The organism is Sphingobium abikonense NBRC 16140, assembly GCF_001598335.1.
Lineage (GTDB): Bacteria > Pseudomonadota > Alphaproteobacteria > Sphingomonadales > Sphingomonadaceae > Sphingobium > Sphingobium abikonense.
In genome coordinates this window covers 228,327-285,194 of sequence record NZ_BCYT01000001.1, presented here as the reverse complement: position 1 = coordinate 285,194, position 56,868 = coordinate 228,327, and the positions used below count along the sequence as shown (strand labels likewise).

The 56,868-nt window shown below is 61.7% G+C and carries 51 protein-coding genes and 2 tRNA genes (2 of these 53 running past the window's edge); 20 read left to right on the top strand and 33 right to left on the bottom strand.

Going from position 1 to position 56,868, the window contains the following annotated elements; all coding sequences use genetic code 11:
- The 3 genes from SAB01S_RS01285 to SAB01S_RS17990 all read left to right on the top strand — a co-directional run.
- Positions 1-450, top strand: partial view of a TonB-dependent receptor gene (locus SAB01S_RS01285; protein WP_062731360.1) — the final stretch only. It extends 2,013 nt beyond the left edge of the window; 450 of the gene's 2,463 nt are visible here — the last part of the coding sequence; its start codon lies off the left edge, out of view; the stop codon is at positions 448-450.
- A gap of 128 nt (positions 451-578) precedes the next feature.
- Positions 579-1,421, top strand: a complete 843-nt coding sequence (locus SAB01S_RS01280) for an NAD(P)-dependent oxidoreductase (RefSeq protein ID WP_062731359.1) — start codon at positions 579-581, stop codon at positions 1,419-1,421.
- 125 nt (positions 1,422-1,546) lie between these two features.
- A complete protein-coding gene (locus tag SAB01S_RS17990; protein ID WP_083951070.1) occupies positions 1,547-2,185 on the top strand; it encodes a TetR/AcrR family transcriptional regulator in 639 nt (212 codons plus the stop codon).
- A gap of 302 nt (positions 2,186-2,487) precedes the next feature.
- On the opposite strand, the gene SAB01S_RS01275 is transcribed toward SAB01S_RS17990, so the two are convergent.
- Positions 2,488-3,360 (bottom strand): helix-turn-helix domain-containing protein, encoded by an 873-nt coding sequence (locus SAB01S_RS01275; protein WP_062731358.1) that lies wholly within the window; start codon positions 3,358-3,360, stop codon positions 2,488-2,490.
- A gap of 264 nt (positions 3,361-3,624) precedes the next feature.
- Here SAB01S_RS01275 and pobA point away from each other — a divergent pair, with 264 nt between their 5' ends.
- Positions 3,625-4,794, top strand: coding sequence for a 4-hydroxybenzoate 3-monooxygenase (gene pobA / locus SAB01S_RS01270; protein WP_062731357.1), 1,170 nt, complete (start codon positions 3,625-3,627; stop codon positions 4,792-4,794).
- A gap of 95 nt (positions 4,795-4,889) precedes the next feature.
- Here pobA and SAB01S_RS01265 read toward each other — a convergent pair.
- The 3 genes from SAB01S_RS01265 to SAB01S_RS01255 form a co-directional block, all read right to left on the bottom strand.
- Positions 4,890-4,966, bottom strand: a tRNA-Pro gene (locus SAB01S_RS01265).
- Positions 4,967-5,166: 200 nt separating this feature from the next.
- Positions 5,167-5,379, bottom strand: a complete 213-nt coding sequence (locus SAB01S_RS01260) for a hypothetical protein (RefSeq protein WP_009821667.1) — start codon at positions 5,377-5,379, stop codon at positions 5,167-5,169.
- A 156-nt stretch (positions 5,380-5,535) separates the two neighbouring features.
- A complete protein-coding gene (locus SAB01S_RS01255; protein ID WP_062731356.1) occupies positions 5,536-6,909 on the bottom strand; it encodes a M28 family peptidase in 1,374 nt (457 codons plus the stop codon).
- A gap of 117 nt (positions 6,910-7,026) precedes the next feature.
- Between SAB01S_RS01255 and ettA the strand changes: the two genes are divergently transcribed.
- Together ettA and SAB01S_RS01245 are read left to right on the top strand one after the other, a co-directional pair.
- Positions 7,027-8,712 (top strand): energy-dependent translational throttle protein EttA, encoded by a 1,686-nt coding sequence (gene ettA, locus SAB01S_RS01250; protein ID WP_062731355.1) that lies wholly within the window; start codon positions 7,027-7,029, stop codon positions 8,710-8,712.
- 286 nt (positions 8,713-8,998) lie between these two features.
- On the top strand, positions 8,999-9,280 hold the full coding sequence (locus SAB01S_RS01245; protein WP_157078241.1) for a hypothetical protein: 282 nt from the start codon (positions 8,999-9,001) through the stop codon (positions 9,278-9,280).
- Positions 9,281-9,292: 12 nt separating this feature from the next.
- Here the strand turns inward: SAB01S_RS01245 and SAB01S_RS01240 are convergent, their stop codons facing one another.
- The 3 genes from SAB01S_RS01240 to SAB01S_RS01230 are packed head-to-tail and all read right to left on the bottom strand — an operon-like array spanning position 9,293 to position 11,004.
- Positions 9,293-9,574 (bottom strand): acylphosphatase, encoded by a 282-nt coding sequence (locus SAB01S_RS01240; protein ID WP_062731353.1) that lies wholly within the window; start codon positions 9,572-9,574, stop codon positions 9,293-9,295.
- Positions 9,574-10,347 (bottom strand): NYN domain-containing protein, encoded by a 774-nt coding sequence (locus SAB01S_RS01235; RefSeq protein WP_062731503.1) that lies wholly within the window; start codon positions 10,345-10,347, stop codon positions 9,574-9,576. Before SAB01S_RS01235 ends, SAB01S_RS01240 begins: the two co-directional genes overlap by 1 nt.
- 15 nt (positions 10,348-10,362) lie before the next feature.
- Positions 10,363-11,004, bottom strand: coding sequence for a carbonic anhydrase (locus SAB01S_RS01230; protein WP_062731352.1), 642 nt, complete (start codon positions 11,002-11,004; stop codon positions 10,363-10,365).
- A 7-nt stretch (positions 11,005-11,011) separates the two neighbouring features.
- On the opposite strand from SAB01S_RS01230, the gene lipA reads away from it, so the two are divergent.
- Positions 11,012-12,010, top strand: a complete 999-nt coding sequence (gene lipA / locus SAB01S_RS01225) for a lipoyl synthase (protein WP_062731502.1) — start codon at positions 11,012-11,014, stop codon at positions 12,008-12,010.
- A 7-nt stretch (positions 12,011-12,017) separates the two neighbouring features.
- Positions 12,018-12,488 carry a type II toxin-antitoxin system RatA family toxin gene (locus tag SAB01S_RS01220; protein WP_062731351.1) on the top strand — a complete coding sequence of 157 codons (471 nt, stop codon included), beginning with the start codon at positions 12,018-12,020 and terminating at the stop codon, positions 12,486-12,488.
- Here SAB01S_RS01220 and SAB01S_RS01215 read toward each other — a convergent pair.
- Both SAB01S_RS01215 and SAB01S_RS01210 read right to left on the bottom strand, forming a co-directional pair.
- The gene (locus tag SAB01S_RS01215) at positions 12,440-12,952 is read right to left on the bottom strand and encodes a CinA family protein (RefSeq protein WP_062731350.1); all 513 of its coding nucleotides are present in this window, start codon (positions 12,950-12,952) and stop codon (positions 12,440-12,442) included. The genes SAB01S_RS01220 and SAB01S_RS01215 overlap by 49 nt on opposite strands.
- Before the next feature lie 4 nt (positions 12,953-12,956).
- Positions 12,957-14,123: a bifunctional 2-C-methyl-D-erythritol 4-phosphate cytidylyltransferase/2-C-methyl-D-erythritol 2,4-cyclodiphosphate synthase gene (locus SAB01S_RS01210; RefSeq protein ID WP_062731349.1), complete on the bottom strand. Its 1,167-nt coding sequence runs from the start codon at positions 14,121-14,123 to the stop codon at positions 12,957-12,959.
- Positions 14,124-14,242: 119 nt separating this feature from the next.
- On the opposite strand from SAB01S_RS01210, the gene dusB reads away from it, so the two are divergent.
- From dusB to hflX, 7 genes are all read left to right on the top strand, one after another.
- Positions 14,243-15,265 (top strand): tRNA dihydrouridine synthase DusB, encoded by a 1,023-nt coding sequence (gene dusB, locus SAB01S_RS01205; RefSeq protein WP_062731348.1) that lies wholly within the window; start codon positions 14,243-14,245, stop codon positions 15,263-15,265.
- Positions 15,262-16,371 carry a two-component system sensor histidine kinase NtrB gene (locus tag SAB01S_RS01200; protein WP_062731347.1) on the top strand — a complete coding sequence of 370 codons (1,110 nt, stop codon included), beginning with the start codon at positions 15,262-15,264 and terminating at the stop codon, positions 16,369-16,371. The genes dusB and SAB01S_RS01200 overlap by 4 nt, the downstream gene beginning before the upstream one ends.
- Positions 16,371-17,816: a nitrogen regulation protein NR(I) gene (gene ntrC / locus SAB01S_RS01195; RefSeq protein ID WP_062731346.1), complete on the top strand. Its 1,446-nt coding sequence runs from the start codon at positions 16,371-16,373 to the stop codon at positions 17,814-17,816. The genes SAB01S_RS01200 and ntrC overlap by 1 nt, the downstream gene beginning before the upstream one ends.
- A gap of 111 nt (positions 17,817-17,927) precedes the next feature.
- Positions 17,928-20,183: a sensor histidine kinase gene (locus SAB01S_RS01190; RefSeq protein WP_062731345.1), complete on the top strand. Its 2,256-nt coding sequence runs from the start codon at positions 17,928-17,930 to the stop codon at positions 20,181-20,183.
- Positions 20,173-21,543, top strand: a complete 1,371-nt coding sequence (gene ntrX / locus SAB01S_RS01185; RefSeq protein ID WP_062731344.1) for a nitrogen assimilation response regulator NtrX — start codon at positions 20,173-20,175, stop codon at positions 21,541-21,543. Before SAB01S_RS01190 ends, ntrX begins: the two co-directional genes overlap by 11 nt.
- Positions 21,544-21,685: 142 nt before the next feature.
- Positions 21,686-22,168 carry an RNA chaperone Hfq gene (hfq, locus tag SAB01S_RS01180; RefSeq protein WP_021225805.1) on the top strand — a complete coding sequence of 161 codons (483 nt, stop codon included), beginning with the start codon at positions 21,686-21,688 and terminating at the stop codon, positions 22,166-22,168.
- Positions 22,169-22,283: 115 nt separating this feature from the next.
- Complete coding sequence (gene hflX, locus SAB01S_RS01175; RefSeq protein ID WP_062731343.1) at positions 22,284-23,615, top strand: GTPase HflX; 1,332 nt, start codon at positions 22,284-22,286, stop codon at positions 23,613-23,615.
- Between the two features lie 32 nt (positions 23,616-23,647).
- Here the strand turns inward: hflX and SAB01S_RS17985 are convergent, their stop codons facing one another.
- The 12 genes from SAB01S_RS17985 to SAB01S_RS01115 form a co-directional block, all read right to left on the bottom strand.
- On the bottom strand, positions 23,648-24,208 hold the full coding sequence (locus SAB01S_RS17985) for a tetratricopeptide repeat protein (RefSeq protein WP_083951068.1): 561 nt from the start codon (positions 24,206-24,208) through the stop codon (positions 23,648-23,650).
- 41 nt (positions 24,209-24,249) lie between these two features.
- Entirely contained in the window at positions 24,250-25,077 is an 828-nt protein-coding gene (mazG, locus tag SAB01S_RS01165) for a nucleoside triphosphate pyrophosphohydrolase (protein WP_062731341.1), read from the bottom strand.
- 158 nt (positions 25,078-25,235) lie between these two features.
- A complete protein-coding gene (locus SAB01S_RS01160) occupies positions 25,236-26,531 on the bottom strand; it encodes an MFS transporter (RefSeq protein ID WP_062731340.1) in 1,296 nt (431 codons plus the stop codon).
- On the bottom strand, positions 26,528-27,157 hold the full coding sequence (locus SAB01S_RS01155; protein ID WP_062731339.1) for a retropepsin-like aspartic protease family protein: 630 nt from the start codon (positions 27,155-27,157) through the stop codon (positions 26,528-26,530). The genes SAB01S_RS01160 and SAB01S_RS01155 overlap by 4 nt, the downstream gene beginning before the upstream one ends.
- Before the next feature lie 8 nt (positions 27,158-27,165).
- Entirely contained in the window at positions 27,166-27,948 is a 783-nt protein-coding gene (locus SAB01S_RS01150; RefSeq protein ID WP_062731338.1) for an MBL fold metallo-hydrolase, read from the bottom strand.
- On the bottom strand, positions 27,945-28,718 hold the full coding sequence (locus SAB01S_RS01145) for a TatD family hydrolase (protein ID WP_062731337.1): 774 nt from the start codon (positions 28,716-28,718) through the stop codon (positions 27,945-27,947). The genes SAB01S_RS01150 and SAB01S_RS01145 overlap by 4 nt, the downstream gene beginning before the upstream one ends.
- A gap of 3 nt (positions 28,719-28,721) precedes the next feature.
- On the bottom strand, positions 28,722-30,284 hold the full coding sequence (gene metG / locus SAB01S_RS01140; RefSeq protein WP_062731336.1) for a methionine--tRNA ligase: 1,563 nt from the start codon (positions 30,282-30,284) through the stop codon (positions 28,722-28,724).
- 43 nt (positions 30,285-30,327) lie between these two features.
- Entirely contained in the window at positions 30,328-31,296 is a 969-nt protein-coding gene (locus SAB01S_RS01135; RefSeq protein WP_281179021.1) for a DNA polymerase III delta subunit-related protein, read from the bottom strand.
- A complete protein-coding gene (tmk, locus tag SAB01S_RS01130; RefSeq protein ID WP_062731335.1) occupies positions 31,293-31,919 on the bottom strand; it encodes a dTMP kinase in 627 nt (208 codons plus the stop codon). The genes SAB01S_RS01135 and tmk overlap by 4 nt, the downstream gene beginning before the upstream one ends.
- Positions 31,916-33,079, bottom strand: coding sequence for a D-alanyl-D-alanine carboxypeptidase family protein (locus tag SAB01S_RS01125; RefSeq protein WP_062731334.1), 1,164 nt, complete (start codon positions 33,077-33,079; stop codon positions 31,916-31,918). Before SAB01S_RS01125 ends, tmk begins: the two co-directional genes overlap by 4 nt.
- Positions 33,080-33,127: 48 nt before the next feature.
- Entirely contained in the window at positions 33,128-34,042 is a 915-nt protein-coding gene (locus SAB01S_RS01120; RefSeq protein ID WP_062731333.1) for an SPOR domain-containing protein, read from the bottom strand.
- On the bottom strand, positions 34,026-35,042 hold the full coding sequence (locus tag SAB01S_RS01115) for a lytic murein transglycosylase (protein WP_157078240.1): 1,017 nt from the start codon (positions 35,040-35,042) through the stop codon (positions 34,026-34,028). The genes SAB01S_RS01120 and SAB01S_RS01115 overlap by 17 nt, the downstream gene beginning before the upstream one ends.
- Positions 35,043-35,205: 163 nt before the next feature.
- Between SAB01S_RS01115 and SAB01S_RS01110 the strand changes: the two genes are divergently transcribed.
- Positions 35,206-35,292, top strand: a tRNA-Ser gene (locus tag SAB01S_RS01110).
- 25 nt (positions 35,293-35,317) lie between these two features.
- Here the strand turns inward: SAB01S_RS01110 and SAB01S_RS01105 are convergent.
- The 3 genes from SAB01S_RS01105 to SAB01S_RS01095 form a co-directional block, all read right to left on the bottom strand.
- Positions 35,318-35,677: a PilZ domain-containing protein gene (locus SAB01S_RS01105; protein ID WP_062731331.1), complete on the bottom strand. Its 360-nt coding sequence runs from the start codon at positions 35,675-35,677 to the stop codon at positions 35,318-35,320.
- Between the two features lie 111 nt (positions 35,678-35,788).
- Positions 35,789-38,524, bottom strand: a complete 2,736-nt coding sequence (secA, locus tag SAB01S_RS01100; protein ID WP_062731330.1) for a preprotein translocase subunit SecA — start codon at positions 38,522-38,524, stop codon at positions 35,789-35,791.
- Between the two features lie 125 nt (positions 38,525-38,649).
- The gene (locus tag SAB01S_RS01095) at positions 38,650-39,711 is read right to left on the bottom strand and encodes a glycosyltransferase (RefSeq protein WP_062731329.1); all 1,062 of its coding nucleotides are present in this window, start codon (positions 39,709-39,711) and stop codon (positions 38,650-38,652) included.
- A 131-nt stretch (positions 39,712-39,842) separates the two neighbouring features.
- Here SAB01S_RS01095 and argJ point away from each other — a divergent pair, with 131 nt between their 5' ends.
- Both argJ and SAB01S_RS01085 read left to right on the top strand, forming a co-directional pair.
- Positions 39,843-41,066, top strand: a complete 1,224-nt coding sequence (gene argJ / locus SAB01S_RS01090) for a bifunctional glutamate N-acetyltransferase/amino-acid acetyltransferase ArgJ (RefSeq protein ID WP_062731328.1) — start codon at positions 39,843-39,845, stop codon at positions 41,064-41,066.
- Positions 41,066-41,863 carry an inositol monophosphatase family protein gene (locus tag SAB01S_RS01085; RefSeq protein WP_062731327.1) on the top strand — a complete coding sequence of 266 codons (798 nt, stop codon included), beginning with the start codon at positions 41,066-41,068 and terminating at the stop codon, positions 41,861-41,863. The genes argJ and SAB01S_RS01085 overlap by 1 nt, the downstream gene beginning before the upstream one ends.
- Before the next feature lie 154 nt (positions 41,864-42,017).
- Here SAB01S_RS01085 and trxA read toward each other — a convergent pair whose 3' ends face one another.
- The 9 genes from trxA to SAB01S_RS01040 all read right to left on the bottom strand — a co-directional run bounded on the left by trxA (position 42,018) and on the right by SAB01S_RS01040 (position 55,530).
- Positions 42,018-42,338, bottom strand: coding sequence for a thioredoxin TrxA (trxA, locus tag SAB01S_RS01080; protein ID WP_009821630.1), 321 nt, complete (start codon positions 42,336-42,338; stop codon positions 42,018-42,020).
- 29 nt (positions 42,339-42,367) lie between these two features.
- Positions 42,368-45,802 carry a double-strand break repair helicase AddA gene (addA, locus tag SAB01S_RS01075; RefSeq protein ID WP_062731326.1) on the bottom strand — a complete coding sequence of 1,145 codons (3,435 nt, stop codon included), beginning with the start codon at positions 45,800-45,802 and terminating at the stop codon, positions 42,368-42,370.
- Positions 45,783-48,752, bottom strand: coding sequence for a double-strand break repair protein AddB (addB, locus tag SAB01S_RS01070; RefSeq protein WP_062731325.1), 2,970 nt, complete (start codon positions 48,750-48,752; stop codon positions 45,783-45,785). The genes addA and addB overlap by 20 nt, the downstream gene beginning before the upstream one ends.
- Positions 48,745-49,455, bottom strand: coding sequence for a nucleotidyltransferase family protein (locus tag SAB01S_RS01065; RefSeq protein ID WP_062731500.1), 711 nt, complete (start codon positions 49,453-49,455; stop codon positions 48,745-48,747). Before SAB01S_RS01065 ends, addB begins: the two co-directional genes overlap by 8 nt.
- 10 nt (positions 49,456-49,465) lie before the next feature.
- Positions 49,466-50,452: an aminoglycoside phosphotransferase family protein gene (locus tag SAB01S_RS01060; protein WP_174525597.1), complete on the bottom strand. Its 987-nt coding sequence runs from the start codon at positions 50,450-50,452 to the stop codon at positions 49,466-49,468.
- The gene (gene tsaE, locus SAB01S_RS01055) at positions 50,449-50,907 is read right to left on the bottom strand and encodes a tRNA (adenosine(37)-N6)-threonylcarbamoyltransferase complex ATPase subunit type 1 TsaE (RefSeq protein WP_062731323.1); all 459 of its coding nucleotides are present in this window, start codon (positions 50,905-50,907) and stop codon (positions 50,449-50,451) included. The genes SAB01S_RS01060 and tsaE overlap by 4 nt, the downstream gene beginning before the upstream one ends.
- On the bottom strand, positions 50,900-53,248 hold the full coding sequence (locus SAB01S_RS01050; RefSeq protein ID WP_062731322.1) for a sensor histidine kinase: 2,349 nt from the start codon (positions 53,246-53,248) through the stop codon (positions 50,900-50,902). The genes tsaE and SAB01S_RS01050 overlap by 8 nt, the downstream gene beginning before the upstream one ends.
- Before the next feature lie 173 nt (positions 53,249-53,421).
- The gene (ahcY, locus tag SAB01S_RS01045; protein ID WP_439646637.1) at positions 53,422-54,846 is read right to left on the bottom strand and encodes an adenosylhomocysteinase; all 1,425 of its coding nucleotides are present in this window, start codon (positions 54,844-54,846) and stop codon (positions 53,422-53,424) included.
- Between the two features lie 123 nt (positions 54,847-54,969).
- Positions 54,970-55,530 (bottom strand): YqgE/AlgH family protein, encoded by a 561-nt coding sequence (locus SAB01S_RS01040; RefSeq protein WP_062731321.1) that lies wholly within the window; start codon positions 55,528-55,530, stop codon positions 54,970-54,972.
- A 144-nt stretch (positions 55,531-55,674) separates the two neighbouring features.
- Here SAB01S_RS01040 and SAB01S_RS01035 point away from each other — a divergent pair, with 144 nt between their 5' ends.
- Both SAB01S_RS01035 and SAB01S_RS01030 read left to right on the top strand, forming a co-directional pair.
- A complete protein-coding gene (locus SAB01S_RS01035) occupies positions 55,675-56,157 on the top strand; it encodes a peroxiredoxin (protein ID WP_062731320.1) in 483 nt (160 codons plus the stop codon).
- Positions 56,158-56,236: 79 nt separating this feature from the next.
- Positions 56,237-56,868, top strand: the 5' end (the start) of a protein-coding gene (locus tag SAB01S_RS01030; RefSeq protein ID WP_062731319.1) for an AMP nucleosidase. The gene runs 823 nt beyond the window's last position; only the first 632 of its 1,455 coding nucleotides appear in the window; its start codon is at positions 56,237-56,239; its stop codon lies beyond the right edge, outside the window.

The window sequence follows — 56,868 nt, the reverse complement described above, 5'->3', positions numbered from 1 at the left end:
GCTGCGGGTTCAGTCCGCTGTTCGGTCGTCCGCAGCGGCGAGGCTCTGCCGCAGATGCCCAAAAAGCAGTTCGGCATCTCGGTGACCCAGAAACTCGCCACTTCGGTCGGGGAACTCTCGATCCACGTGAACTACGCCTATATCGGTCGACAGAATTTCGGTCTGTTCACCGCCGATCCGCGTCGTCCGCAGGCTTATCGTGATGCGGTCGCCATCGCCAACCGGATCAACACCATTTCGGGATACGGGCTCTTTAATGGGCGTATCGCGCTGCAGATCGAAGATCCCAATCTTGAGTTGTCGGTATTCGGCCGCAACATCGGCGGCAAGAAATATGTGACCCGCGCATTCGCCGATCAGTTGCCGACACTGGGCACGGCGATCGACTATATCGGCGATCCCTTCACATGGGGCATCGGCGCCACCTTTCGTTTCGGGCCGAAAAGCTAGGCGTGACCTGTCGGCCTTGGCGCTCCCGCAATGGTTTGGCGGTCAGGCGGACCCCGTCGGGGATTTACGAAAGACGTTCGGAGTGATTAGCTCATTCGCGAACTTGGACGAAGCCTGAGGGATATTTCATGACAGATAGTATCAGGAAAATTGGGTTCATCGGCCTCGGCAGCATGGGCGGCGATCAGGCGCGGGAGTTGGCCAAATTGCCGCTCGACCTGACTGTTTACGATGTATTTCCCGATGCGCTGGCGAAATTCGAGGGCCGCGCGAAGCTCGCCGCCTCCATAGCGGAGGTAGGCAAGGACGCCGACGCCGTCGGCATTTGTGTCCGGGACGACACGCAGGTGCTGGAATGTGTTGATGCGCTGCTGCCTGTAATGAAGCGGGGGGCGAGCCTGCTCATCCACAGCACGATCAAGCCCAAAACTGCACAGCAGATAGCCGAACGATCTGCCACCGTGGGTGTCGATGTCATCGATGCGCCAGTTACGCGCACTGAAATGACCAAGAACGGCCCGTTCGTCTTTTGCATGACGGGTGGCGATGAATCCGTCGCCGCGCGCGTCCAGATTGTACTGGACGCCTTTTCGACGAACACGATGCATATCGGCCCGCTCGGATCGGCGATGGCCCTCAAGATCTGCAACAATCTCGTATCTTGGTGTGGTATCATGCTAGGTGTCGAAGTCGCCAATGTGGCGGAGGCGTCCGGCGTGCCGATGGACAAGCTGCTGACCGTGATGAAGCGCAACGGCAATCTCACCCCGCCCATGGCGGGTTTCATCGATTTTCGCAATAATCCGGGAGACGCCGCCCGTCGCGCCTTTTTCGCCAGCCAGGCCGGCATCGGCGAAAAGGACCTTGCGCTGGCCGAAGAGCTGGCGGCTGTTGCCGATGCCCCGTCGCCAATCACCAGCCATACCAAGACGCTGATCAAGAAAACGCTGCTCGCAATCTGTGAGAGCTAGATTGTCAAAAATTCGCAGAAAATAAGGTTTCGAGGACAAAGCTTTACGAGCGCGATTTTGTATTGATTATCCTACTACCCGCGACCTATCCTTTCTGATCCCAGGGCGAACTTGTAGTTGTGGTTATGCCGTCCAAGATTAAGGGAGTGCCTTCTCGAAGGGAAGAGCGTCAGTCCGATCGACGGCAGTTCATCATTGCCGTGGCTCGCCGATCCTTTCTGCAGGATGGCTATGCCCAGACTACCATGTCAGGAATAGCTGCAACGCTCGGTGGCTCAAAGAGCACCTTGTGGCGTTATTTTCCTTCGAAAGAAGAGCTGTTTACCGCCGTCCTTGACCAAGCAACCTCCGAGTATCACAAACGGCTTTGCTTGATACTTGATCCCTCTGAGGATGTCGCCACGGCGGTCGAACGCTTTTGCTTTAATTTCCTGAAAACGGTAACGTCGGCAGATGCCTTATCCTTATACCGATTGGTCGTAGGCGAGGGAGCCCGATTTCCGGAGATTGGTCAAATTTATCATGCCCGAGTACAGTCAGTTACCAACAAGATACTCGCCAATTATTTCGCCAAAGCCATGAGCTGTGGTTCATTACGCGAAGGCAACCCGCTAAGATTAGCCCAGGCATTGAGAGGTCTTTGCATATCAAAAGTCGAGGATTTCTTGCTGTCTGGGTCAACCGAAATCTATCGCGATGAAGTTATTGATTCTGATGTGAATGAGGTACGGGATATTTTCCTCCGTGCCTTTGCTCGTAACTAATCGGCCTTCATCACCCTCATGCTCAATTGCTTCACCCTGTATAACGTCCATTTGTTGGCCATGCTGTACTTACTGAATGGAGAAGAGTGAAGCATAATGAAAAAAAGCATTAAAGCCAGTCACGTGGTGATAGGGGTATCCATTGGGGTACCGTCGGCAAGGGGATGAATAATATGTAATATTTTTAAATGGTTATTTGTTATTTTAAGGAGATGCCGGGCCCACCAACATCTCCTCCAGATAACCTCCGCGATGGCGTGTACACGCGATAGGTGAACTAACTCTTGTACATGTGACCGCCGCTATCGCAAGCGAGCCAACCGCCATGCGCGCGGAGGCTGGCCCACATGGCGAGCGAAGAAGCGCGAAAAATAGGCCGGATCGTCAAAACCGATCGCGTATGCGACTTCGGCCACAGACAATTCGGAATAGAGCAATAGACGGCGGGCTTCCAGCAGCGCTCTATCGTCCTGCATTTTCGCCGGCGACATATTGACCACTGTGGCGCATGCCTGACGCAGCGCATTTACGCTGGTCCCAAGCGCCTTGGCATGCAGTTTCACTTGTTCACGAAGGCGAAACCGCTCCTCAATTCGTTCCCGCAAGCGTGCTACGAGCTCTGCCTGGCGGTTCGTTCTTGGCAACTGCGCCACACGCAGATGACCCTGGCGAAGCGCGATGACCATCAGGGCAAGCAGCGCAGATTCAACCGCTGCCCTCTGACCAGAGCCGGACCAGCTTGTCTCCTTCGCCATCACCTCCATGATGTGTTCGGCTGCAGTCGCCTCCTCAGACGGGAGAATCACGGCATGCGGCTGGGCAAAAAGCGGTGCCAGGTCACGATCACGCGAAACAAGATGGCGCAAATAGGGCTCGGCAATCGTGGACACATGCCCTCGTGATTCCCGATGCCAGCTGAAACCATGGATAATGCCAGCTGGAATTATCAACAGGCAGGGTGCTTCAAACCGCAACTCCGCCGCTTCAGCGTGCATGACGCCACCGCCTTGCGCGATGAGGATGAAGTGGTTGAGATCACGATGGATATGCGGCCGGATCGTCCATTCGCTCGGCCTTGAACGATCATCCAGGCTTTCCACATGCACAAAACCTTCGGCCACATCCCGCTGCGGTTCGCCGTAAAGATAGAAGCTGGGGACAGACGCGGTCGACATGAGCGATAGTCCATCTATGGACCTGCCGTCTGTTCCCCGCAAGAGCCCTTGATTGGCAAAAAATGACCCAACAAATTTGCTAATCCCTATGAAATAGTCTAGTTTTTCATCGCGATATCCGCAACTGTTGCCTGTTTGGGTGGTCGTTTGCTGACACGACACGGCCTGACTAATCGTCCATATATTTTGCTGATCTGACCATGTCGTCGAAACCAGCTGCACGGCAATCTTCCGACCATCAAAATTTGGCGGGAGAGAAGCATCATGAAAACGCAAGTAGCGATTATCGGCGCTGGGCCTGCGGGATTGATGCTGGGCCATCTGTTACGTGCGCAGGGCATTGAAGTCGTCATTGTTGAACGGGCCACAGCTGACTATGTGCTCGGCCGTATTCGCGCGGGCGTCTTGGAACGCACGACCACCGACCTTATGGACCAATTGGGTTTGAGTGCCCGGATGCATGCCGAAGGACTGCTGCATGACGGGTTCAATCTGGCCGATGGCGAAAGGCTGATCCGCATAGATATTGGCGCGCTGACCGGTCGGCCAGTCATGGTATATGGCCAGACGGAAATCACTCGGGACCTGATGGACGCCGCGCCTGATCGCGGGCTGGAGATCATTTACGAAGCCTCCGACGTGGCGCTGCATGATGTGGAAACTGACGCGCCTTATCTCACCTATAACAGGGACGGCGTGGCCCATCGGATCGATGCCCAGTTTTTATGCGGATGTGACGGCTATCACGGTGCCTCCCGCCGCGCGATCCCCGCATCGGCGGCAAAGGCTTATGAAAAAATCTACCCTTTTGGTTGGCTCGGAATTCTCGCAGACGTACCGCCATGCAACCATGAGTTAATCTACGCCAATCATGAACGCGGCTTTGCTTTGGCCTCGATGCGGTCTGAAAAGCGCAGCCGCTATTATATCCAGGTGCCGTCGGATGAGGCTGTGGAACGATGGTCAGACGATCGCTTGTGGGATGAATTGGCCATTCGCTTGGGGCCGGAGGCAGCCGCCCATATGACACGCGGGCCAGCACTCGAAAAGTCGATTGCCCCGCTTCGTTCCTTCGTGTTCGAGCGTATGCGCCACGGGCGATTGATGCTTGCCGGCGACAGTGCGCATATCGTGCCGCCCACTGGCGCAAAGGGGCTGAACCTCGCCATGTCGGACGTGCATTATCTTTCCCAGTCGCTCATCGCTTGGTTCACTCGGCGTGATGCTGATGCTGTAGCGAACTATTCCAACAAGGCGCTGGCTAGGGTCTGGAAAGCCGAGCGGTTCTCATGGCAATTGACTAAGCTGATGCATCGCTTCCCCGACGATGACTCCTTTGATCGGCGGATGCAGATCGCTGAGCTCGACTATATTGCGAACTCTATTGCTGCTCAGACCGCCATTGCGGAAAATTATGTTGGGTTGCCTCTCTAAGGCGCGCAGCGTTTCCGTTCAGGGGACCGGCTACTAGAATATAGGCAATCTGAAAAAGAGCAGACGCGCTGAAGATTGGCCGTTGGCGTCTAAAATGGTCGGGGAGACAGGATTCGAACCTGCGACATCCTGCTCCCAAAGCAGGCGCGCTACCGGACTGCGCCACTCCCCGACTGCGTGGCCCCTAGCTGGGAAACAGGCGAGCCGTCAATCAGTCTTCACTGAAAGATCGTGGATTGAGGAAAATTCGACGGGGGGCCTGGGGCCGCGTCCGTAAACACCCAAAGCCCTTCCGACATCTGCCGTCCCGCACCACGAAAAAGGGCGGGCCCCGAAGGACCCGCCCTTTCTGAAATCTCGCTAATGCGAAGATTACATCGCGTTCGAAGCGTTCATCGCGTTCATCGCGGCGTTGTCGGCGACATTCGCGGCGTCCATAGCGTTGTCCGAAGCGTTCATGGCGTTCTCGACAACGTTTTCGACGACAGCGTTCGAAGCGTTCGCGGTCTCGTTGGCCGGCTTCTCACCGCAAGCGGCGAGGGCCATCAGGCTGGCCGAAGCGAAAACAACAGCGATCTTCTTCATTGTGTACGGCTCCCATAGCATTATGCCGCGTCTGGCACGTTACAGAGTGACCCTACGCGAGCGACCCGCATTAACGTGTGCGCTGCACAAATCAATGCTTTTCTAAGTCGGTGAAGTGGCAGAATCACGCGACGGGGTGTTGTCTACTATAAAAGTTCAGTTAGCGCTCATGCTTTCTGATGCATTGGCGACCAGGTTCAGCGTTACTGCCCAAGCGGCGACATTCTGCCTCAACTGTTCCGGGTCGACCTTGTCCAGCGTATCGTCCGGGGTGTGGTGCAGATCGAAATAGCGGGTGCCGTCCTGCTGCAAATCGATCACGGGCACGCCCGCCTTCACCAGCGGCGCTATGTCTGCGCCGCCGCCCGCTTCCTGCCGGCCGGCGCCAATCCCAAGAGGCGCGAGCGCCACCGCAATCCGCTTGGCCAGATCGTCATGTCCCTGCGGCAGTTTGAAATCGACGCGCCAGACACGGTCAGCGCCAAAGTCCGATTCCATGGCGAGGGCGTGAGGCTCGGCGCCATGTGCCTTGAAATAGGCGCGGGCGCCGTCGCCACCGACCTCCTCCGCGCCCGCCATCAGAATGCGGATCGTGCGGCGTGGCTGGCCCACTTTTGCGACCTGAAGCGCGGAGGCGGCGGCGATGCCGCAGCCGGTCGCATCGTCGATCGCACCGGTGCCCTGATCCCAACTGTCGAGATGGCACGCGGCCACCACCACGCCGGCGGCCGGATCGCTGCCCGGAATCTCGGCGATGACGTTGCCCGATGGCTGATCCCTCAACATTCTGGACGTCAGTGTCAGATGCACCTTCACCGGCTGGCTCCGCTTGACGATCCGCACCAGCTGTTCCGCGTCCGGCACGGAGAGGGCTGCGGCCGGGATCGGCGTAGCTCCATCCGCCCACATTTGCACGCCGGTATGCGGGACGCGATGATGATCCGTGCCGATCGACCGGATCAGGATGGCGATCGCGCCCTTTTTCGACGCAATGCTCGGACCCTGGCGCCGCGCGGCGCCATAATAGCCATAGGAAGAGCCATCCTGCGTCGCGCCCATGCCATGGTCGACAAAGGCAATCTTGCCCTTCAGGCTGGCGGCGGGGGCAGCTTCCAGAGCGTCGATGCTGGGGAAATAGACGATGTCGCCCTCGATGCCCTTGTCCGAGGTCGATCCGCTATTGCCCAGAGCAGCCAGCACCAGATTTTGCGGGAAGGGCGACAGAATGCGTGCTTCGTCCCGCCCGCGCAGCCAGACCGGCATGGTGTATGGTTCGGCGCGGACATTGGAAAAACCCAACGCTTTGAGCTTTGCCACTGCCCAGTCGCGCGCACGCGCTTCCTGCGGCGTGCCTGCGGGGCGGGGGCCGACTTCCGTCGTCAGCCCCTCGGTAAAGTTCCACGCCACATCGTCCTTCAACGCCGCATCCCGAATCGCGTCGCTGTCCGCAGGCGCAGCGAGAGACAGGGAAGGGGTGAAGATGCTGCCAAGGAGCAGGGCGGCCAGCGTGCCCGATCGGATTTTCTGCATAAGTGAGGGCGTAACCGGCCTTCCCCTATTTGCCAATATGTTCCGCGTCCGCTAACCCGGCGCAAATTTTCCGATCCGCTTTTTCTCTACCTTAGACTTTCGGAGCAGCGCGCACCCATGTCCGCCTCATCGCAATATGCCTATGTCATGAAGAGCATGACCAAAAGCTTCCCCGGCGCGGCGAAGCCCGTTCTCAACCAGATCAACCTGCAATTTTATCGCGGCGCCAAGATCGGCATCGTCGGTCCCAACGGCGCGGGCAAATCGACCCTGATGAAGATCATGGCCGGCATCGACACCGATTTTTCGGGTGAAGCCTGGCCGGGTGAGAATATCACCGTCGGCTATCTGCCGCAGGAGCCGCAGCTCGACCCGAACAAGACGGTCCTGGAGAACGTCAAGGACGGCGCGCGCGAGATGGCGGACAAGCTGGATCGCTTCAACGAGATCAGCATGATCATGGCCGATCCGCCGGAGGACGCGGATTTCGATGCGCTCATGGAAGAAATGGGCACATTGCAGGAGCAGATCGACGCGGCCGATGGCTGGACGCTCGACAATCAGCTCGAAATCGCGATGGAAGCATTGCGGTGCCCCCCGTCGGATTGGGGCGTGGAAAGCCTGTCGGGCGGTGAAAAGCGCCGGATCGCGCTGACCCGCCTGCTGATCCAGAAGCCTGACATCCTGCTGCTTGACGAGCCGACCAACCACCTCGACGCCGAAAGCGTCACCTGGCTGGAAAACCACCTCAAGGAATATGCCGGCGCGGTGCTGATGATCACCCACGACCGTTATTTCCTGGACAATGTCGTCGGTTGGATTCTGGAACTCGATCGCGGAAAATATTTCCCCTACGAAGGCAATTACTCCACCTATCTGGAGAAGAAGGCCAAGCGTCTGGAGCAGGAAGACCGGGAGGCAACCGGCCGGCAGAAGGCGATCAACGACGAGCTGGAATGGATCCGGCAGGGGCCAAAGGGCCGCCAGGCCAAGTCCAAGGCGCGTATCGCCAAGTTCGAGCAACTCGTCGCGTCGCAGGAAAATCGCGCGCCCGGCAAGGCGCAGATCGTTATCCAGGTGCCCGAGCGTCTGGGCGGCAAGGTGATCGAGGCCAAGGGTATTTCCAAGGCCTATGGCGACAAGCTCTTGTTCGAAGACCTGTCCTTCATGCTGCCCCCTGGCGGGATCGTCGGCGTTATCGGTCCGAACGGCGCGGGCAAATCCACGCTGTTCAAGCTCATCACGGGCCAGGAGCAGCCGGATTCAGGGGAAATCGACGTCGGATCGACCGTGCGCCTGGGCTATGTCGACCAGAGTCGCGACCATCTGGATGCCAGCAAGAATGTCTGGGAGGAAGTGTCGGACGGACTCGATTATGTGAAGGTCAACGGCCACGATATGTCGACCCGTGCCTATGTCGGCGCCTTCAACTTCAAGGGGCAGGACCAGCAGAAGAATGTCGGGAAGCTTTCGGGCGGTGAACGCAACCGCGTTCATATCGCCAAGATGCTGAAGAAAGGCGGCAATGTGTTGCTGCTCGACGAACCGACCAATGACCTGGACGTCGAAACGCTGGCCGCGCTGGAAGAAGCGATCGAGAATTTTGCCGGTTGCGCCGTGGTGATCAGCCACGATCGTTTCTTTCTCGATCGCCTCGCCACGCACATTCTTGCATTTGAAGGCGACAGCCATGTCGAATGGTTCGAGGGCAATTTCGAGGCATATGAAGAGGATAAGCGCCGTCGCCTGGGCGACGCGGCCGATCGTCCCACGCGCCTAGCCTACAAGAAACTGACGCGCTGATTTTTCGCCATCGAGGAGCGATTGCATATTTTGCAATCGCTCCTCACTCTTTCGCACTTGCGATGGTGACGCTACCATCGCATATCTCGACTGCCTTTCAGGCATCCTCTCCTAAAAACTTTCGGGCCGGTCACATGACCGGCCCTTTTTTTGTCGTTATGCTGACCGCCGAGTAGACGGGCGCGGCATCGATTGTTCGAGCGCTAAATGCGTGTCATTAATCGGCTAAATTGTTGATTTATGTGCTGTCATATGGCGACCGTATTATGTAGCTACAGCGGTAGCCATGACATATTCGCCCGCCTCGCTCCCCGCTGAAAGACCTGCCTCCTCTTCGGAAGGCTCGCTTTTCGAGACATGGGACACGATGGAACGGTTCGTCGAGGAGCGCGTGGTCGCCAATCAATCAGACGATGAAATTGGGCTCGCCCTGCGTGACGCGCGCATCGCGGAGCTTGAGGCAGCCATCCGTCATGTGATCGATCAAGGGCTAAACGATCGGCAGGACCAAATGCAACGTCACGATATGCGAGCGAGGTTAACGCGCTTGCTGGAGCACGCAGCCTGAGGCGAGACGACCCTAAACAGTCGTGCGTTTGGTGAAGTCCTGATGACCGCCATCGGCAACATCGTCGATCGCAACCCTGTCCACCCGCGCGGCGGGCGATCCGATGTGTGCCAAGCTGATAAACCGCTCAATCACGGTTTCGTCCCCTTCGACCACGGCTTCCACGCTGCCGTCGGAGCGGTTGCGTACCCATCCGGTCAAGCCAAGGTCCCGTGCCGTTTCGACGGCCCATGCACGATACCAGACACCCTGCACCTGTCCCGTGATCGTCAGGCGGCGCGCGACGCGGGCCATCAATGGACTCGCTTGATCCAGGTCTGGCCGCCTTCGCGCACCTCGACCGTAAAATTGGGCACGTCGCGGATGAGATCAGACAGGCGCTTATAGCCATAGTTGCGCGTATCGAAGCTCGAACGGTTGCCGGCGAGCTGCCCCACACTTCCCAACGCCGCAAACCCATGTTCGTCACGCTTGACCGCGTCATAGGCATCGATCAGCAGCTTGACGACCTCTTCGTCAATCGGCTTGGCCTTGGTTTCGGAAGCGGTCGCAGCCTTTGTCTTGGCCGCCACCGGCTTTGTTTCTTTCTTGCGTGGCGATTTGGCCGCCGGGACCTCAGCCGGTTCCAGCGCAGCGACGTCGATGAAACGGGTGCAGGCGCGGCGAAACCCTTCAGGCGTGTTGGCATTGCCAAAACCATAGACGGGAATGCCATCTTGCCGGATGCGCGTCACCAGCGGCGTGAAATCGCTATCGCTGGACATCAGCCCGAAGCCATCCACCCGCCCGCTGGCCAGCAGGTCCATCGCGTCGATGGTCATTTTCATGTCGGTGGCATTCTTGCCTTTGGTCAAGTCGAACTGCTGCTGTGGTTCGATCGCCTGCGTGATCGACAGCGCGGCCCATGCCTTCAGCGTGGTCTTGCTCCAATTGCCGTAGGCACGGCGAATATTCACGGTCCCCAGTTCGGCGAGAACGGTCATCACCGAATCGAAATGGGCCGCCGACGCATTATCGGAATCGATCAGCAGCGCGATGTTGCCGCGCCCTTCCTGCCGCGTTGCCATGGCCATATCCTTGTGTCAGGCAGCCGGGGTGAAGGCGCCGCTTGCCTCGTCCAATATGTGAAGCTGCCCGTCTGCAATTGCAAAGAAACTGCCAATGAGCTTTAGCTCTCCCGCCTTTTCCTTTTCTCGCACGCAGGGGAAGCTGCGCAGATTGGCGAGGCTCACCTTTACGCCTTGCTGCTCCATCGCCCGTTCAACCTCCCGGTCGCGGCGCTCGCCATAATGGTCCAAGACCGTCTCGCGAGCGTCATCCAGCAGTTCGATCCAGTTGTGGATGAAGCCGCCCTCGCCCGGGGGGGCGCCTTTCAGATCACCGCTCAGCGCGGCCTTGCAACCACCGCATTTGCCATGGCCCATGACCACGATCTCGCCAACTTTGAGCACCTGTACCGCAAATTCCAGCGCGGCCGATACGCCATGGCGTCCGGGCGTCGTTTCGAAGGGCGGGACGAGCGCGGCGACATTGCGCACGACAAAGATTTCGCCGGGACTTGTGTCGAAAATCTGTGCGGGGTCGACCCGGCTGTCGGAGCAGGCGATCACCATCACCCGGGGGCTCTGCCCTTCATTGAGTTCATCCCAGCGTTCGCGCTGCTGCGCCCAGCCGGTTTCGCGGAAACGGCGGTAGCCCGCCAGCATTTCGGCAAAGTCGATCATGGCGACGATGTGCCTGACAAACTCTGCACTGGCAAGAGCGGGCCCGCATCGCTATCTGGTGCCCATGAACGAGCTTTCCCCCATGACGGCGCCGGCCCAGCCCGAGCGCGCCCGCAAGCCCGACTGGATTCGCGTCAAGGCCCCGACCAGCAAGGGCTACAATGAGACGCGCCAGTTGATGCGGGACAAGAAGTTGGCAACCGTGTGCGAGGAAGCGGCCTGTCCCAATATCGGCGAGTGCTGGACCAAGAAGCATGCGACGGTCATGATATTGGGGGACGTGTGCACCCGCGCCTGCGCCTTCTGCAACGTCAAGACTGGCATGCCGCGCAAGGTCGATCCCAACGAACCGCAAAATCTAGCGGATGCCTGCGCAGAGATGGGACTGGAGCATATTGTCATCACGTCGGTCGATCGCGACGATCTGCCCGATGGTGGTGCGAGCCAGTTCGTGAAGGTGATCGAGGCCCTGCGCCGTACGACGCCGAACACGACCATCGAGATATTGACGCCCGATTTTCGCAACAAGCATGAGCGGGCGGTGGAAATGATCGTCGCTGCCCGGCCGGACGTCTATAACCATAATCTGGAAACCGTGCCGCGCCTCTATCCGACCATCCGGCCGGGCGCGCGCTATTATGCATCGCTGCGCCTGCTGGAGACGGTCAAGAAACTCGATCCGTCTATCTTCACCAAGTCCGGCATCATGCTGGGACTGGGCGAGGAGCGGCTGGAGGTGCATCAGGTGATGGACGACATGCGTTCGGCCGACATCGATTTCCTGACCATGGGCCAATATCTCCAGCCTACCCCAAAACATGCCAAGGTAATGGAGTTTGTGACGCCTGCCGCATTCAACGCCTATGCCGGCATCGCGCGCGCCAAGGGGTTCCTGCAAGTCGCGTCCAGCCCGCTCACCCGGTCCAGCTATCATGCCGGCAAGGATTTCGCCGAGATGAAGGCGGCGCGTGAGGCGCAGCTTGCCAAGGCTGCGGCGAAAGCCTGACTGCGCCATGCCCCGTCACAACGAAACGCGTCATCTTCCTTACACGCCTGCCCAGATGTTCGACCTGGTGTCTAACGTGGCGGCCTATCCCGAATTCCTGCCTTGGGTGAGCGCGATCCGCGTGCGCAAGGACGGGGAGACGGAAATGGTCGCCGACATGATCGTCGGCTTCAAGGGGATCAAGGAAAGCTTCACCTCGCGGGTGCTCAAGGAGCGGCCCGATCATGTGCGAGTGGATTATCTCGACGGTCCGCTCAAGCATCTGCACAATGAATGGCAATTTCGCGATGACGGGCAGGGCGGCGTGCTGGTCGATTTCGAGGTGGAGTTCGAATTCAAGAACCGCATCTTCGAAATGCTGGCCGGGCAGTTTTTCGACAAAGCGCTGCGCAAGATGATCGGCGCGTTCGAAGAGCGCGCTGCCGCGCTTTACGGCTCGCCCGGCAGCAGCAGTTCCAGCGCGCACAGCGCCGCCTGAAGGCGGACGCCGCCCCGGCCGTCATTATCGAAATGCCGCATGTCGGCGACGACCTTTTCCGGGCTGGCGCCGCGTTCGGCGCGCGCGAAGACGACCGTGCCGACCGGCTTCTGCTCGGTGCCGCCTCCTGGTCCCGCGATTCCTGTGATCGCGACGGCGACATCGGCATGGCTTTGTTTCAGCGCGCCCTGCGCCATCGCCCAGGCGGTGGCGATCGACACAGCGCCGAACGTATCCAGCACATCATGCGAGACCTTGAGAAGTTCCGCCTTCATGTCGTTGGAATAGGTGACAAATCCTGCCTCAAACACGTCGGATGAACCCGCGATCTCGGTCAGTGCTGCGGACACAAGGCCGCCCGTGCAGCTTTCGGCTACGGCCACCGTGCGTCCGGCGCGGCGGTTGGCAATGATGACCTTTTCGGCGAGTTCGACCAATTGGGCCGGGAGGACGGTATCGGGCATGGCGTCAGGATAGCGCGGGGAGGGAGAGGGTGGCAACCGCCTGTGCGGCGATGCCTTCGCGCCGGCCCGCAAAACCCAGTTGCTCGGTTGTCGTGGCCTTCACGCTGACCCGGTCGAGCGGCACGGCCAGAATGTCCGCAATCCGCTGACGCATGGCGTCGCGGTGCGGACCGATCTTGGGCGCTTCGCAGATGATGGTCAGGTCGACATGGTCAATCCGGCCGCGACGCGCCGCCACCCGGTCGCGCGCGTGGGCAAGGAAGCGATCGGAGGATACGCCGCGCCATTGCGGATCGGATGGCGGAAAATGGCTGCCAATATCGCCATCCCCCAGCGCGCCCAGCACCGCGTCGACGATCGCATGGAGGGCGACGTCCGCATCGCTGTGGCCGGCCAGACCGCGATCATGGGGAACAAGAACACCACCCAGCCACAGGGGCTCGCCCTCGGCAAGCCGATGCACGTCATATCCCATACCCACGCGCGTGACCCCTGCGGGCGCGAGCATGGCTTCGGCACGGGCAAAATCCGGTTCGTAGGTCAATTTCCCAAGCCTTTCATCGCCTCGCACCAACATGACGTCATGACCATGGGCGCGCAGGATCTGGGCATCGTCGGTCGCTTCGCGCGCTCCGTCCCAAGCGCGATGCGCGTCAAATATGGCCGCAAAGCGAAAGGCTTGCGGCGTCTGGACCCGATATAATTGCGCGCGATCCACCGTATCGGCCATGACATCGCTTGCTCCGCGCACCAGCGTGTCGGAGACAGGCAGGACCGGAATCGCACCGTGCTTTTCCGTCAGCGCATCCAAAAGCCGATCGATCACCGACTGGGGAAGAAAGGGGCGGGCCGCATCATGGATCAGGACGACGTCCGCGCCGCCCGCCACGGCTATTGCCTCCAGCCCGGCATATACCGACCCTTGGCGGCTGTCCGCGCCCGTGACCAATTGAACATCCGCGCCGAGCATCGCCTGCGCAGCATCCTTCCGACCCGTTGCGACGACAACGAAAATCGCGTCGACCGCCTTGTGACTGGCAAGCGCATCATGGGCGTGCACCAGGACGGGCTTGCCCGCAATGGCGCGATATTGCTTCGGCAAAGGTCCGCCGATGCGGCTGCCTTGACCAGCAGCGACGATCAGGGCCGCGACTTTGGGGGATAAGCTCATGCGCGGCGCATAGCCGGTCCGGCGAGCGTTCGGAAGGGGGACAGGCCACGGCGCTTGTCGGACCCTGCCAATTCCGCTACAGGCTGCCTGTTTTTTAGGCACATTATGAAGTAAAGATCATGCGCAGGCTCTCTCCCATCTCCATCGGTCCGGTGACCATCGACATGCCCGTCGTTCTGGCGCCGATGACCGGCGTCACCGACATGCCGTTCCGGACATTGGTGCGCCGCTACGGATCGGGCCTCAACGTCACGGAGATGATCGCATCGGCGGCAATGATCCGTGAAACCCGCCAGTCGCTGCAAAAGGCCGCCTGGCACCCGCTGGAGGAACCGGTGTCCATGCAATTGGCCGGCTGTTCACCCAAGGAAATGGCCGAAGCCGCCAAGCTCAATGCCGATCGCGGCGCGGCCATTATCGACATCAACATGGGGTGCCCGGTCAAGAAGGTCGTCAATGGTGACGCCGGCAGCGCCCTGATGCGCGACCTCCCGCTCGCGGCGTCGCTTATCAAGGCGACGGTTGAGGCGGTGGATGTGCCGGTGACCGTCAAAATGCGCATGGGCTGGGATCATTCCAGCCTCAATGCGCCGGAACTGGCGCATATCGCCGAGGATCTGGGCGCAAAGCTGATCACGGTGCATGGCCGCACCCGCAACCAGATGTACAAGGGGTCGGCCGACTGGGCCTTTGTCCGCAAGGTCAAGGATGCGGTGAAGCTGCCCGTCATCGTCAACGGCGATATCTGTTCAGTCGATGACGCCGACACGGCGCTGGAGCAGAGCGGTGCCGATGGCGTGATGATCGGGCGTGGCGCCTATGGCCGTCCATGGCTGATCGGTCAGGTCATGGCCTGGCTGACGGACGGAACGCGTTTGCCCGATCCGTCGCTCGAGGAACAATATCGCGTAATCGTAGAGCATTATCTCGCAATGCTGGATCATTATGACAGGCATACCGGCGTTAATATGGCGCGTAAGCATATCGGCTGGTATACTAAGGGCCTGACGGGATCGGCGGAATTCCGCAACGCCGTCAACAAAGAGCCCGATGCCGACAACGTGCTCGATATGCTCGCCCGCTTCTATGAACCGCTCATCGCCAGCGGTCTGGGTCCGACGGATCTGCGCAAGGCGGCATGACCAGCGCCCTGACGTCGGTCCCGCCGCTCCGCGTCGCGCAGGACGGACCATCGCTGGCGGAGCAGATGACCGCGTTGCCGGTCGCGACCCTGATCGTCAGACCGGACAACAGCATCGCGGACGCCAATGTCCGCGCCGAGACGCTGCTCAACATGGCGCGCTCCGCGATCATCGGCAGCGACGTGGCGCGCACCATTCGGATCGCCGAAGCCGGCGCGCGTTTCGATATTTGGCATAGCAGCAAGGCAGTCGCGGCCTATGACATCAAGGTTCATGCCGGCCGTACGGCGGAAATGGAAGTCGACCTGCTGATCTCTCCGATCGTGGATCATGACGGCTGGCGCGTGGTGTCGATCCACGCGCAAAGCCAGGCGCGCAAGATCGGCCATCGCGGGTCGGCCGGTGGCGCGCGGTCCGCCATGGGGGCGGCCGCCATCCTGGCGCATGAGATCAAAAATCCCCTGTCAGGTATTCGCGGCGCGGCGCAACTGCTGGAATCCGGGCAGGACGGGCGCGATGCGGCGCTGACGCAGCTCATCTGCAACGAAGTGGATCGGATCGCGGCATTGATCGACCGGATGCAGGATTTCACCACCGATCGTACCCTGGAATGCCGCCCCGGTAACATCTACCCGCTGATTGATCGCGCCGCTGGAATTGCGGCCGCAGGATTTGCCAAAAATATCAATATCATAAAACATTATGATCCATCTTTGCCATTTGCCACGATCAATGACGATGCGCTGGTGCAGGTCATGATCAACCTGCTAAAAAATGCAGCCGAAGCCCTGGATCATGTGGCAAAGCCAGTCATCCGGGTCGAAACGGCTTTCCGCCATGGCGTTTCGGTCGTGACTGGTAGTGGCAGGGGCAGCGCGGTGCTGCCGATCGAAATCCTAGTCATCGACAATGGTCCGGGCGTACCTGAGCATATCCTCGACCATCTCTTCAACCCGTTCATCACCGGGAAGCGGGACGGGCAGGGGCTCGGCCTAGCACTGGTCGACAAGCTGGTGCGCGACATGAACGGCTTCGTCCAATATGCGCGCGATACCGAAGCTGGAGAGTCCAGCTTCAGGATATTGCTCCCGATGGGAATGGCATAATGAGGGCGTCGGGCGCCATCCTGGTCGTCGATGACGATCCCGCGATCTGCGTCGTCGTCGGCGAAGCGCTGCGGCGGCAGGGGCATAAGGTGAAGACCGCCGCGTCCATTCGCGAACGCGCCGCCCTGATGGACAGTTTTTCGCCCGACGTCCTCATCACTGACGTCATGCTGCCTGATGGCGACGGACTGGACTCCGTAGCCGATATTCTAGAACGCAACCCTGACCTCAATGTCATCATTCTTTCAGCACAGAACACGCTCAACACCGCGATCCGCGCGACCGAAAAGGGCGCCTTCGAATATCTGCCCAAGCCGTTCGACTTGAACGAACTCACGCGCGCCGTTTCCGACGCGCTGGGCACGCGCGCTGCCGCAGAAGGAGCGGACGATCAGGGTGACCTGCCCCATGATGGATTGCCGCTCGTAGGCCGTTCGCCCGCGATGCAGGAGGTTTATCGCACTATCGCGCGCGTTTTGTCCAACGACCTGTCGATCCTGGTGCTGGGGGAATCGGGAACCGGAAAGGAACTGGTCGCTGAAGCGATTCACAGCCTGGGGAAGCGCCGGACCAAGCCCTTCATTGCGATCAACATGGCCGCAATCCCGCGCGAGCTGATCGAGGCGGAGCTGTTCGGCTATGAAAAGGGCGCCTTTACCGGGGCGCATGCCAGGACTGCCGGCAAATTTGAACAGGCGCAGGGTGGCACACTGTTTCTCGACGAGATTGGCGACATGCCGATGGAAGCGCAAACGCGCCTGCTGCGCGTATTGCAATCGGGTGAAGTGACGACCGTGGGTGGCTCAAAGCCGGTCAGAGTGAACGTCCGAATCATCGCGGCGACCAACAAGCATCTGCCGCAACTGATTGAAGATGGGCGTTTTCGGCAGGACCTTTACTACCGGCTGAATGTCGTCCCGATCGCGCTCCCGCCTCTGCGTGAACGGCGAGAGGATGTAATGCTTCTGGCGCGCCATTTTCTGGACCGCGCCGCGCAGGATGGCCTTCCCCGCAAGGCGCTGGCCGATGACGCAGCGCAATTGCTGATGGCATGGCATTGGCCCGGCAATGTCCGCGAACTACAGAATATGATGCAGCGACTGTCCGTGCTGAGCCGGGAAAATGTGATCACTGCCGACATGTTACGGCATATGCTGCCGATCGAACATGGGCCCGCCGACACTATCGCGCCGGCCGATCAACTGGTGCATGCGGTCCGGGACTGGGCCAAGCGGCAATTGGGTATCGGCATAACCCGGCCGCAACGGGCGCTACATGATGATCTGCTCGCAGTGGTAGAGCCGGTCCTGCTGGAAGAGGTGCTGTCCAGCGTGGATGGCAACCAGATCCGGGCTGCCGGCTTGCTCGGTATCAATCGCAATACCTTGCGCAAGAAGCTGACCGATTACGGCCTTGATCCCCTGCAGCTTCGCATGGGCGACTGACTCTGATCAGATCCCTTGGCAGGACGAAGTGACGGGTGGCATCGACCAGCGACGGCGCTCCGATGAAATACTGTGTTTGAACGGGCACGGGCTTGTTGTAACAAAGCCACTATGAACGGCGCGAATATCCTCCCCAGGCGGGCCGCAGCGTGGCGGAGGCTGATGCCGGCCTTCCTGCGCGGCGGGCGTCTGGCAGCGTTGGTGGAAGGGGTCACACTCGCGCTATTTCTGGGCATGGCGGGGCTGACCTACCATTTGCTTTCGGGCAACGGTCAATCCTACACCTTGCTGACGCCCCCGATCGTCGCGCTTTTACTCGTCGCGAACCTGGTGCCTGCAATCGCCTTGCTGGTTCTGCTCGGGCGCCGCGTTGCCAAACGCCGGGCCAGCGCGTCGGCGATCGGGAGCGACGGGCAACTGCATGTGCGGCTGGTCGCAATATTCTCGATTGTCGCGAGCGTGCCGATGTTGCTGGTCGTCATCTTCGCGTCGCTGTTGTTCCAATATGGTGTGCAATTCTGGTTTTCCGATAGCGCAAGGGGGATGCTGCAAAATGCGAGCGACCTGGCGCGCGGCTATTATGAACAGAATCTGCGCGAGGTACGCGACGAGACGCTGACCATGGCCGGCGATCTTCGCGATTATCTGAGCCAGACAGACGTCTCCAGCCCGCGGTTTGCGGAAGGCTATATCTACCAGGTCGTCACGCGAAAGCTGAACCGGTCGGCCATTATCGAGGTGGGGAAGGACGGGATCGCCCGCACCGCCGCGACGGTCGATCCGGAAAATCGCCCGGTGTCGGAAATGCTGCCAGCCAGCGTTGTGCGGCGACTGGCGGCCGGGGAGGATATTGTGGTGCAGGCGCGCCCCAATCAGGTCGAGGCCGTGACCCTGCTCTATCCCAACAGCAAGGTCTATCTCTACGCCACGCGCAACGCCGGCACGTCATCCTTCTCCAATGTGGAGCGGGCGCAAAAGGTGATTGCCGACTATGATCTGTTCGCGGCGCAATCGCGCGCGCTTCAGTTGCGCTTTAACGTGGCCTTGTTCGTCGGCTCATTGCTGCTGGTCGGGATCGCCGTCTATATCGCCCTGGCGGTGGCCGACTGGATGGTGCGCCCGGTCAATGAGTTGGTGACGGCTGCGCGGCGCATTACCGCAGGTGATTTGTCGGCCCGCGTCACCAGTCCGCTCAGCCGCGACGAAATCGGCACGCTTGCGTCGGCCTTCAACCGGATGACGCAGCGCCTGGAAGCGCAAACCGGTGCCTTGGTGGCAGCCAATAGTCAGTTGGACGAACGCCGCGCCTTCATTGAGGCCATCCTGTCGGGCGTCAGTGCAGGCGTCCTGTCAGTCGACCTGGAGGGCGTGATCCTGCTCCTCAACAGTTCGGCAGCGGCCATTTTGGTCGGTGAGGAGGATGATCCGGTCGGCCGGAGGCTGGCGGATATTTCTCCCGAACTGGCGGATTTCGTGGAGTCGGGTGAGGACGCCGGCATCGTGCAGGTGCGCGCCCATGGGGATGTTCGAACCCTTGCCGTGAAGCTGGCCGCCGATGCGTCGCGCCACATCCTCACCTTTGATGATATTACTCAGCAACTGTCGGACCAACGCCGTGCCGCCTGGTCCGACGTCGCCCGCCGGATCGCCCACGAAATCAAGAACCCCCTGACCCCCATTCAGCTGGCCGCCGAACGACTCCAGCGGCGCTATGCCGATGAGGTGACCAGCGACAAGGCGACGTTCAGCCGTCTGACCGGCACCATCGTGCGCCAGGTTGGCGATCTTCGGCGGATCGTGGACGAATTTTCCTCTTTCGCGCGGATGCCAAAGCCCGTCTTTCGTCGCGAGGCGATTGGCGACATCGCCCGCCACGCCTTGTTCCTCCACGAAGTGGCCCATCCCGACATTCGATTTGAATATGTGGCGGACGATAGCGACTTGGAACTGGTCTGTGATCGCCGCCAGCTAGGGCAGGCGCTCACGAATATAGTAAAGAATGCCGTTGAAGCCATTGAACCTAAATCCGCATCTGAAACGGGCGGTCCGCGAGGGCATGTCTGCATGGCGCTTTCCCAAGACGGGGAGGACATTGTCATCACGGTTCGCGATGATGGCATTGGCCTGCCGCCCGAACGGGATCGCATCCTGGAGCCCTATATGACGACGCGAACCAAAGGCACGGGTCTGGGCCTCGCCATCGTCAAGAAGATTGTTGAAGAACATCTTGGTGAAATCCGCTTTGACGATGCCGAAGGCGGCGGCGCATGCGTGACCCTGCGATTTGCCGCAGGGGCACTGGAAAAATTGGAAGAGGGGCAGCCGTCAGCGCTGCCAAAAGGAAAAGTGACGGCCCATGGCGCTTGATATTCTGATTGTCGACGATGAAGAGGATATTCGCGACCTCGTCGCGGGTGTGCTTGAAGATGAGGGCTTTACCACGCGCACAGCCGCGAACAGCGACAGCGCGATCGACGCGCTGGATTCCCGCCGTCCTTCGCTGGTGCTGCTCGACGTCTGGCTCCAGGGATCGCGCATGGATGGTCTGGAACTGCTCGATGAGATCAAGCGACGCGACCCGACGGTCCCGGTGTTGATGATTTCGGGCCATGGCAATATCGACACCGCCGTCGCCGCCATCCGCAAGGGCGCGGCGGACTTTATTGAAAAGCCGTTCGAGGCCGATCGCCTGCTCCACCTCGTCGCGCGCGCTACGGAGACGGAACGGCTGCGCCGCGAGAATCAGGTCTTGCGCGCGCGTTTCGGGCAGGATGATGAACTGACCGGGACGTCCGCCGCCATCAATGGCGTGCGCGCCACCATCAAGAAGGTTGCCGGGACGGGTAGCCGCGTGCTGATTTCCGGCCCGGCCGGCGTCGGCAAGGAAGTGGCCGCGCGCATGCTGCACAGCTGGAGCGGACGCGCCGATTCACCCTTCATCATCGTTGCCGCCGCGCGCATGGATCCGGACCGGGTCGAGGAAGAACTGTTCGGCATTGAGGATCCGAGCGGCTTGGTGCGCCCCGGTTTCCTGGAACAGGCGCATGGCGGCACGCTCTATCTCGACGAAATCGCTGATATGCCGCTCACCACGCAGGGCAAGATATTGCGCGTGTTGACGGACCAGAGCTTCACCCGTGTGGGTGGCCAGCGTCAGGTCAAGGTCGACGTGCGCGTCATATCGTCCACGGCGCTCAACCTGGCGAGCGAGATCGAGGAACGGCGGTTTCGCGAGGATCTATTTTATCGCCTCAACGTAGTCCCGCTCGCGATCCCGCCATTGTCAGAGCGTCGCGACGATATTCCGCCGCTGGTCGAACATTATCTCGCGCGCTTCGCGGCAGACCGTCGCGTTCCTCCACCCGAAATCGCCAGTGACGCCATGGCAGCGCTGCAGGCCAATGAATGGCCCGGCAACGTTCGCCAGCTGCGCAATGTCATCGAACGCACGATGATCCTGGCGCCAGGGGACCGGATCGGGCGGATAGAACTTGATATGCTGCCGTCCGAATTGACAAGTGACGGTGGAGGCGAGGGGATCGGCCAATCGGCGATCATGGGCGCACCGCTCCGCGAGGCGCGTGAAAGTTTCGAGCGCGAATATCTGCGCATCCAGATCCGCCGCTTTTCCGGCAACATCTCACGAACCGCGACGTTTATCGGCATGGAAAGATCAGCGCTGCATCGCAAGCTCAAGTTGCTGGGCATTACCGAAGAGAAGGACTAGCGAGCGGGATTGCCGGTGGACGGCTCTTCGCAATTGCGGTAAAACTAATAGGTCTCCGGTCCGCGGAGGCAGGCAAGATGCCCTGCTTAAGGGCGCGACGAGCGGGTAACGTCCCGCCAAGAATATAGGACTGGCGACGACCATGGCCGACAAAGTGAACAATCTGCAGGATATTTTCCTGAACAGCCTGCGCAAGAGCAAGACCCCGGTGACCATGTTCCTGGTCAAGGGCGTAAAGCTGCAAGGCATCATCACCTGGTTCGACAATTTTTCCGTGCTCCTGCGCCGTGATGGGCAGTCGCAATTGGTGTATAAGCATGCCATTTCGACGGTCATGCCTGCCCAGCCGATGGACCTGACCGACCTGCGCAAGTCCAGCGATGGCAACGGCAAGCCGAAGCTGTTGCAGGAAATCTTCCTGTCGGCCGTTCGTAAATCCGGCAGCCCGGTGACGATGTTCCTCGTCAACGGCGTGATGCTGCAGGGTGAGATTGCCGCTTTCGACCTGTTTTGCATGCTGCTGGAGCGCGACGGCATGGTTCAATTGGTCTACAAGCACGCTATTTCGACGGTCCAGCCACTCCATGCGCTCGACCTTACCGGCGAAAATGAGCAGGATGACTGATCGTCACGCTATCTGCCTTTCATTGACAATGCTCCCGTTCGACCGGCGCTCCAGTCCCTCATGCTGGTTGCTGCACGGACGGGAGCATCTCGCATTCTAGAGCGTTAGATCCAGCATGGCAGTCTTTAATCGGGATTCGCAGGACGAGGTATCGCGTGGCGCGCGCGCGATCGTCGTCCATGCAGAAACCCGCGGATTGGATCGCCGGGACAGCGATGCCCGGCTGGAAGAAGCGCGGGGTCTGGCGCTTGCCATCGGCATCGACGTGCGCGCCGCACAGGCATTTCGCGTGCGCGACCTCAAGCCCGCAACCCTGTTCGGCAGCGGCCAGGTGGACCAGATTGCGACGTTGGCGCGGCAGGAGGAGGCCGAACTGATTATCGTCGACAACAGCCTGTCGCCGGTTCAACAAAGCAATCTGGAAAAGGCATGCGAAGCCAAGGTCATAGACCGTACTGGCCTCATTCTTGAAATTTTCGGCGAACGTGCCGCGACCAATGAGGGGCGGTTGCAGGTAGAATTGGCCCATCTTGACTATCAGGCTGGCCGTTTGGTGCGCAGCTGGACGCACCTTGAGCGGCAGCGCGGCGGCTTTGGGTTTCTGGGCGGCCCGGGCGAAACGCAGATTGAGGCCGACCGCCGGATGATCCGCGATCGCATGGCTAAGATCCGGCGCGAACTGGACCAGGTGACACGCACGCGGGGGCTTCATCGTGCGCGTCGGCAGCGCGCGCCTTGGCCGGTCATTGCGCTCGTCGGTTATACCAATGCTGGAAAATCGACGCTTTTCAATCGGCTGACTGGCGCTGACGTCATGGCGGAGGATTTGCTCTTTGCCACGCTTGATCCGACGATGCGGCAGATAGCGTTGCCCGGCTTGGACAAGGCGATCCTGTCCGACACCGTGGGTTTCGTGTCGGACCTGCCCACCCAGTTGATCGCGGCTTTTCGCGCAACGCTGGAAGAAGTCCTGTCGGCAGACCTCATCGTCCATGTGCGCGATATCGCGCACCCTGACAGTGAAGCCCAGCGTGACGACGTGCTCGAAGTTCTTGGCGAATTGGGCGTCGCCGGCGAAGGCGCGCTTGATCGCGGGGAGGGGGACCCGGCACCGCCCCCAATGATCGAGGCATGGAACAAGCTGGATCTCCTGGACGAAGACGCCGCAGAATTGATCCAGGAGCAGGCGGCGCGGCGCGAGAACGTCGTCATCCTTTCCGCGCTGACCGGCGAGGGGGTCGATAGACTACAGCGCATGATCAGCGATCACATGACGCGCGGGGCGAAAGTGTATGACCTCCGCATTCCCGTATCCGACGGCGCAGCGCTGGCTTGGCTGCATGAACATGGCGAAGTGCTACACTCGACCATCAGCGCCGACGTCATGAATGTCGAAGTGCGGCTTTCGGACGCGACATTCGCGCGTTTTGCAAAAGCGAATATTTGACGGGTAGGGCAGATGAACTGCCCACCAGTATCTTATGTCAAATTTTTCTCGACGACGGTGATAGCTGCGTCAAGCCTTGGAGCACGCTCGCAGCGATTGTCACACGCCGCCTGTTGCTTTCGCAATCGGGCAAGAATGTCGTTGGCAGCATCGACATTCCCCAATTTTGTTTCCGCAAGCACCAATCCGCTCAAGGACCCTGGATGATAGTGGAAACCGCGATGCACGCTGCGTTCGAAATATCGGCGTGCGGCATCGGCGTCGCCGAGACCAAGCTTGGTCACGCCACGTAAAAAGCGCACGTCCTTGCTCGGTGTGCGCCCCATCAAGCGGTTCAGAATAGGATCAGCCTCGGCATATTTTCCCTGCGCAACCAATTCGCGGGCATGTTGCAAGGCGCCAACCGGCTTCCGGTCAGGTGGACCACTAAAAGCCCCGTCACCGGAATATGCGGTGCTACTGGAGGAAAGAGTGCCAAAGTCATAACCGGCGTTGAAGTTTATGCCGGTTATCCCAGTAACGGCATGTCCCCCCTGAGCGAACACAGGGCCGGAAATTGCCACAAAGATCGGCAGAAGGAGTCTCAAGCGCATAGCATTCTCCTTTGATCTGAATGGCTAAGCTATGCGCAATCCTAGATGCCGTCAATATCGGTTGCAACGTGCAATGGTTTACTCCCGCGCTCCTGCGCTTTTGCGCGTTGCCAGAGGGCCTCTTTCTCTTCGAGCGGCATGGTCGCGAACGCCGCGCCGCCCTGCGCTTCTGCGGATCGGAAGCGCCGTTCGAACTTTGCGTTGGTTCGGCGCAAGGCTGTTTCAGGATCGACACTTAAGTGGCGTGCCAGATTCACCACGGAGAAAAGAAGGTCACCGACTTCCTCTTCGCTTTCCGAATGGGTTTGGGCAGCGGCCACCTCTTCCAGTTCTTCCTCAATCTTATCATAGACGCCTTGCAGGTCGGGCCAATCGAAACCGGTGCGAGCGGCCCGTCTCTGCAATTTTTCAGCACGCAACAACGCGGGGAGGGTGGTAGCGACGCCGGCTAGGGCACTCGTATCAATATCCTTTTCGGCGCGCTCGGCAGCCTTTATCGTCTCCCACTGAGCATGCCCGTCTTCGCGTCTCACATCGTCGCCAAAGACGTGTGGATGCCGGCGGATCATCTTTTGCGTTATGCCGTTTATCACATCCTGAAGGGAGAAATGTCCGGCTTGCTCGGCCATTCGGCTATGAAAAGCGACTTGGAGCAACAAATCCCCCAACTCATCGCGAAGGCTCGCCATATCGCCACGCTCAATCGCATCTGCGACCTCGTAGGCTTCCTCAATCGTATAAGGCACGATCGACGCGAAGTCTTGGGCAATATCCCAAGGGCATCCGGATGCGGGATCGCGCAACCGCGCCATGACGGTCGCCAATGGCATGATGTCGGCCGGACTAGGCGCTGCGCTTGATGACGTCATGGAAAGTCTCCGGTCAGAGGGGCACGATGATGAGGTGGGGCGATACTACAACTCCACTCGCTGTCAGTACCAGTCTTGATCGATAATACATATTATGTAAAATATGTATGCACTTGTACTCGCTCGGTCATCTGTCGCTTTTGCTGTCGGTTCAAGCCTCAATCCTCCAATATTCGACTATGCTGTGCCGTCTCCCGCATGCGAACATACACGGCGAGCGATATGGCGATCATGATGCTGACATAGATATAGAACGCCTGCTCCATCCCGGCCTGCTTGAACCACAAGGCCACGAATTCTGCCGTTCCCCCGAACAAGGTATTCGCCAGCGCATAAGGCAACGCTACGCCCAATGCGCGGATATGCGCAGGAAAAAGCTCGGCCTTCACCACCGCGTTGATCGAGGTATATCCAGTCACGATCAACAGACCGGCCATCACCAGCAAACCTGCGACCGTCGGATCGGTTGTCCGCGCGAGTGTTGAGAAAATGGGATAGGTGCAGATAACGCCCAAGACCCCAAAGCTTATCATCAAGGGTCTGCGCCCGATCCGATCGGACAACGCGCCTGCGACTGGCTGGAGCAGCATGAACAGGAACAGGGTTATCGCGTTGATCTGCGATGCTGTTTCGCGGCTCAGTCCGCTGGTGTTCACCAGAAACTTCTGCATGTAGATGCTGTAGGCGTAAAAGGCGATGGTCCCGCCAGCCGTCAGCATCATCACAGTCATCGTCTCACGCGGATGGCGCGTGATCAATTCGACAAAGCCCGATTTGGGAGCGCCTTCCGCCTTGGCCTTGGCAAAGCTCTGCGTCTCCGCCAGACCCCGCCTTAGCCAGAAGACGATAATCGCAAGCGCGCCGCCGATGAAAAAGGGAATTCGCCAGCCCCAGCTGTCGAGCTGATCGACGGACAGCGAAGCCTGGAGGATCAGCAACACGCAGATCGCTACCAGCTGCCCGGCAATCAACGTCACATATTGAAAGCTGGAAAAGAAGCCGCGTCGGTTGCGGCCGGCCATTTCCGACAAATAGGTCGCGCTGGCGCCATATTCGCCGCCAATCGAAAGCCCCTGCATCAGCCGGGCCAGTACAAGCAGCATCGGCGCGGCGACGCCAATCGTTTCGTAGCCAGGCGTCACTCCGATCAACAGCGACCCGGCGCACATCAGCGCCACAGACAATGTCAGCCCGCTCTTTCGCCCATGGCGATCGGCATAGACGCCCATCAGCCAGGCGCCGATCGGCCGCATGAGAAAGCCGACGGCGAAAATGCCCGCTGCGCTCAGCAACTGCGCCGTGCGATCTTCGCTGGGGAAGAAATGCGGCGCGAAATAGAGCGTAAACGCCGAATAGGCATACCAGTCATACCATTCGACCAGATTGCCGGTCGATCCGCCAATAATCGCCTTCAGCCGCTGGCGCTGGGTTGGCGCTGATGGGCCTGCGGTCATGGCGTCAGCACCATCTCACCATTCTGAACGCCCCAGCTTTTCAGGCGCGAGAGCATGTTCATGCCGATCACATTGACCTCTCCAAATGCTGGCGACACGACGACCGGCAGATCGCTCGCGCGGATTGGACCGATGGCAAGGGTCGGGATGCTCGATCGCCTGGCCTCCACTCGGCCATTGGCGGTGTTCATGACCACACCTGGCGCGCCGACGTCATAGTTCAATCCGGACGCGCGCGCGGTGGTTTCGGACAATGCCGTGATCGTCGCGCCGCTGTCGATCAGAAAGCGGGCGGGCGCGCCGTTGATCCGGCCTTCCACCCAATAATGCCCGTCGTCAGCCACCGGTATCCGCAGGCTTTGCCCCTCGGTTTGCGTCTGCGGCAAGGCTGGTGGCGCGTCCGCCGATATGGCGACGCCCCCCTCCTCCGCCCAGCGTCCGGTTAGAACGCCTCTATCCTGCGCAAACTTGAACAACCCCAGCAGGGCCGCGAAAATCGCAACCCACAACAATGCCATGCGCCAAAGGCTGCTCCAGGCAAGCCGTCGTCCGACCAAGGCGGAACCGACAAGCACCAGGGCCAGGAGAAACCAGATGCCGGACGCCGCCTGATCCGTTCCGCTCATCAATTCCCCTACGCGCCCATGCCCAAGTCCACGACCAGCCCGTCATAGCCCGGTTCCACACCGTTGGGCAGAGTATCGCATAGCGTAGCATAGTCCATGCTTTGATCCATATGCGTCAGGATAGCCCGTGCCGGTCGCGCCGTCGCGATGCCATCCAGCGTCAGCGCCAAATGCGGGTGGGTGGGGTGCGGCTTTTCCCGCAAGGCATCGACGACCCATATGTCCATCTGGTCATACAGGGCCAGCATGTCGGGCGTTATGACATGGAAGTCCGTTGCATAGCCGATGGACTTGCCGCCATGGCTGAAGCGGAACCCGGTCGAATAAATGGCGCCGTGAGGCTGGTCGACGCAGGCAATCTCAATGTCGCCGATCCGCACGGTGTCTTTGAGTGGATGCTCGGCGATGATTGGATGATAGCCCTGCCGGCCTTCGAACGCATAGCCGAACCGCTGCTTGAGCAAAGAGAGGGTTTGCGCGCGGGCATAGCCGGGCACGGGCGTCCCGCGATGGTGAAAAAGTTGCCGCACATCGTCCAGCCCGTGACAATGATCGGCATGATCATGTGTCCACAGGATCGCGTCGATATGAACGACATCCGCATCAAGCAACTGCGCCCGCATATCGGGCGAGGTGTCGACCAGAATGCGCGTCGTCGCGCTTTCGACCAGAATGGATACACGTGTCCGCCGGTTCTTCGGCTCATTCGGATCGCAGGCGCCCCAGTCATTGCCGATGCGCGGCACTCCCGAAGAGGTGCCGCTACCCAGCATGGTCAGCTTCAGGCTCATGCCACTTTCGAGAAAAGCGTATGGAAATTGGCTGATGTTGCCGCCGCGAGCTGTTCGACGCTTTCCCCCCGCAATGTTGCGAGAAAGCGGGCGGTGTCAGCAACATAGGCGGGTTCGCACGGCTTTCCGCGATGCGGCACCGGAGCGAGGAAGGGCGAGTCGGTTTCGATGAGCAGACGGTCCAACGGCAGCCGGGCCGCCGTTTCCTGCAAATCCTTGGCGCTTTTGAACGTCACGATGCCCGAAATGCTGATGTAGAAGCCCAACGCCATGGCGGCGTCAGCGAAAGCGCCGCTGGCGGTAAAGCAGTGAATGACGCCGCTATAGGCCCCCTGCTCCATTTCCTCCCGCATGATGGCCAGCGTGTCATCTTCGGCATCGCGTGTGTGGACGATCAGCGGCAGGCCCGTCTGGCGGCAGGCGGCGATGTGGGCCCGGAAGCTCCTCTGCTGCCGCTCCCTGTCGCTATGGTCATAATAATAGTCGAGACCCGTTTCCCCGATTCCGACCACGCGTGGATGCGCGGCGCGTTCGACCAATTTGGCCGTATCGACATGCGGGTGCTCGTCCGCTTCATGCGGGTGGATGCCGACCGTTGCCCAGACATCGGGTTCGCGTATTGCCGTATCGAGAACCGCGTCCCATTCGCTTTCGCGCGTCGCGATGTTGAGCATCAGGCCCACCCCAGCGGCGCGTGACCGTTCCAGCACATTGACCTGATCCTCGATCAAGCCCTTATAATTGAGGTGGCAATGGCTGTCGATCAGCATCGCTCACGCCTCCGCTTCGGCAAGGTCAAGGCGCGGAAATAGCGGTTTTGGCGGACTTAATATAAAGCCCGAAGCCCGCAGCGAGGCGTAGAAATCGGACCCGATCAGGTCATAGCCAGGCGCGTCCATATCGATGCCCATCTGGTCCAGCAACGCGGTTGCGCTCGCCGGAATGACCGGCTGGATCATCACAGCCAGGCTCGCAATGGCTTCATACAGCGTCGCCAGCACGGCTTCCATTCGCGCAGGGTCCGTCTTGCGCAAAGCCCATGGGGCCTGCGCATCGATATAGGCATTGCAGGCAAAGACCGCGCGCATCCAGGCTTCGATGGCTACCGAAGGGCTCAGATTTTGCATCGCCTCCTGAAAAGCCCGGCAAGCGTCGGCAATGTTGCGCAGCAACTCGCTATCGACATCCTGCGGCGCGGGTTCAGGCAGGCGCCCGTCGAGATTCTTCGCGATGAAGCTCAAAGTCCGCTGCGCCAGGTTGCCGAAACTGTTGGCCAGATCGCTGTTGGATCGCGCCACGATCGCCTCCGCGCTATAGCTGCCATCATTGCCGAACGTCACTTCGGACAGCAGGAAATGGCGCAACTGATCGACGCCAAACCGGTCTGCCAGTTCCATCGGATCGGCGACATTGCCCAGCGACTTGGACATTTTTTCCCCGCGATTGAGCAGGAAACCATGGCCGAATATCCGCTTCGGCAAGGGCAGCTTCGCACTCATTAGGAACGCCGGCCAGTAAACCGCATGGAAACGCACGATATCCTTGCCGATGACATGGGTGATGTCGCCGCCCTCGGACCAATAACGCGCCATGCGCTGTGCATCGTCTGGATAGCCGCAGCCGGTCAGATAATTGGTCAGCGCATCGACCCAGACATACATCACATGCCCTTCCGCATTTGGTACCCGGACACCCCAGTCGAAGCTGGTGCGCGAAATGCTCAGGTCGGAAAGCCCACCTTCGACGAAGCGCATGATCTCGTTGCGGCGGCTATCAGGCTGGATGAAGTCGGGCTGGCTCTCGTAGAGCGCCAGTAGCTTTTCCTGATAGGCGGACAGGCGGAAGAACCAGCTTTCCTCGATGGTCCATTCGACAGGCGTGCCCTGAGGCGACAGCTTTGCGCCCCCTTCCCCCTCGACGATTTCCTTTTCATCATAGAAGGCCTCGTCCCGGACTGAATACCAGCCTTCGTAGCGCCCGAGATACAGGTCGCCATTAGCCTCCATCGCGCGCCAGATCGCTTGGCTGGCGCGATGATGATCGTCCTCGCTGGTGCGGATGAAACGATCATGACTGATATTCAAGCCTTCATTCATCGCCTTGAAATAGGACGACATTTCATCGGCTAACTGGCGCGGTTCCATGCCGCGGGCGCGCGCCGTTTGCGCCATCTTCAGCCCATGCTCATCCGTGCCGGTCTGGAAGAACACATCGCGTCCCATCATCCGCTGAAACCGCGCGATCGCATCGGTGGCGATCACTTCATAGGCATGGCCGATATGGGGGCGGCCGTTGGGATAGGATATGGCGGTCGTAATGGTGAAGGGCTTCGACATGGCGTCTCCCTAACCGCTGAACGCGCTGGCGCAAAGCCGCTTTTCAGCGCCGAGGCGCGAGCGCCGCGACATGCCCGGCAAGTTCGAACACCACGGCCGCCGGGTCGAGCGACAGGATCACTGCGCCTCCCGCCAGATGGCGCGCCCGTTCCCAATGATCGAGCGCCTCACCAAGAGCAGCTCCCTGCCGCTGGCGTGCCGCCTGCGCAATGAAAGCAGGCGCGCGTTCCAAAAAGGCCTCGTAGCGCGGCTTGGCGGATTTCGCCGCCAGCGCCTTGACTAGCGCCAGCCTTTTGCCATTACCCTCGTCCATTCCCGCCGCCAGCTCACCAAGCGCCTGCTCGATCTCGGCGAGGTTCAGGCCGGCAAAGCGCATCGCCTGGCCCGGCGAACCTTCACCGGCTCGAACCAGCGCCTCCAGTTCCGCGTCTGCCAGACCGGGCTGCGCGCTGGTCAGCACGCGCCGCATCGCCGGCTCGTCCAAGGCGTCGAAGCGCAACGTGCGGCAGCGCGACCGGATCGTGGGCAGCAGCCGTCCCGGCGCATGGCTGACCAGCAGGAACAGCATATCGGCCGGCGGCTCCTCCAGCGTCTTGAGCAGCGCGTTGGCCGCGCCGCGCTCCAGGTCATCGGCGCTGTCGACAATCACGATCCGCCGGGGCGAGAGCGATGGCGCCGACTGGATCAACCGTTGCAAACCACGCACCTGATCGACGCTGATGTTGCGTGCGGCAACGCCATCCTTCTCGATCGGCGACAGTTCGGCATAATCGGGATGGGCCGTCGCCTCGATCAGGCGGCGGATCGGATGATCGTCGGGCACGGCCAGTCCGTGGCCTTCGACAGCCGGTCCTGCCGCCTCTGCCAGCAAGCGCAGCGCCAAGGAACGCGCGAAGCTGGCCTTCCCAATCCCTTTGGGACCGGCGAAAATCCATCCATGATGCATCCGTCCGCTCTGGTCCTGGGCCAGCAGCATGCGCGCCTGCGCATCATGACCGGTGGGCAGGATCACGGCAGCAGGTCGGCCAGGGCGTGGATCAGACGCTCGGTCACGGCGTCGGCTGATCCACTGGCATCGACGGCGCGAATCCGGTCGCTCTCCAGACCCGCGAACCGGGCGAAGGCATCCGCAACAGCCTGATGGAAGCTGCTGTCGCGACCGCCGATCCGGTCGGCATGGTCGCCATCGCGCGCGCGCGCGCGCTCGGCGGCCACCGTATCGGGCAGGGTCAGCAGCAAAGTCCGGTCCGGCAGGAAGTCAGCGCTACCGATGCGGTGTAGCGCCAATATGTCGCTGTCGCTTAATTCGCCCTGCCCCTGATAGGCGCGGCTCGAATCCAAAAAACGATCGGACAGCACCCACGCGCCGCGCGCCAGCGCCGGGCGGATGGTCTTTTCCACATGATCCGCACGTGCCGCCGCGAACAGCAGCGCTTCAGCGCGCGGACTCCAGCGATCCGCGCCGCCGGTTAGCAGCAAGGTTCGGATGGCCTCCGCCCCGTCGCTGCCGCCCGGCTCGCGCGTTTCGACAACGTCCAGTCCGCGCTCTCGCAGGATACGGGCCAGCGCACGGAGCTGTGTCGATTTGCCCGCCCCCTCCCCGCCTTCCAGCGAGATGAACCGGCCGATCGTCACCCGAAGAGCGACTTCAGGCCGTTCCAGAGCCGACCGAAAACGCCTGCCTCCGCGACATCTTCGCCAGCCACCAGCGGCATGACCTGCGGCGCGGTGTCATGGGTCTGGACGATCAATTGCGCGATCTGCTGCCCCTTGGCGATCGGCGCCTTGATCGGGCCGGTATAGACCACCTTGACCTTCACGTCCGCCGACGCCGTGCGCGGCAGCGTGACCGCCAGATTTTGCGGAGCGACCAAGGGCACGCTCGTCGCGCTGCCCAACTGCACTTCGGCGGTTTCGACCGTCTGCCCTTTCTTGAACAGCGGCTGCGCCTTCCACGCCTTGAACCCCCAGTCCATGAAGCGGACGGATTCCTTGATGCGGCCGTTAAAGCTGTTGAGCCCCGCCACCACCATCACCAGTCGGCGGCCATCCTGCTCAGCCGATCCGGTAAAGCCATAGCCAGCTTCCTCCGTATGACCGGTTTTCAGGCCGTCGGCGCCCGCGATCTTGCCCAGGATCGGATTGCGATTGGCCTGCTCGATCGCCGAACCGCCCATCGTCTGCCCCCAGGTGAAGGACTTGGTGGCATAGAAACGCTTGTAGAGCTCGGGCGTCTCCTCGATCGTCGCCTGGGCGAGCTTGGCCAGATCCTCCGCGGTCACATAGGTCACGCCCTCATCCGGCCAGCCATTGCTGGTGCCGAAATGGCTGTTTTTAAGGCCCAGGCGCTTGGCCTCCTCGTTCATCAGCGCGACAAAGGCCTGCTCCGTTCCCGCAATACCCTCCGCCAGCACGACGCAGGCATCATTGCCCGACAGGGTGACGATGCCATGCAGCAGATTTTCGACCGACACCTGCTCGCCGGCGGAAAGGAACATGGTCGAACCCGCTTTTGGGCCATGCCATTGCTGCCAGGTTTCGGGGCGGACGGTGAATTTCGTATCCAGTTTGAGGTCGCCCTTCTGGATCAGGCGAAAGGCGACATGCGCCGTCATCATCTTCGCCATGGACGCGGGCGGAATACGCGTCTCCCCGCCCTTGTCGTACAGAACGGCGCCCGACGACAGGTCCTTCATATAGGCAATCGGCGCTTCGGTCGTGTAGGGCGGCGCGGCCGCGATCACCGGCTGGGCGACCAGGCCAGCGGCCAGAAGCATTGCGAGGGATTTCTTCATGAGAACAATTGCCTTCGACTGGATGGATTCGCTTGGAGCGGCCTAAAACTATTGCCCGTCCTTAGCCATGACGGGCATGTTCGCAAAGCCCTGCGCGGCAGCTGCACGAACGCCGGCCTGCGCTGCCTGCCGGGTTGCATAGGGACCAAAGCGCACACGCCACAAATTGCCTCCTTGCTCCACCTGTGCGCCTATCCGTTTCGCGAGCGCTTCAGCATTGGCACGGGAGGAAAAAGCACCGACCTGGACGAAATAGCGTCCTGACGCTGCCTGCTCCTTGGCCTCAGGTGAGGCTGCCGTCGGCTTGGTTGTGATGGGCCCGGGCTGTGGCCGGTCGAACGTCGCGCCGGCCCGAGCGGGCGCTGCGGTCATAGGGGCCTGTGCTAGCGGTGCGGGCGGAAGTGTTTGCTGCAATTTCTCGCGCAACACCTTGAGCAATGCCGGGGGGCTTTCCAGCCGTTCGGCCGCCCGCTGATGCGAACGAAGGGCGACCTGATCCTGACCGGGAGGATTGACGCGCCGCACGCGAACCGCAGCGGACGGACCGGACAGTCCCAATTGCGCCATCGCGCCCGGAGACAGGCCGATCAGGCGATCATTGCGCATCGGCCCGCGATCATTGACGCGAACCAGGATCGTCCGCCCGCTGTCCAGCGCCGTCACCTCGACATAGCTTGGCAGCGGCAGCGTCTTGTGCGCCCCCGTGATGGCATCCACCACGAAGGCCTCGCCATTGGCCGTTACTTCACCCTTGCTCCCGGCCTCCATCGGCATCGCATAGCCCACCTCATCATAAGCGGCGGGATCGGCGGGGCGGTAGAGCACCCCAGCCAAGCTATAGGGTTCACCCAATAAAACGGGTTGATCCTCGACCATCGCGCTGGGCTGCGCCTCGCCAGCACCAGACATCATGCCGATTGCCGCCGCGCACAGGGCGGCGAACGCCTTATTGCTTGACCGCATCCGCCAGCAATCCCACCGACAGAGCGTAAAAGTTCGAGCAATTATAATCCAGGATCGCCCGATAATTGCTGGTCAGCAAATAGGCGGTCTTGCCGGGACCATCGGGTTCCAGCAGGGTCGCCATCATCGTGTCAGCGGGCCAGCGTCCGCTTTCCGGCACCAGTCCCAGCCGGCGCCATTCGGCCATGGTCATCCAGCGGCTGTGACGATTGAATACGCGGGGACACCGTGGCGGATTGGTGCGGGCGGTGAGCGAGCCGCGATTGAGGCCAGTTGGTACGGATACTGCGACACCCCATGGCTCCCCGCGACGCCAGCCCGATTGCACGAAATAATTGGCGATCGACGCCAGCGCATCGGCCTCGCTGGTCCAGATGTCGGCCTTGCCGTCGCCGTCACCATCTTTGGCCAGGCGCAGATAGACGCTCGGGAGGAATTGCGGATAGCCGGTCGCCCCGGCCCAGCTGCCCACCAGCCGGCTGCGCGGCACGCCATTGTCGAGCATCTTGAGCGTGGCCAGCAGCTCCGGCTCGAACAAGGTCCGCCTGCGCCCCTCCCAGGCCAGGGTGGCCAGCGAGCGGATCAGGTCAAAGTCCCCCGTATAGGAGCCATAATTGGTTTCATGCCCGAAAATGGCGACCATGATCTCCTCAGGCACGCCAGTTTCCGCCTCGATGCGCGCCAGATGGGCGCGATTGGCCTGATAGGCGGTGCGACCGCGACTGATCCGCGCGGCATCCACATGCTTGAGGCGATAGGGCTGGAAATTCGGGATTGGCGCATAAGCGCCGCCGCCCGGCTGGTTCTGGTCAAGTTCGATGACGCGCGGGTTGGGTGTCAGGTCCGCAAAGACGCTATTGAGCGTGGCGTCGCTGATCCCCATCGCCCGAGCCTGCGGACGCAGGCTTTCCAGATAGGAACGAAAGTCGCTGTTCGTCTGGGCAACGGCTGGCACAGGCGCGGCCGCCCCGACCGAAGCCGTCGCAACGGCGACCCACATTACCGAAAGGACTGAACGCAAAGAATCTCGCATGCCGCTGTTGTTGCACAGGCTGGTGCGCGCGCGAAACCCCCTATCGCACTAGCATTCCCGGAAGGCGACGAACCGAGCGACGAGATTTTACACTTGGCAACCGCGCATTCCACGCTAGGAAGCGCGCCAGGGACAGGTGGCCGAGTGGTTTAAGGCAGCGGTCTTGAAAACCGCCGTGGGTTTACGCCCACCGTGGGTTCGAATCCCACCCTGTCCGCCGGATTCCGCCGATTATCGTGTTTTCAAATATAATGCCCGGGCCTCACTTCCTGCAAAGTGAGGACTGTGCTGGCCTCGGGCGCATGGTTGTCGGCCTGACTTATGATCGCACGCGGATCGATCGCATGGCTCAACAACAGACCGCATCGGTCCGGGCCATTCCAGATCACCGTCCCGCACACCTCCAGATGATCGGCAATCAGCGTCACCCGCTCGCCCACTACCGGGAGCCAGGCGCCGCTTACCAGCGCACCATAGACGGAAATATTGCAAATGCGGACAGGCTGGCTCGTGCCTTCCCAATTGAGCGTCGCAGGCACATGCGCGGCGATACGATGTTCACGCCTGCGTTCTGCTCGCGCCCGACAAATACTCTGTTCCATGTTTCACTCCCGGTTCGCCCCCCGGAATGAGAACAGAGTCGCTGTCGCTTCTTGCCAACTGCTTACGCCACATGGTTAACGGCGCGGCATGACCGCGCCGTTATGGCAGGATCAGGCTAACGCCCCGTGGCAATGCTTGTATTTCTGCCCTGACCCACAGGGGCAAGGCGCGTTGCGGCTGATATCCAGATTGGAGAAGTCCTCCCCTTCGACAGTCGGGGCGGGTGCGCGCGGAATGGTCGTGGTGATGCTGCCCAGTTGCCCCGCGTCGATGTCTGCGCTGTTGTCCTCGCCCGAAAACGGATCGATATGCGTCGTGATAAAGTCGGGCAGCACGGGAAGCGCATAATCCTCCATCGCTGGCTGCTCCATCCGGAACTGCACGCGCGCAATCGACCCGGTCACATCTTCGCGGATATTTTCGAGCATCCGCTCGAACAGGGCAAAGGCTTCCTGCTTATATTCATTGATCGGCGTTTTCTGCGCATAGGCGCGCAGATGGACGACCTGGCGCAGCGCGTCGAGCGTCGAGAGATGCTCTTTCCAGTGATGGTCGAGGCTCTGGAGCAGGATCGACTTCTCGATCATGTGCCAATCGGCGGCATCGATCTCCTTGACCTTCTCTGCAACGGCGGCGTCCGCCATTGCGACCAGCCGCTCCTCGATCATCTCGGGGTCAACGGCGTCCTCGGCAAGCCATGCGTCGAAGTCCGGTTCGAGGCCCAATATCTCGGCCGTGCGCGCCTTCAATCCGTCCATATTCCATTGTTCGGGATAGGTGCCCGGCGGGCAAGATGCACCGACCAGGTCATTGACCGTTTCGTGCCGCATGTCTGTCACGACATCGTCCACCGTGTCGGCGTCCATGATGTCGCTGCGTTGCTCGTAGATGACCTTGCGCTGATCGTTCATCACATCGTCATATTCGACGACCTGCTTGCGAATGTCGTAATTGCGCGCCTCGACCTTTTTCTGCGCGGTCTCGATCGCCTTGCTCAGCCATTTTGATGGCGGCAGGGCCTCCCCGTCCTCCAGATTGGAGCGGATCATCTTGGCGAACATGGTGTCCGGACCAAAGATGCGCATCAGGTCATCGTCGAGGCTGAGGTAAAAGCGCGACAGGCCAGGGTCTCCCTGACGGCCCGAACGGCCGCGCAGCTGGTTGTCGATGCGGCGGCTTTCATGCCGCTCGGTCGCCAGCACGAAGAGGCCGCCTGCGGCCAGCACTTCCTGCTTCTCGACCTCAATCTCCGCTTCGATCCGGGCGATGGCTGCATCGCGGTCCGGGCCTTCGGGCATGTCGCGCAGTTCGTCCTCGACACGCATCTCCAGATTGCCGCCCAATTTGATGTCGGTGCCGCGACCGGCCATGTTGGTCGCGATTGTAACCGCGCCCTTGCGACCCGCCTGCGCCACGATATGGGCTTCGCTTTCGTGAAAACGGGCGTTCAGCACCGCATGTTTGACGCCTTCCTGGTTGAGAAATTCCGAGAGCATTTCCGATTTTTCGATCGACACCGTACCGACCAAAACAGGCTGCCCCTTTTCGGCATGGACCTTGATGGTCTTGGCGATCCCACGGAATTTGTCTTCCAGATTCTTGTAGAAAGTATCTTCCTCGTCAACGCGCTGGATCGGCCGGTTGGTCGGGATCGTCACCACGTTCATCTTGTAGATTTCGTAGAATTCCGTCGCTTCGGTCGCGGCGGTGCCGGTCATGCCCGAGAGTTTGGGATACATGCGGAAGTAATTCTGGAAGGTGATGGACGCGAGCGTCTGGTTTTCCGGCTCGATATTGACGCCTTCCTTGGCCTCCACCGCCTGGTGCAGGCCATCGGACCAGCGGCGCCCATCCATCATGCGGCCGGTAAATTCGTCGATGATGACGACCTTGCCGTCCTTGACGATATAGTCGATGTCGCGGCGGAACATGACGTTCGCGCGCAGCGCCTGGTTCACATGATGGACAACCGCGGTATTTTCGAAGTCATAGAGATTGGCGCCCTGCAACAGACCCGCTTGTTCCAGCAGACGTTCAATCTTCTCCGTGCCATCCTCGGTCAGCGTGACGCTGCGCTGCTTTTCATCCTTTTCGTAATCAGCTTCCGTCACCTGCTTCACGATCGCGTCGACCGCTACATAGAGTTCGGACTTGTCGTCCGTCGGCCCGGAGATGATCAGCGGCGTGCGCGCTTCGTCGATCAGGATCGAATCCACCTCGTCGACGATTGCGTAGTTGAACGGGCGCTGGACCATCGACCCGCGATCGAACTTCATATTGTCGCGCAGATAATCGAAGCCGAGTTCATTATTGGTCGCATAGGTGATGTCGGCCTCATAAGCCGCGCGCCGCTGGTCCTCGGACAGGTTGGGCACGATGACGCCCGTAGTCAATCCAAGGAAGCGATAGACCTGCCCCATCCAGTCGCAGTCGCGGCTAGCAAGATAGTCGTTCACCGTGACAACGTGGACGCCCTTGCCTTCCAGCGCGTTGAGATAGGTGGCCAGCGTCGCCACCAAGGTCTTGCCCTCGCCCGTCCGCATTTCGGCGATCTCGCCGCGATGCAGGACGATGCCGCCCACCATCTGCACGTCGAAATGCCGCATGCCCAGAACGCGCTTGGACGCTTCGCGCACCGTCGCGAAGGCTTCCGGCAGCAGATCGTCCAGCGTCTCTCCCGCCGACAGCCGTTCGCGGAATCGAACCGTTTGCGCTACCAGCTCCTCGTCGCTCAACGCCTGGATCGAAGGCTCAAAGGAAGCGATCCGATCGACGATCTTGCCCAGCGACTTGACATAGCGTTCGTTGGACGATCCGAAAATGGATTTGGCGAGTGCGCCGAACATGAGCTCTCCCTGAGCGAAAAGACAAAAAGGGCGCAACAAGCCACGCCGCAAACAATTGAGCGGCAAATAGGCATCGGCCGGGCGCGCGTCAATTCAAGCTGGAGTAGCGGGATGCTAAAAGGCGGTCAGCCCTTCACGTTTCTGCGCGCATCCGCCTCGCGCAGCACTTCGGCCCAGCGTTCGGCGATCCGCGCTCGCCCATAATGCGCGTGGAGATGCTCTCTGCCTGCCGCCAACCGCTCCTGTTCCCCGTCCCAGCCGAACGCGTAACGCCCAAGGCCCGCCTGCCAGTCATCCAGCACGATGAAAGGACGCAATTCCTCATAGGAGTCTATCGAGTCCGCGATAACGCCAAGCCCAGCCATGATGGCTGTGGCAGGGCGATTGATGGACTTGCCGACCGTATACTCATTCTGCGGCACCGGGATGATGGCGACGCGATGCCGGCGCAGCGCGTTCGGAAAACTGGCGAGCGTCCAAGGGGTGTAATGATGCGGGATACCCCAGTCGGCCGATGCCTTGCGGTACAGGCCGGGCTTGTTGCTGATGATGGTCAGCGTAACCGGATGGCGTCTCGCGAAGCGCTCGAGCTCGACAATCCGGTTGCGAAGCTGGCACAGGCCGGCGATGCCGGGCATCGTATTGCCAAACCAGACACAGTGTAGCGCATCCGGATGCCGGGCGAGAAACGTGTCCAATTGAGTCAAGCGCCACCCATCGATCAACGGCAACCGCGTCGCCCGGTCGGACAGGTCGTCCAGCATGTCGGGGACAACCCGCACACGATCGCGGATTTCCGGCGCCGATTGGATTAACAGCCGCCCCATCCGCTCCGTCGGAACCGTCACTATGTCCGCGCGGCAGAGCAGGTCATTGGTGCGTGCGCTGTGGCGCGCAGAGCCTTTGCAGCGGTTGTTGGCAAAGCGGTTGTCACAAATATCAAAGATCAGGCTGGATCGTGCGGCGGCGGCCGCTTTGGCGACACGCATCGCGCCCCGGCCAAAGGCTTTGGAAATGACCACCACATCATAGCCCATCGCTCGACGAATCCGTGGGTAGCGCGCAACGCCCAGCCCTGCCTCGCCCAGCGCCGCCAGAGGTTCCAGCACGCGCAGCCTGATGCTCGCCTTGCGCGGCGAAAAGCGCTTGGCATAAAAGGCGAACCGACCCCCGCCGACATGCGTCATACCCAGTGCGACCCTATCATCTATCAACTCTGACCAGCATGACGCCGCCGTTGACGCAAGTCCGCAGTCCCATCGCCATTTAGCGACGGCGCGGGCTGGCTTTCGGGCAGCACGCATTCTATGGCGACGCTATGGACAGATCGCCCCTCGCCCCCGCCGCCTTCCCGTCCCTTCCCGCCATTGCCGGGGTCACGCTACGCACCGCGCGCGCTGGCTACAAGGCATGGGAACGGGATGATTTGACCTATGTCGAATTGGAGGCGGGAACGGCGGTCGCCGGTGTCACGACCCAGAGCAAATGCCCATCTCCGGAAGTCGAATGGTGCCGCGACGCCATTCCCCTGGGCGCCGCCCGCGCGCTGGTCGTGAACGCCGGCAACGCCAATGCCTTTACCGGCAGCCGCGGCCGCGCAGCCGTGGAGGCGATCGCCGCCAAGGTCGCCAACCATCTGGCGTGTCTGCCGTCGGACATATTCATTTCCTCCACCGGCGTGATCGGCGTGCCGCTGCCGGTCGACAAGGCAGAGGCCGGGCTGGACGCCGCCTTCGCCGCCGCCCCCTGCGATTGGGAGCAGGCCGCGATCACGATCGGCACCACCGACACCTACCCCAAGGGCGCGAAGGCCAGCGCGCTGATCGGCGAAACCCGGGTGGATCTGGTCGGCATCATCAAGGGATCGGGCATGATCGCGCCGGATATGGCGACCATGCTGGGCTATATCTTCACCGATGCCGCTATCGACTCCGGGCTGCTGCAACAGATGCTCGCTGCGGCGAACAAGCGTAGCTTTTCCTGCATCACCGTGGACAGCGATACCTCGACCAGCGACACGGTCCTTGCCTTTGCTACTGGGAAGGCGCACAATGCGCGGCTCCGGTCGATGGATGATCCGGGCGCAGATGCCTTTGCCGCGGCGCTGGCCGACCTCTGCCGCCAGCTGGCGCATCTAGTGGTGCGCGATGGCGAAGGCGCGACCAAATTCATCGAAATCCGGGTGGAAGGCGCGACCAGCGACGACAGCGCCCATCGCATTGGCCTGTCGATCGCCAATTCTCCGCTGGTGAAGACAGCCATCGCCGGCGAAGATGCCAATTGGGGCCGCGTGGTCGCAGCCATCGGCAAGGCAGGCGAGCCAGCCGATCGCGACCGACTGTCCATTCGGTTCGGCGCAACCCAGGTCGCCACCCATGGTCTGGCAGTGGAGGGTTATGACGAAGCTCCGGTCGCCGCTCACCTCAAGGGGCAGGACATCGAAATCGGCGTCGATCTGGGGCTGGGCGAAGGCCGGGCGACTATCTGGACCTGCGACCTGACGCATGGCTATATCTCGATCAACGCGGACTATCGCAGCTGATGTCGTTTGACCTGAACGAACCCGTCGCGGCGCTGATGCGGCAGGTCGCCCGTGACATCGTCATGCCGCGCTTCCGCAATCTGGCGGCCGATGAGATCGCCGAAAAGGCGGCGAATGATTTCGTCACCGTCGCAGACAGGGAAAGCGAATTGCGCCTGTCCGAGGGATTGAGCGCAATCCTGCCGGAGGCCGGCATCATCGGCGAGGAAGCCTGCGCCGCCGATCCCGCCATACTGGAGCGCGCGGGCGATGGTCTGAACTGGATCATCGACCCGATCGACGGCACCGGCAATTTCGCGGCCGGCAATCCGCCCTTCGGGATTATGGTTGCGCTGGCCGATGCGGGAACGACGCTGGCGGGATGGATTCTCGACCCCCTGACCGGCCGACTGTGTCACGCGCTGCGTGGTGGCGGCAGTCATATTGATGGGCAAATTGTTCGCGCCAGGGAAAGCGACGGCGATCTGCCGATCGCGGCACTCGCGGTCTACTTCATGACGGACGAGGAGCGCGCGGACATCCAGCGCCGCGCCGATGGCGCCTTTGCCGTCGTCGACATTCCGCGCTGCGCCGCCGAACAATATCCCCGTCTGGTGCTCGGTCAGAATGACGTCTCGGTCTTCGCCCGCACCCTGCCCTGGGATCACGCCGCCGGCACCCTGTTCGTCAACGAAGCGGGTGGATGTTGCCGGCGGCTGGACGGCACGCCCTATGTCGTGGGCGATATGCGCCGCGGCCTGCTGGGCGCGTCGTCGCCCCGTCTCTGGGATCAAGCGGCGCGGCAGCTCTTCGGCTGAACCCCGACAACGATCGCGACAGCTGCCACGACAGGCCGGTCGAACAGAAAAACCGCGTGCAGCTGTCGCAGTCGCTGTCCTTGGCTATAAAAAAAGCCGCGCCGTCAAAAGCTTGACGGCGCGGCTTCCCATTCACCCGGCGGGCGTCAGCGCATTACAGGACGCTCTCGATCCAGCCCTTGAGCGCGCTCTTGGGCGCAGCGCCGACCTTGGTCGCGCTGACTTCGCCATTCTTGAACAAGATCATCGTCGGGATACCGCGCACGCCATATTTACCCGGCGCGTCGGGGTTTTCGTCGATGTTGATCTTGGCGATCGTGACCTTGTCGCCCAGTTCCTCGGAGATTTCCTCCAGAGCCGGACCGATCATCTTGCACGGACCGCACCATTCCGCCCAGAAATCGACGAGCACCGGCTTGTCGGCGGCGATCACGTCCTGTTGGAAGCTGACATCGGTAACTGCCTTGGTGGCCATGAGTAAATCTCCTTTGCTTGGCGCAATATCTAGGATGACGGAGCCGCCGGCTCAACGGGCGGGAGCGGCAAATTTCCCTGCGCCTCGACAAAGCCGGGCTTGTGCGCCGCCAGTAGCTCTGGTGGCAACGCGATAAGGCGCGGGACGCTGGTATAGAGCAAGCCGGCCTCGATCCGACGGCCGGGAAAGATGACGCCCAGCGCCGACGCATAGGCCGCCATCTGGCGCAGGTGGGAGGTCGGAACGTCGTCCAGCGTCGCCGGTGCGATCCTGCCCGTCTTGAAATCGACGAACTGGACCCGATCCGGCCCGATGCACAGGCGATCCACCGTGCCGGCGATCACCGCTTCGCCCACCACCGCCGCTATCGGCGCTTCGGCGAGAGCGTCCGGTCCAAACAGGTCCTTGAAGTCCGGCGCGCCGATCACGCGCAACGCCTGTTCGACCAGCATCTGTCGCGCGGCTGCGTCGGCAAGCCCCTGTTGCGTCAGCCAGCGGTCGGCAGCCTGGGCGCGCTGATCCGATGCAAGGGCAGGCAACCGTTCGAACAGGGCATGCAACCAGCGTCCGCGCTCTGCCGCCGCTCGCATCGCGGGCGTGGGCGGCGGATAGGGAACATCATCCTCCACCTGAGCCGACGGCGCCAGCGGTCGCGGCGGCCGCGCTTCGGCGGGTGCGGCCTGTCGCAGCCAGGACGGCATGTCGATTGCCGGTTCGGCAGACGCTTCCTCGACCACTGCCTCTTTGGAAGGCAATGGCTCCGTGCCGCACCAGCGCCGCGCTGCGACCCATAGCGGGTCCGCCTCCCATTCCGCGCCGAGCGACGCCATCGCGCCTTCGACGGCGGCAAACCAGCTTTCCGGCTTCACTTCGCCCTTTGCCCGTGGCCCCAATGATCCGGCAACCACCAGCTTTTCCTCGGCCCGGGTCAGCGCCACATAAAGCAGGCGCCAATGCTCCTCCCGCTCGATCGCGGCCGCCTCTTCCGCAACCTCGCCGATCGGCCCCTGCCGCTCCGCCTTGCGCGGGGGAAGAATCGGCAAACCCTGCCATTCCAGCATGTCGGCGCGATTGCCCGCATCCGGGTCCAGGCAGGCGTCGGCCAGGATGACGATCGGCGCCTGCAACCCCTTTGCGCCATGCACCGTCAACAGCCGCAGCATATTCCCCTGCCCTGCCGCATCGCGCACTATTTCCACCTCACCCCGGTCGAACCAGTCGATGAAGCGCTGGAGCGAGGGATGGTCGTCCTGTTCGAAGGCGAGCGCAGCGTTCAGCAGTTCCTCGATCGGATCGGCGGCTTCCGCCCCCAGACGCGAGATCAGCTTGCGGCGGCCGTCCATCGGCCCGGACAATATCGCCTCCAGATAGCGGTAAGGCGTCGAAAAATCCGCGACCGCCAGCAGATCGCGCAAGGGCTGTAGTGTTCCGTCATCCAGCGTCTGGGTCAGATGCCGCCATAGACCCGTCCGACGCCCGACCAGCCGCTGCATCAGTTCTTCCTGCGTCCAACCGATCAGCGGCGAAACGAGCAAGGACGCCAGGTTGAGTTCGTCCTCGGGCTGAACCGCGAACCGCAAGGCGGCAAGCAGATCGCGCACCGCGAGTGGGGCGTTGAGGCGCAACCGGTCGATGCCCGCGACCGCCACCTGTTCCTCATACAGGCGCGCGACGATGAGCCGCGCCAGTTCGCTGCGTCGGCGCACCAGGATCATGATGTCGCCCGCGCGCACTGGCCGCCCGCGGCTTTCCAGCATCACGCCATCGTCGATCCACTGCCTTATCTGCCGCGCGATGCGCTGCGCCAGCACGCGATCCTGATCGTCGGCCCAATCCTCTTCGCCTTCAGCATCCTCCGTCAGCTTGGCAATGACCGGCTTCCACAGGATCACTTCACCCGGATGGCGATTGGCGCTGTCATGTCGCACATCGCCCGCCTCCAGCCCAAGCCGTTCGGCACGCAGCGTGGCAATAGTGCGATCCACCACGTCCAGAACGGCCGGTGTGGATCGGAAACTCCGGTCAAGCGACAGGCTGTGAAAATCATGGCCTGCGCCCATTGCATCGCGCTGGAACAATAATTGCGCGGCAGCAAAATTCTGGGGACTGGTGCCTTGAAAGCCGAAAATCGCCTGCTTGAAATCGCCGACGGTGAAGATGGTGCGAACCTTGTCGCCCTTAGCGCCTGCGCCGCTGAAAAATTCCTCCGCCAGCGTCCGGACAATCCGCCATTGCGCAGCATTGGTGTCCTGCGCCTCATCGACCAGGATATGATCGATTCGCTGGTCCAACTTGTAACGAATCCATTCTGCGATGCCGGGTTGCTCCAGCAGCGCGGCCGCGCGCGCGATCAGATCGTCGAAATCGACCGCGCCGGCCATATGTTTGGCCCTCGCATAATCGCGCGCATAGGCCCGCCCGGCATAGAGGGCCTGCGCGAGCAGCGCGGCATAGTCTGCGCGCAGCTTGAGGGCGATCAGTTCGCCGCAGCGACTGTGCAAACGCGCCGCCATGTCGCCATAGCCGTCGATCGGTGGCACCCAACCCTTGGCATCGATGATGTCGCCATCCGCCTTGGCCCAGGCGCGATGCAAATCGGCCAAATTCGCCGCGCGGCCCGGCGTATCGAGTGCGCGCCAGGCGGCGATACGGTCGCACCGCTCCAGCCCCCGACCCTTGCCCCAAGCGACATTGGCGCGCACGATCCAGTCGAGCGCGCGCATGTCGAACACGTCGTCGTGGCACTGATCTGCCAACCACCGGTCCACGTCACCGTCCGGCAGACCCAGTTCGGCAGCGACCCACGGAGCAATGTCAGGCGGCAAGCTGTCCATCGCCTCACCCCGTGCCGCGCAGCGCAGCAAGAAAGCTTCCGCGCCTCCCTCGCCCAATCGCAGGCTGAGCGCCTGCAGCGCGGTCATCAACGCGTCGTCGCCCTCTTCCTGGGCGCGCACCACCAGGTCCGCCAAAGTCTGCCGCGCCAAGGCGGATTGCTCGCGCTGGTCCAACGGGCGGAACCCCGGTGCCAATTCGGCCTCCAATGGAAAGGCCGCCAGCAATTGCTGGCAAAAACCATGGATGGTCTGAATGCGCAGGCCGCCAATAGACTCCAGCACTTCGGCGAACAAGCGCCGGGCATGATCCTGCATTTCCGGTCCATGATCCTCGCCCAGCGCCATCAGGTCGCCAGCCAGCGCCGGGCCATCCATCTGCACCCAAGCCGCCAGCCGGTCATGGATGCGGTCGGCCATTTCGGCCGCGCCTGCTTTCGTGAAGGTCAGGCACAGGATATTTTCCGGCCGCACCCCTTGGAGCAGAAGGCGAAAAACACGCGCGGTAAGGACATGGGTCTTGCCCGTGCCTGCCGATGCCGAAAGCCACACATGGGCGTCGGGCGCGGCGGCCCGCGCCTGATCGCCGAGCAGTTTCTGAAGCGCGCCCGCCTTAGCCATCTTCACGGCCATACCATTCTTCCAGCCGCATCAGCTGGTCATAATCGCCATAGTTGGCGATCTCGGGATTGAGCTGCGCGACGAAAGGCGCGCTGCCCAGCAGATAGTCGTTCGCCAACGTTTCAAAATGCGCATGAGCGTGGGCTGTGAACTCCTCGGTCACGATCTTGTCGCGCTTGCCCATCGGGTCGACCGGCCGTTCACGGTAGCCGAACTGGTCCCCCTTCTTCGCGAGTGACCAATATTCGAAATCGCCGGCCTTTGGCATAGGCTCCAACCCCTCAAAGCCGCCCATTTCCGCGATCACGCCAAGAAGGCCTAGTTGCAGGGAAAAGCCCGCCTTCACCTGCCGCGCGCTGGGCGGTTTGCCGGTCTTGTAATCGATGATGCCAATCCGCCCGTCCGCCAGTCGGTCGAGCCTGTCGGCTTTCCCCATCAGCGTGACTCCCGCGACCTCCGCCCGGCCTTCCTGTTCGACCGACAGGATCACGCGGCCTTCGGCCTTGTCACGCGCGACTTCTTCGGCGATCCAGCGGATGGATTGGATGAGGCGCGGTTGCCACAGGGCCTTGAGCAGCGGGTGGACTTCGGGCTGGTCGAACATGGCGCGGGCACGTGCTTCCAGGTCGGCAGGGTCGAGCGTGCCTGCTTCCGCCCAGCGTTGCAGCACGTCATGAACCGCCGTCCCGCGCCAGGCCGGGCCGGCGTCGGCATCTACAGTGTCGAGCCGCGAAAGGCGCAGTATGCGGCGGGCGTAAAAGGCGAACGGGTCGGCCTTCAACCGATCAACATCAGTGACGGGAATGACGCGCGGCCGGGCAGTCAGAGGAGGCGACGGCGCAGGACGTCTGGCTGGAGCATAAGCCGATGGCGCATCCATGCCGCGAGCCATTGCTGCATAGCGATCGGCGGTCTTCCATTGTGGTCCAGCCATCGCTTTCAGGCGCAGCCACAGGCGCGATGCCACGGCCGGGCCGCCGCTACTGCGCCGCGCGCGAGTGATGAGCACGCGGGGTGCACCCAACGCGCCGGCAAAATCATGCGCGGCCAGCCCGATGCGCGTCTCCAATCCTGGCAGGCCCAGGTCGCGCCGGATGCGCGGTGCGAGCCAGGGGTCAGGCGCTGGCAGGCCGGGCCAGATCCCCTCATTGAGGCCGCCCAGAATCATCAGATCGGCTTGAGTGAGGCGCGCTTCGATCAAGCCTAGAATGGCCAGCCGAGGATGGCCGCCCTGTGGCGGGCGAACCGACTGGCCGCTCATCATGTCATCCAGCAGCGCGGGCAAGGCGCGGACATCAGCCTGCCGTGGCCCTTCCAGCGCGGCGGCCTCCATCTCCGCGAACAGGTCGGCGGCGGCGTGACCATGATGCCCCGCCCAGATCGCATCCGCTGACAAGGTGCTCGCGCTCTCCCGCAGCGCGGCTAGCTGGCCGGCGAGGCCCGTTGGCGCGACGAACGCGTTTTCAAGCGGCTCCAGCAAGACGCGGGCCGCTGGCCACCAGGCGCGCACCTGTTCGCGTAGCGCGCGCTGCCGATCGTCATCGCGGGGCCGCAGCAGAAGGTCTATGCCCAAAAGCCCGGCCTGCGGACGCGGCCCACGGAGTAACAGGTCGAGCCCGCGCACCCCTTCTAGCCAGGCGATCCGCCCCTCACCGCGCATTACCAGCGGATGCTTGAGCAATGTCAGCAGCGGCACCGGCGCAAACCGTTCGGCCACTGCCTGGGCGATCGCGATCAGCAAGGTTCCGGGAGGGAGGCGCGAGAGCGGCTGCCCGGCGCTATCGTCTGCTTCGATGCCCCAGCGGCGTAAATGCGCCGACACGCGCGTCGCCAGTTGCCGGTCTGGGGTCACGAGCGCTGCGGTGCGACCCGGCGTTTCCAGGGCTTCCCGAAGGGCAATGGCGATCGCCTGCGCCTCCTCACCCGGCGTGGCGACTTCCAATGCCTCGACCCCTGACAGCGATCGATCCGCCGTCTTGAGGTCGCGCCAGCGGCTTGTTAAGCGGGGCGGCAGCATCGCGTTGGAAATATTGCGCCCCCGCACCGCGCGGGCATCATGCTCGCTGCCCCACCGCCATTGCGCGACATCGTCGCGGGTCGCGCTCATGCGGTCGAGCAATTGCTTGAGCGCATATTGCGGGTGGCTTTCGTGGCCGGGCGCGCGCTGCTTGGTGGCGGGGTCGGGATCGAACGGACCGATCGCACCCCAGGCATCGGCATCCATATGCTGGTCCAACCCGGCAAATACCACCATGCCGCCGGGCATCTCGGCGATGCAGCGGAGCAGTCGGGCAACCGCTGGAGCCGTGGTCGAAATGCCGGCGGCAACCACGAAACCGGAGGGTGGATGCAGCGCCCATCGGGTCGCAAGCCGATCGAACAGACAATTGCGCCGGTCGGCAAGGTCGATGCAGCCGATCCGGGCCAGTTCGGCGGGCCAGCGCGTGATCAATATCTCGAACAGCGTCAGCGATGCTTGCCAGTGCCGCGACAGGTCGGCCGAAAGATCCAGATCGCGCAGCGCGCGGGGCTCCACTCGTTCAACCTGCATCTGGTCGAGCACCGCGCCAAGGGCCTGACCAAGTTGGAGAGCCTGACCCGCGTCGACGTCGGGCCGAACATCCTGCACCATGCGCGCCAGCATCATGTGCCGCCGCATCGGCGAGATAGCAGGTGGGATCGGCTCCTCTTCGCCCAGCGGGTCGAGCGCGCCCCCAACTTGTTCACCCAGATCGGGATCGCCAATCGCTATCAGGCGGGGAAGCAGTAGTCCGCCACCCGATTGCCGCACGAAGGCGTCGCGAACCGCACGAATGGCGCGATTGTTTGGCAACAGGACCATGGCCTGCGCCAGCGCCATCACGTCGCCGCGATGCTGTGCCAACAGCCCCGTCACCAGCGCGTCGGCGAAGGCCCGGTGCGCCGGAATGGTGAACAGGGCAGGCCGACCGCGTTCACCCATGAGCGAGCGTGGATTCCACCGCCGGGATCGCCGCCGGCGTCCCGACATCAAACCATAATCCCTGGTGCGATACGCCGAATAGCCGCCCCGCCTCGATCGCCCGATTCCAGAAGATATTAGTGGAAAAAACGTCACCCGGCGGGTCGACCAGCAGCGCTGGCGACAATATCTGAATGCCGATATAGACGAAAGGCGCGACATGCCCTTCCCGGCGCCGGGTCAACCGGCCATCGGCGTCCATCCGAAAGTCGCCCATTCCGCTGTGGCAATAGGCGCGCGCCTGCGGCACGAGCAGCAGCAACGCATCCATGCGCGCGGGATCCCAGACCCGGCGCATCATGGCGAAGGTTTCCGTTGGACCATCCACCCAGAAATTGTCGCTATTGACGCAGAAGAAGGGCTGGTCCCCGAGCAAGGGCTTGGCCTGCATGAGGCCGCCGCCTGTTTCCAGCAGCTTGGCACGCTCGTCGGAAACGATGAATTCTAGCCCGCACTTCCGCGCCTTCAGATGGGCTTCGACCGTGTCGGCGAGATAATGGACGTTCACCACTACCTTGCGCACGCCCCCGGCCTCCAGCCGATCGAGCGCATGGTCCATCAGGGGCTTGCCCGCCACCTTGACCAGGGGTTTTGGGCGCGTGGCGGTAAGCGGACGCATCCGTTTGCCCAGCCCCGCCGCCATCAGCATCGCCGTATCGATCATCATCGCCGCCTTATGCCAGCGCGTGGGCTTCAAGCGCGCGATGCCGCTTTTCCGCCGGGATATTCTGCGCAAACCACGACGCGACCGGCGCCAACGCGGGATGGGCCAGATCGCGCTCCAGCAGGCCCCACATGCGCGGCAGATAGGACAGATAACGCGGCTTGCCATCGCGCTTCCACAGGCGCGTGAAGATGCCGATGATCTTGGCGTTGCGCTGAGCGCCCAACACGGCATAGGCCGCGTCGAAGTCCGCGGGCGGCGACGCGATGGCGCGATAATGATCCAGCATCGCTGCCTCCACCGCCAGAGGAACGTCGCGCCGCGCATCCTGCAACAAGGACACAAGATCATAGGCTGGGTGGCCGACCAAAGCGTCCTGGAAATCGAGCAGCCCCAGGCCATGCGACGTCGGATCGTCGATCAGCATGATATTTTCGGCATGATAGTCGCGCAGCACTGTGACCGGCGCGCTGACCGATTGCTCGACCAGAGGCAGCACCTGATCCCACGCGCCAACATAGGCATCGACATCGACCGAGACGCCAACAGCGGGGCAGAAATATTCCGTCAGCAAGCCGGTTTCCCGCTGGTAGACAGCGCGATCATAGGGGGGCAAATCGGCGGGCGGCAACCGATGCAATTCTGCAAGCAGGTCGACAGCGCGCGTATAGACCGACAATTCGTCGCCTGGATGCACGTCCAGATGTTCCTTGACGCGCAGGTCGCCAAAATCCTCGATCAGCACCAATCCCCGTTCCAGATCGCGCGCCAAGATGCGCGGCGCTGCAAAGCCGTCCTGTCGCAAGCGTTCGGCGATCGCGATGAAGGGACGCGGATCTTCCTGTGGCGGGGGCGCGTCCATCAACACGGCCTGCCCGTGGGACCGGACCACACGAAAATAGCGGCGGAAGGATGCGTCACATGCCAGCGGCAGGATTGCGGCATCACCCCAGCCCGCCTGAGCGAGAAAAGCAGGGGCGGCAACGGGCGGGATCAAATCTGGGACCATCGGTCCGTCCAAGCGCCCGGCACGTCCGCTGTCAAGCGTCGCGCGCCGTCCTCCAATATCTCTATGGTAAGGCGCAGGCTGTGCGGCCAAAGCGAAGCCCCCAGCCGATCGGGCCATTCGATCAACAGCATTGCGTCCATCAGATAGTCGCCCAGCGCCAATTCTTCCGTTTCCGCGACGTCGTCCAGCCGATACAGATCGACATGCGTAACAGGTAGCCGGACTTCCGGCACATCATAGGGCTGGACGATGGCGAAGCTGGGGCTGGGCGCTTCGCCTTGCAGGCCGAGCGCTTCCAGCAAACCGCGCGCCAGCGTGGTTTTCCCCGCGCCAAGCCCGCCCTCCAGCGCGATCACGTCGCCGATTCGCACGTGCTGGGCAAGGCGTCGGCCGAACGCCACCATGGTCGATTCGTCGGGCAGATCGACAACCAGATCAGCCACGGGGTAGTTCGATTAGGATCATTGTCCCCTGCCCTTTCTGGGACACAAGCTCCAGCGTGCCGCCATGCGCCTGCACAAACTGGCGGGCCAGGGGCAGACCCATGCCCGCCTTGGCGCCGCTGCGCGCTTGTTCTGCCCGCACCAGCGGCTCGAAAATGGCCTGCTGCCGCTCGGTTGGAATGCCAGGCCCATTGTCCGAAATGACGATGCGCGCCCGGTCGGCCGTGCCATCGCCATGCAGCAGGATGCGGGCGCCCCGGCTGCAATAGGTCAAGGCGTTTTCCAACAGATGGTCGATACATTGGCTGATCCGCCGCTCGTCCCCGCGCACCACGCCCATAGCAGGCGTGAGGTCAAGCGCCAGGTCCATGCCCTTGGACGCAGCTTCCCCCCGCAATCGCTCGACGCGCGCGCTGGCCAGCGCGCCAAGATCGACGGGAAGTCGCTCAATCGGCAAGGTGCCTGCCTCGCTCTGCGTCAGGTCCAGCACATTGTCGATCAGCATCGACAGACGGCCCGTGCTTTGAAGGATACCGGCGACATAGTCCTGGGCCGGTTCAGGCAGTTCGCCTGCATAGCCGGCACTCATCATTTCGGCGAACCCCGCTATGGTCGTCAGCGGCGTGCGCAATTCATAGCTCATATTGGTGACGAAGGCGGTCTTGATCTTGTCCGCCTGCTCCAGCGCTTCATTGCGATCGCGCAGCACCTGCTCGACCCGGCGGCTGTCCGTCACATCCAGCATAGTGAAAAGCGCATTGCCGTCGGGTAGCGGAATGGCGGCGAATTCGAAAATGCGGCCATCGGCAAAGCCGACATGCCCCATGCGCTGCTTGCGCTCCACCGTGGCGGCGCGCACCAGTTCGCGGACCAGATTGCCTTGCTCGGGCTTGGCGAGGCAGGATTGCACGTCGCGCATGAGGTCGTCGATGCGCGGATGGGTGGCCAGCAGTTCCTCGCTCGCGCCCCAGATCATACGGAACCGGCTGTTCCACATTTGCAGGCGACCATCCGCGGCAAAGACGCCGATCGATTCGAACAGATTATCAAATGTAGCTGTTCGAACGCGCAGCAGCGTGTCCCGCGCGCTCGAAAGTTGCACCTGTTCCGTCCGGTCCTCGAAAATCAGCAGCAACCCGCCATCGGGGAGCGGCTGGGCGTAGACGCGCAAATGGGTGCCGTCCTGCAGCAGCCAATTCTCTTCCAGAGGTTCAGGCGACAGGAACCAGTCGCGCCGCTCGGACCGCCAGGCCGGGAAATCGCGATGCTCGGGCAGGCGACGGGCGTCGCGCATCTGGTCCAGGACACGCTCGAAAACGGGTGCGTCCGCCAGAGCCTCCTGCCGCAGGCCAAATAGGCTCATGAAAGGCTGGTTCCAGAAGCGCAGCGTGCGATCGGAGCCGAAGCGGGCGACGCCTGCGGACAAACGGTCGAGCAGGTCGCGTTGCGCCGCTTCGATGCGCCGCCCCTCTACCCGCGCTTGCTCCAGTTCGTGCTGATCGACCGCGTAACCAGCGATGCCAGCCTCCCCTAATGGCACGTCGACGACGCGCATCATCCGCCGTTCGCCGTCGATCGTGGCAGGCACCATGCGTTCCACCAATTGATCGCGCGCCATCGCATCCGCTGCAGCGGCTTCCGGCGGGACGCCGCCCACCGACTCGACGAGCTCGATGCCCTGAGCGATGACATCGGCAGCGTCCTCAGCATCAACAGCGCGGACATAGGCGCTGTTGACCAGACTGAGCCGAAGGTCGGAGGTGCGATGCCACATCGGGAAGGGCGCCGCTTCCACCAAGCCGGCAAGCGCCTCCAGTGCCTCCCGCAATTGCGCGACCTGACTTCGCAGCGACTGGATTTCGGCCTGGCTGTCAGTAGCGTCAAAAACCCATAGCAGAACCCCGCCGCTATCAGCCAGTTCCGGGCCAGCGGGCGCCCCGCGAACGAGCAGCAGCCGGGTGGAATTGATGCCCCGGACGGCACGCGCGAAGCTTTTGCCGGCGCGCTGGGCCGCCGCAATATCCTGCGCAAGCGCCCCGGCGTCTTCCGGCTCGATCCCGCCATCTTCGGCGGTCAATTCTGAGAGAAAATTGGGCGCGCGGGTGCGGCCAAGCCATTTGGCGAGCCTGTCCGCCGCCTCCAGTCGTCCATCGGGATGAACGATTACCGGCGCCGCCGGCGCGGACGCCAGCAACATGGTCAGACGGTCGATCTTGCCCTGCGACTGCGTGCCGTCCCGACGCATGCGCTGGCCGCTCATCACCGCCCAGATGGCCGCACCCAGCCAGAGGGCGAGTACAATGCCCAAAATCATCGCGGCTACAGGCGACAGCGCCGTCATCGGCGATTGGCCCCCATCTGCGCTACCTGCCCGTTGCTCGTCATATCTGCGACCGACCTAACGCAGAACGCGCGGAGCGGGAAGCGGTGGACTCAAAGATTCATGCGCGAGATGGGGGCACTGGGCGTAAAAAAAAGGGGAGGCATTTCGCCTCCCCTTTTCGGGTGTCGCGCTTAGTAGCGATAATGGTCGGGCTTGAAGGGGCCTTCGACCGGAACGCCGATATAGTCGGCCTGCTTCTGGCTCAGCGTGGACAATTTGACGCCCAGCTTCTCAAGATGAAGCGCGGCGACCTTCTCATCCAGATGCTTGGGAAGAACATAGACCTCGTTCTTATACTCGTCCGCCTTGGTCCACAGTTCGATCTGGGCCAACACCTGGTTAGTGAAGCTGGACGACATCACGAAGCTGGGGTGGCCGGTGGCGCAGCCCAGATTGACCAGGCGCCCCTTTGCCAGCACGATGATCTTCTTGCCATCGGCGAATTCGACCTCGTCGACCTGCGGCTTGATCTCGGTCCACTTCATATTGTTGAGGCCCGCAATCTGGATCTCGCTGTCGAAGTGGCCGATGTTGCAGACGATCGCCATATTCTTCATCGCGCGCATATGGTCGACGGTGATGACGTCGGCGTTTCCGGTCGCGGTGACGAAGATGTCGGCGCGGGGAGCGGCTTCCTCCATCGTCACGACCTCATAGCCTTCCATCGCGGCCTGCAATGCGCAGATCGGATCGACTTCGGTCACGAGAACGCGTGCGCCGCCGTTGCGCAGCGAGGCCGCGCTGCCTTTGCCCACATCCCCAAAGCCCGCGACGACCGCGACCTTGCCAGCCAGCATGACGTCAGTGGCACGACGGATCGCGTCAACGAGGCTTTCCTTGCAGCCATAGAGATTGTCGAACTTTGACTTGGTGACGCTATCGTTCACGTTGATCGCCGGGAACGGCAGCTTGCCCTTCTTGGCCAGTTCATACAGGCGATGGACGCCGGTGGTGGTTTCCTCCGACACACCCTTGATCGCCTGAACGGTCTTGGTGAGGTAGCCGGGCCGTTCAGCCAGAAAACGCTTCAGCGTCGCGACGAAGATTTCCTCTTCCTCATTCGTCGGGGTGAATAGTTCCTCGCCAGCCTCGACCCGTGCGCCCCACAGCGCGAACATGGTGGCGTCGCCGCCATCGTCCAGGATCATGTTGCAGGTCGTATCCTGACCCCAGTCGAAAATCTTGACGACATAATCCCAATATTCCTCCAGCGTTTCGCCCTTGACGGCGAACACGGGAATACCGCGCTGCGCGATGGCCGCGGCGGCGTGGTCCTGGGTCGAAAAGATGTTGCACGAGGCCCAGCGCAGTTCCGCGCCCAAATCCGCCAGCGTCTCGATCAGCACGGCGGTCTGGATCGTCATGTGCAGCGAACCGGTGATCCGCGCGCCCTTCAGCGGCTTGGTCGCGCCGAATTCCTGGCGCAGGGCCATGAGGCCTGGCATTTCGGTTTCTGCAATCTCGATTTCCTTGCGGCCAAAGCCGGCAAGGCCGATGTCGGCAATCACATAATCCTGGGTCTGGGCAGCGGGGGCGGTGGCCACGGGCGTCTCCATTCTTGAAATATCAGATGCGCGCCGGCGGACGATCCGGCGGCGGGATGAGCAGCGCTTTACCAACCGGCGCCAACCAAGGCAACTCAATATAAAGTTTTCTTTATGTAGCGTAATGCCAGCGCATCATGCCAATCCGGCTCCGCCGACCAGATGCGTTGAGTCGACGCCCGATGCAGCAAAGATAGCGGACCATTTGCGTCGTGTCGGTGTATCGAACAGCAGGTCAGCGTTACCTGGGGCCAGGAACCAGCTTTCTCCGGTCATCTCCTCCTCAAGCTGCCCAGCGCCCCAACCAGCATAGCCCAGCGCCACCAGATAGCGGCTGGGGCCACGCAATTCGGCAATCGCCTTCAATATATCCAGCGAACCCGACAGGCCCCATTGGTCATTGACCTGCATCATATCCTGTCCGGCCCAATCGAGCGAATGAAGCACAAAGCCCCGTCGCGGCTCCACCGGACCGCCGCGCAGCACCGGCGTATCGGGCACTTTGCTGGCGTCGATATCGAAACTCTCCAGCAATTCTCGCAGGCCCAGCCCCTCCATTTCCTCGCTCACCGCGATCCCCAGCGCCCCATCCGCATCATGCACGCAGAGCGCCAGCACCGAATGATCGAAACGCTGATCCTGCATGCCGGGAAGGGCGAGCAAAAAATTACCGCCATAAAATTGGGCCTGGTCCATGATCCAAATATAGAAGGCTCGCCGTGCTTGCCAAGGACGGCCGGCCCGGTGCGTAGAGCGCCCTGCCATATTCGTGCACCCGTGCCTTGACATCCCGCCGCTCGCAACCGACCTCCCGCCGCGTAAATAGGCAGGAGATACAGCATGACGATTTCCAAGGGCGACCGCATTCCAAGCACCACCTTTACCAAGATGACGGAAAACGGCCCGGAGCCGGTATCGTCGGATGACTTTTTCGGCGGCAAGACGGTCGCGATCTTCTCGGTGCCGGGCGCCTTCACACCCACCTGCTCGGCCAAACATCTGCCCGGCTTCATCGAAAAGGCCGATGCACTCAAGGCGAAGGGCGTGGACGAAATCGCATGCACCGCAGTCAATGACGCTTTCGTAATGGGCGCCTGGGGCAAGTCTACCGGCGCCGATGAAAAGGTGACCATGCTCGCCGACGGCAATGGCGATTTTGCCAAGGCAGTGGGCCTGACCATGGACGGCAGCAAATTTGGTCTGGGAACGCGGGGCCAGCGCTTCTCGATGATTGTCAAGGACGGCGTCGTCGAAGATCTCAATGTCGAAGAGCCGGGCGATTTCAAGGTTTCCTCGGCGGAATATATGCTCGAAAAGCTTTGATCCCCTACACCGCGCGCCAGGTTTCCTACAACTGGCGCGCGGTCTTCCTTCCGTCATCGAAAGGCGGTAACGGGAGGCGATGACTCAAAGCATCGGCAAAGCCACGGTCGGGCAACTCGACCAGATTTATCAGACCGCCATTGAAACGTTGCGCGAGGCGATGCGCGCTTATGCGCGCGATGGCAGCGTGCCCCCCCCGCAAGCCCGCAGCGACCGCCGCTTTTGCTATCCCGAACTGCGCATCACTTATCGGCGCGACAGCGATGTGCCTCCGCTGGGCCGCTCTTTTGCGCGCCTGTCCAAACCGGGGCGCTACGTGACCACGATCACGCGGCCCGCCATGTTCGCGGAATATCTCGCAGAACAGATCGACCTGCTGGTGCGCGACTATGGCGTGGAGGTCGAAGTCGGCCCGAGCGAGCAGCAAATCCCGTTCCCCTATGTTCTTGATGGACTGGATATCAATGCGCTGGACGGAACGCCGCCGACGGAACTGGCGCGCTATTTCCCGGCGACCGAATTGGCGGAGATTGGCGATGAAATTGCCGACGGGCTGTTCATGCCGGACGCGGATGGGGACAGGCCCCTCGCCCTGTTCGATGGCTTGCGAACCGATTTCTCCCTGGCGCGGCTGAAACATTATACCGGCACACCGGCCGAGCATGTTCAGCGCTACATCCTTTTCACCAACTATCATCGCTATGTCGATGA

Excerpts from the sequence above, each read along its gene's own strand:
- ntrX (WP_062731344.1), top strand. The coding sequence starts at position 20,173 with ATGGCGCTTGATATTCTGATTGTCGACGATGAAGAGGATATTCGCGAC.
- mazG (WP_062731341.1), bottom strand. The coding sequence starts at position 25,077 with ATGACGTCATCAAGCGCAGCGCCTAGTCCGGCCGACATCATGCCATTG.
- trxA (WP_009821630.1), bottom strand. The coding sequence starts at position 42,338 with ATGGCCACCAAGGCAGTTACCGATGTCAGCTTCCAACAGGACGTGATC.
- SAB01S_RS01240 (WP_062731353.1), bottom strand. The coding sequence starts at position 9,574 with ATGGCCCGCGTCGCGCGCCGCCTGACGATCACGGGACAGGTGCAGGGT.
- hfq (WP_021225805.1), top strand. The coding sequence starts at position 21,686 with ATGGCCGACAAAGTGAACAATCTGCAGGATATTTTCCTGAACAGCCTG.
- SAB01S_RS17990 (WP_083951070.1), top strand. The coding sequence starts at position 1,547 with ATGCCGTCCAAGATTAAGGGAGTGCCTTCTCGAAGGGAAGAGCGTCAG.
- argJ (WP_062731328.1), top strand. The coding sequence starts at position 39,843 with ATGGACAGATCGCCCCTCGCCCCCGCCGCCTTCCCGTCCCTTCCCGCC.
- SAB01S_RS01280 (WP_062731359.1), top strand. The coding sequence starts at position 579 with ATGACAGATAGTATCAGGAAAATTGGGTTCATCGGCCTCGGCAGCATG.
- SAB01S_RS01145 (WP_062731337.1), bottom strand. The coding sequence starts at position 28,718 with ATGCTGATCGACAGCCATTGCCACCTCAATTATAAGGGCTTGATCGAG.
- ntrC (WP_062731346.1), top strand. The coding sequence starts at position 16,371 with ATGAGGGCGTCGGGCGCCATCCTGGTCGTCGATGACGATCCCGCGATC.
- SAB01S_RS01230 (WP_062731352.1), bottom strand. The coding sequence starts at position 11,004 with ATGATCGACTTTGCCGAAATGCTGGCGGGCTACCGCCGTTTCCGCGAA.
- SAB01S_RS01210 (WP_062731349.1), bottom strand. The coding sequence starts at position 14,123 with ATGAGCTTATCCCCCAAAGTCGCGGCCCTGATCGTCGCTGCTGGTCAA.
- SAB01S_RS01245 (WP_157078241.1), top strand. The coding sequence starts at position 8,999 with ATGACATATTCGCCCGCCTCGCTCCCCGCTGAAAGACCTGCCTCCTCT.
- SAB01S_RS01160 (WP_062731340.1), bottom strand. The coding sequence starts at position 26,531 with ATGACCGCAGGCCCATCAGCGCCAACCCAGCGCCAGCGGCTGAAGGCG.
- SAB01S_RS01120 (WP_062731333.1), bottom strand. The coding sequence starts at position 34,042 with ATGCGGTCAAGCAATAAGGCGTTCGCCGCCCTGTGCGCGGCGGCAATC.
- hflX (WP_062731343.1), top strand. The coding sequence starts at position 22,284 with ATGGCAGTCTTTAATCGGGATTCGCAGGACGAGGTATCGCGTGGCGCG.
- SAB01S_RS01155 (WP_062731339.1), bottom strand. The coding sequence starts at position 27,157 with ATGAGCGGAACGGATCAGGCGGCGTCCGGCATCTGGTTTCTCCTGGCC.
- SAB01S_RS01095 (WP_062731329.1), bottom strand. The coding sequence starts at position 39,711 with ATGACGCATGTCGGCGGGGGTCGGTTCGCCTTTTATGCCAAGCGCTTT.
- addA (WP_062731326.1), bottom strand. The coding sequence starts at position 45,802 with ATGGCCGTGAAGATGGCTAAGGCGGGCGCGCTTCAGAAACTGCTCGGC.
- SAB01S_RS01260 (WP_009821667.1), bottom strand. The coding sequence starts at position 5,379 with ATGAAGAAGATCGCTGTTGTTTTCGCTTCGGCCAGCCTGATGGCCCTC.
- SAB01S_RS01125 (WP_062731334.1), bottom strand. The coding sequence starts at position 33,079 with ATGAAGAAATCCCTCGCAATGCTTCTGGCCGCTGGCCTGGTCGCCCAG.
- SAB01S_RS01220 (WP_062731351.1), top strand. The coding sequence starts at position 12,018 with ATGCCCCGTCACAACGAAACGCGTCATCTTCCTTACACGCCTGCCCAG.
- SAB01S_RS01035 (WP_062731320.1), top strand. The coding sequence starts at position 55,675 with ATGACGATTTCCAAGGGCGACCGCATTCCAAGCACCACCTTTACCAAG.
- metG (WP_062731336.1), bottom strand. The coding sequence starts at position 30,284 with ATGTCGAAGCCCTTCACCATTACGACCGCCATATCCTATCCCAACGGC.
- SAB01S_RS01255 (WP_062731356.1), bottom strand. The coding sequence starts at position 6,909 with ATGCAGAAAATCCGATCGGGCACGCTGGCCGCCCTGCTCCTTGGCAGC.
- dusB (WP_062731348.1), top strand. The coding sequence starts at position 14,243 with ATGCGCAGGCTCTCTCCCATCTCCATCGGTCCGGTGACCATCGACATG.
- SAB01S_RS01200 (WP_062731347.1), top strand. The coding sequence starts at position 15,262 with ATGACCAGCGCCCTGACGTCGGTCCCGCCGCTCCGCGTCGCGCAGGAC.
- SAB01S_RS01105 (WP_062731331.1), bottom strand. The coding sequence starts at position 35,677 with ATGGAACAGAGTATTTGTCGGGCGCGAGCAGAACGCAGGCGTGAACAT.
- SAB01S_RS01215 (WP_062731350.1), bottom strand. The coding sequence starts at position 12,952 with ATGCCCGATACCGTCCTCCCGGCCCAATTGGTCGAACTCGCCGAAAAG.
- ettA (WP_062731355.1), top strand. The coding sequence starts at position 7,027 with ATGTCCGCCTCATCGCAATATGCCTATGTCATGAAGAGCATGACCAAA.
- SAB01S_RS01190 (WP_062731345.1), top strand. The coding sequence starts at position 17,928 with ATGAACGGCGCGAATATCCTCCCCAGGCGGGCCGCAGCGTGGCGGAGG.
- SAB01S_RS01065 (WP_062731500.1), bottom strand. The coding sequence starts at position 49,455 with ATGATCGATACGGCGATGCTGATGGCGGCGGGGCTGGGCAAACGGATG.
- secA (WP_062731330.1), bottom strand. The coding sequence starts at position 38,524 with ATGTTCGGCGCACTCGCCAAATCCATTTTCGGATCGTCCAACGAACGC.
- SAB01S_RS01235 (WP_062731503.1), bottom strand. The coding sequence starts at position 10,347 with ATGGCAACGCGGCAGGAAGGGCGCGGCAACATCGCGCTGCTGATCGAT.
- SAB01S_RS01085 (WP_062731327.1), top strand. The coding sequence starts at position 41,066 with ATGTCGTTTGACCTGAACGAACCCGTCGCGGCGCTGATGCGGCAGGTC.
- lipA (WP_062731502.1), top strand. The coding sequence starts at position 11,012 with ATGTGCCTGACAAACTCTGCACTGGCAAGAGCGGGCCCGCATCGCTAT.
- SAB01S_RS01040 (WP_062731321.1), bottom strand. The coding sequence starts at position 55,530 with ATGGACCAGGCCCAATTTTATGGCGGTAATTTTTTGCTCGCCCTTCCC.
- ahcY (WP_439646637.1), bottom strand. The coding sequence starts at position 54,846 with ATGGAGACGCCCGTGGCCACCGCCCCCGCTGCCCAGACCCAGGATTAT.
- addB (WP_062731325.1), bottom strand. The coding sequence starts at position 48,752 with ATGGGTGAACGCGGTCGGCCTGCCCTGTTCACCATTCCGGCGCACCGG.
- SAB01S_RS01150 (WP_062731338.1), bottom strand. The coding sequence starts at position 27,948 with ATGAGCCTGAAGCTGACCATGCTGGGTAGCGGCACCTCTTCGGGAGTG.
- SAB01S_RS17985 (WP_083951068.1), bottom strand. The coding sequence starts at position 24,208 with ATGCGCTTGAGACTCCTTCTGCCGATCTTTGTGGCAATTTCCGGCCCT.
- SAB01S_RS01115 (WP_157078240.1), bottom strand. The coding sequence starts at position 35,042 with ATGTGGGTCGCCGTTGCGACGGCTTCGGTCGGGGCGGCCGCGCCTGTG.
- SAB01S_RS01050 (WP_062731322.1), bottom strand. The coding sequence starts at position 53,248 with ATGACGGCGCTGTCGCCTGTAGCCGCGATGATTTTGGGCATTGTACTC.
- SAB01S_RS01275 (WP_062731358.1), bottom strand. The coding sequence starts at position 3,360 with ATGTCGACCGCGTCTGTCCCCAGCTTCTATCTTTACGGCGAACCGCAG.
- pobA (WP_062731357.1), top strand. The coding sequence starts at position 3,625 with ATGAAAACGCAAGTAGCGATTATCGGCGCTGGGCCTGCGGGATTGATG.